The organism is Pseudomonas sp. SJZ078, from assembly GCF_007828255.1.
GTDB lineage: Bacteria > Pseudomonadota > Gammaproteobacteria > Pseudomonadales > Pseudomonadaceae > Aquipseudomonas.
In genome coordinates, this window is sequence record NZ_VIUG01000032.1 from 1 (window position 1) to 56907 (window position 56907).

Annotated in this window: 54 protein-coding genes (1 of these 54 only partly in view); 29 read left to right on the top strand and 25 right to left on the bottom strand. The window is 60.5% G+C overall.

Going from position 1 to position 56907, the window contains the following annotated elements:
* Positions 1–267: 267 nt before the first annotated feature.
* The gene (locus FBY02_RS22755) at positions 268–1875 is read left to right on the top strand and encodes a methyl-accepting chemotaxis protein (protein WP_144930363.1); all 1608 of its coding nucleotides are present in this window, start codon (positions 268–270) and stop codon (positions 1873–1875) included.
* 130 nt (positions 1876–2005) lie between these two features.
* Here FBY02_RS22755 and FBY02_RS22760 read toward each other — a convergent pair whose 3' ends face one another.
* Complete coding sequence (locus tag FBY02_RS22760) at positions 2006–2683, bottom strand: RES family NAD+ phosphorylase (protein ID WP_047699872.1); 678 nt, start codon at positions 2681–2683, stop codon at positions 2006–2008.
* A complete protein-coding gene (locus FBY02_RS22765; protein WP_144930364.1) occupies positions 2683–3090 on the bottom strand; it encodes an MbcA/ParS/Xre antitoxin family protein in 408 nt (135 codons plus the stop codon). Before FBY02_RS22765 ends, FBY02_RS22760 begins: the two co-directional genes overlap by 1 nt.
* A 351-nt stretch (positions 3091–3441) precedes the next feature.
* Here FBY02_RS22765 and FBY02_RS22770 point away from each other — a divergent pair, with 351 nt between their 5' ends.
* Entirely contained in the window at positions 3442–4368 is a 927-nt protein-coding gene (locus FBY02_RS22770; RefSeq protein ID WP_144930365.1) for a LysR family transcriptional regulator, read from the top strand.
* Here the strand turns inward: FBY02_RS22770 and FBY02_RS22775 are convergent.
* The 10 genes from FBY02_RS22775 to FBY02_RS22820 form a co-directional block, all read right to left on the bottom strand.
* Positions 4285–4602, bottom strand: coding sequence for an AzlD domain-containing protein (locus FBY02_RS22775; protein WP_047699877.1), 318 nt, complete (start codon positions 4600–4602; stop codon positions 4285–4287). The genes FBY02_RS22770 and FBY02_RS22775 overlap by 84 nt on opposite strands.
* The gene (locus FBY02_RS22780; RefSeq protein ID WP_144930366.1) at positions 4581–5294 is read right to left on the bottom strand and encodes an AzlC family ABC transporter permease; all 714 of its coding nucleotides are present in this window, start codon (positions 5292–5294) and stop codon (positions 4581–4583) included. Before FBY02_RS22780 ends, FBY02_RS22775 begins: the two co-directional genes overlap by 22 nt.
* Positions 5291–5728: a GNAT family N-acetyltransferase gene (locus FBY02_RS22785; protein ID WP_178111900.1), complete on the bottom strand. Its 438-nt coding sequence runs from the start codon at positions 5726–5728 to the stop codon at positions 5291–5293. The genes FBY02_RS22780 and FBY02_RS22785 overlap by 4 nt, the downstream gene beginning before the upstream one ends.
* 13 nt (positions 5729–5741) lie before the next feature.
* On the bottom strand, positions 5742–6488 hold the full coding sequence (locus FBY02_RS22790) for a 2OG-Fe dioxygenase family protein (protein ID WP_144930367.1): 747 nt from the start codon (positions 6486–6488) through the stop codon (positions 5742–5744).
* Between the two features lie 233 nt (positions 6489–6721).
* Positions 6722–8008 (bottom strand): OprD family porin, encoded by a 1287-nt coding sequence (locus FBY02_RS22795; protein WP_144930368.1) that lies wholly within the window; start codon positions 8006–8008, stop codon positions 6722–6724.
* 239 nt (positions 8009–8247) lie between these two features.
* Positions 8248–8922 (bottom strand): DsbA family protein, encoded by a 675-nt coding sequence (locus FBY02_RS22800; protein ID WP_144930369.1) that lies wholly within the window; start codon positions 8920–8922, stop codon positions 8248–8250.
* A gap of 200 nt (positions 8923–9122) precedes the next feature.
* On the bottom strand, positions 9123–9323 hold the full coding sequence (locus tag FBY02_RS22805; protein ID WP_047699889.1) for a hypothetical protein: 201 nt from the start codon (positions 9321–9323) through the stop codon (positions 9123–9125).
* Between the two features lie 244 nt (positions 9324–9567).
* Positions 9568–10674 carry an agmatine deiminase gene (gene aguA / locus FBY02_RS22810; protein ID WP_144930370.1) on the bottom strand — a complete coding sequence of 369 codons (1107 nt, stop codon included), beginning with the start codon at positions 10672–10674 and terminating at the stop codon, positions 9568–9570.
* Positions 10675–10677: 3 nt separating this feature from the next.
* A complete protein-coding gene (gene aguB / locus FBY02_RS22815) occupies positions 10678–11556 on the bottom strand; it encodes an N-carbamoylputrescine amidase (protein WP_144930371.1) in 879 nt (292 codons plus the stop codon).
* Positions 11557–11778: 222 nt separating this feature from the next.
* Positions 11779–14691 (bottom strand): aminotransferase, encoded by a 2913-nt coding sequence (locus FBY02_RS22820; RefSeq protein WP_144930372.1) that lies wholly within the window; start codon positions 14689–14691, stop codon positions 11779–11781.
* A gap of 253 nt (positions 14692–14944) precedes the next feature.
* Between FBY02_RS22820 and rfbB the strand changes: the two genes are divergently transcribed.
* From rfbB to FBY02_RS22855, 7 genes are all read left to right on the top strand, one after another.
* Positions 14945–16027, top strand: coding sequence for a dTDP-glucose 4,6-dehydratase (rfbB, locus tag FBY02_RS22825; protein WP_144930373.1), 1083 nt, complete (start codon positions 14945–14947; stop codon positions 16025–16027).
* A complete protein-coding gene (gene rfbA / locus FBY02_RS22830) occupies positions 16024–16899 on the top strand; it encodes a glucose-1-phosphate thymidylyltransferase RfbA (RefSeq protein ID WP_144930374.1) in 876 nt (291 codons plus the stop codon). Before rfbB ends, rfbA begins: the two co-directional genes overlap by 4 nt.
* Positions 16896–17441, top strand: a complete 546-nt coding sequence (gene rfbC, locus FBY02_RS22835) for a dTDP-4-dehydrorhamnose 3,5-epimerase (protein WP_144930375.1) — start codon at positions 16896–16898, stop codon at positions 17439–17441. The genes rfbA and rfbC overlap by 4 nt, the downstream gene beginning before the upstream one ends.
* On the top strand, positions 17438–18319 hold the full coding sequence (rfbD, locus tag FBY02_RS22840; protein ID WP_144930376.1) for a dTDP-4-dehydrorhamnose reductase: 882 nt from the start codon (positions 17438–17440) through the stop codon (positions 18317–18319). Before rfbC ends, rfbD begins: the two co-directional genes overlap by 4 nt.
* Before the next feature lie 195 nt (positions 18320–18514).
* Positions 18515–20323 carry an ATP-binding protein gene (locus FBY02_RS22845; protein WP_047699905.1) on the top strand — a complete coding sequence of 603 codons (1809 nt, stop codon included), beginning with the start codon at positions 18515–18517 and terminating at the stop codon, positions 20321–20323.
* Positions 20320–21711, top strand: a complete 1392-nt coding sequence (locus FBY02_RS22850) for a sigma-54 dependent transcriptional regulator (protein WP_144930377.1) — start codon at positions 20320–20322, stop codon at positions 21709–21711. Before FBY02_RS22845 ends, FBY02_RS22850 begins: the two co-directional genes overlap by 4 nt.
* 37 nt (positions 21712–21748) lie before the next feature.
* Positions 21749–22204 carry a YiiD C-terminal domain-containing protein gene (locus FBY02_RS22855; protein WP_144930378.1) on the top strand — a complete coding sequence of 152 codons (456 nt, stop codon included), beginning with the start codon at positions 21749–21751 and terminating at the stop codon, positions 22202–22204.
* 81 nt (positions 22205–22285) lie between these two features.
* Here FBY02_RS22855 and cysQ read toward each other — a convergent pair whose 3' ends face one another.
* Together cysQ and nudE are read right to left on the bottom strand one after the other, a co-directional pair.
* Positions 22286–23113: a 3'(2'),5'-bisphosphate nucleotidase CysQ gene (gene cysQ / locus FBY02_RS22860; protein ID WP_144930379.1), complete on the bottom strand. Its 828-nt coding sequence runs from the start codon at positions 23111–23113 to the stop codon at positions 22286–22288.
* Positions 23110–23676 carry an ADP compounds hydrolase NudE gene (nudE, locus tag FBY02_RS22865; protein WP_041024607.1) on the bottom strand — a complete coding sequence of 189 codons (567 nt, stop codon included), beginning with the start codon at positions 23674–23676 and terminating at the stop codon, positions 23110–23112. The genes cysQ and nudE overlap by 4 nt, the downstream gene beginning before the upstream one ends.
* A gap of 88 nt (positions 23677–23764) precedes the next feature.
* Between nudE and yrfG the strand changes: the two genes are divergently transcribed.
* The gene (gene yrfG / locus FBY02_RS22870; protein ID WP_144930380.1) at positions 23765–24427 is read left to right on the top strand and encodes a GMP/IMP nucleotidase; all 663 of its coding nucleotides are present in this window, start codon (positions 23765–23767) and stop codon (positions 24425–24427) included.
* A gap of 105 nt (positions 24428–24532) precedes the next feature.
* Here the strand turns inward: yrfG and lysM are convergent, their stop codons facing one another.
* Complete coding sequence (lysM, locus tag FBY02_RS22875; protein ID WP_144930381.1) at positions 24533–24982, bottom strand: peptidoglycan-binding protein LysM; 450 nt, start codon at positions 24980–24982, stop codon at positions 24533–24535.
* Between the two features lie 136 nt (positions 24983–25118).
* On the opposite strand from lysM, the gene FBY02_RS22880 reads away from it, so the two are divergent.
* The 4 genes from FBY02_RS22880 to FBY02_RS22895 all read left to right on the top strand — a co-directional run bounded on the left by FBY02_RS22880 (position 25119) and on the right by FBY02_RS22895 (position 29973).
* A complete protein-coding gene (locus FBY02_RS22880) occupies positions 25119–26006 on the top strand; it encodes a LysR family transcriptional regulator (protein WP_144930382.1) in 888 nt (295 codons plus the stop codon).
* Between the two features lie 92 nt (positions 26007–26098).
* Positions 26099–26938, top strand: a complete 840-nt coding sequence (fdhD, locus tag FBY02_RS22885; protein ID WP_144930383.1) for a formate dehydrogenase accessory sulfurtransferase FdhD — start codon at positions 26099–26101, stop codon at positions 26936–26938.
* Positions 26935–29283 carry an FdhF/YdeP family oxidoreductase gene (locus FBY02_RS22890; protein WP_144930384.1) on the top strand — a complete coding sequence of 783 codons (2349 nt, stop codon included), beginning with the start codon at positions 26935–26937 and terminating at the stop codon, positions 29281–29283. The genes fdhD and FBY02_RS22890 overlap by 4 nt, the downstream gene beginning before the upstream one ends.
* 210 nt (positions 29284–29493) lie before the next feature.
* Positions 29494–29973 (top strand): glycine zipper domain-containing protein, encoded by a 480-nt coding sequence (locus FBY02_RS22895; protein ID WP_144930385.1) that lies wholly within the window; start codon positions 29494–29496, stop codon positions 29971–29973.
* A 66-nt stretch (positions 29974–30039) separates the two neighbouring features.
* Here the strand turns inward: FBY02_RS22895 and FBY02_RS22900 are convergent, their stop codons facing one another.
* Positions 30040–30459, bottom strand: coding sequence for a thioesterase family protein (locus tag FBY02_RS22900; RefSeq protein WP_144930386.1), 420 nt, complete (start codon positions 30457–30459; stop codon positions 30040–30042).
* Positions 30460–30499: 40 nt separating this feature from the next.
* Positions 30500–31717 carry a 3-hydroxyacyl-CoA dehydrogenase gene (locus FBY02_RS22905; RefSeq protein WP_144930387.1) on the bottom strand — a complete coding sequence of 406 codons (1218 nt, stop codon included), beginning with the start codon at positions 31715–31717 and terminating at the stop codon, positions 30500–30502.
* 265 nt (positions 31718–31982) lie between these two features.
* On the opposite strand from FBY02_RS22905, the gene FBY02_RS22910 reads away from it, so the two are divergent.
* The 3 genes from FBY02_RS22910 to FBY02_RS22915 all read left to right on the top strand — a co-directional run bounded on the left by FBY02_RS22910 (position 31983) and on the right by FBY02_RS22915 (position 33772).
* On the top strand, positions 31983–33047 hold the full coding sequence (locus FBY02_RS22910) for a S8 family peptidase (RefSeq protein ID WP_144930388.1): 1065 nt from the start codon (positions 31983–31985) through the stop codon (positions 33045–33047).
* A 22-nt stretch (positions 33048–33069) separates the two neighbouring features.
* A complete protein-coding gene (locus tag FBY02_RS28240) occupies positions 33070–33207 on the top strand; it encodes a hypothetical protein (protein ID WP_178115382.1) in 138 nt (45 codons plus the stop codon).
* 298 nt (positions 33208–33505) lie between these two features.
* Entirely contained in the window at positions 33506–33772 is a 267-nt protein-coding gene (locus tag FBY02_RS22915) for a hypothetical protein (RefSeq protein ID WP_144930389.1), read from the top strand.
* A 245-nt stretch (positions 33773–34017) separates the two neighbouring features.
* Here the strand turns inward: FBY02_RS22915 and FBY02_RS22925 are convergent, their stop codons facing one another.
* From FBY02_RS22925 to FBY02_RS22935, 3 genes are all read right to left on the bottom strand, one after another.
* Entirely contained in the window at positions 34018–35562 is a 1545-nt protein-coding gene (locus tag FBY02_RS22925; RefSeq protein WP_144930390.1) for a phosphoenolpyruvate carboxykinase, read from the bottom strand.
* 178 nt (positions 35563–35740) lie between these two features.
* Entirely contained in the window at positions 35741–36643 is a 903-nt protein-coding gene (hslO, locus tag FBY02_RS22930; protein ID WP_144930391.1) for an Hsp33 family molecular chaperone HslO, read from the bottom strand.
* Positions 36644–36826: 183 nt separating this feature from the next.
* The gene (locus FBY02_RS22935) at positions 36827–37231 is read right to left on the bottom strand and encodes an RNA-binding S4 domain-containing protein (RefSeq protein WP_144930392.1); all 405 of its coding nucleotides are present in this window, start codon (positions 37229–37231) and stop codon (positions 36827–36829) included.
* Between the two features lie 241 nt (positions 37232–37472).
* On the opposite strand from FBY02_RS22935, the gene FBY02_RS22940 reads away from it, so the two are divergent.
* Both FBY02_RS22940 and rimK read left to right on the top strand, forming a co-directional pair.
* On the top strand, positions 37473–37955 hold the full coding sequence (locus FBY02_RS22940; RefSeq protein ID WP_047700161.1) for an ATP-dependent zinc protease: 483 nt from the start codon (positions 37473–37475) through the stop codon (positions 37953–37955).
* Positions 37952–38857 carry a 30S ribosomal protein S6--L-glutamate ligase gene (gene rimK / locus FBY02_RS22945; protein ID WP_144930393.1) on the top strand — a complete coding sequence of 302 codons (906 nt, stop codon included), beginning with the start codon at positions 37952–37954 and terminating at the stop codon, positions 38855–38857. The genes FBY02_RS22940 and rimK overlap by 4 nt, the downstream gene beginning before the upstream one ends.
* A gap of 75 nt (positions 38858–38932) precedes the next feature.
* Here the strand turns inward: rimK and FBY02_RS22950 are convergent, their stop codons facing one another.
* Together FBY02_RS22950 and ompR are read right to left on the bottom strand one after the other, a co-directional pair.
* Positions 38933–40246: an ATP-binding protein gene (locus FBY02_RS22950; protein ID WP_144930394.1), complete on the bottom strand. Its 1314-nt coding sequence runs from the start codon at positions 40244–40246 to the stop codon at positions 38933–38935.
* 110 nt (positions 40247–40356) lie between these two features.
* Positions 40357–41097, bottom strand: coding sequence for a two-component system response regulator OmpR (gene ompR / locus FBY02_RS22955; RefSeq protein WP_025211284.1), 741 nt, complete (start codon positions 41095–41097; stop codon positions 40357–40359).
* Between the two features lie 356 nt (positions 41098–41453).
* On the opposite strand from ompR, the gene FBY02_RS22960 reads away from it, so the two are divergent.
* The 7 genes from FBY02_RS22960 to tauD all read left to right on the top strand — a co-directional run bounded on the left by FBY02_RS22960 (position 41454) and on the right by tauD (position 49714).
* The gene (locus FBY02_RS22960; RefSeq protein ID WP_144930395.1) at positions 41454–43778 is read left to right on the top strand and encodes a Tex family protein; all 2325 of its coding nucleotides are present in this window, start codon (positions 41454–41456) and stop codon (positions 43776–43778) included.
* Positions 43778–44161 carry a PaaI family thioesterase gene (locus tag FBY02_RS22965; protein ID WP_144930396.1) on the top strand — a complete coding sequence of 128 codons (384 nt, stop codon included), beginning with the start codon at positions 43778–43780 and terminating at the stop codon, positions 44159–44161. Before FBY02_RS22960 ends, FBY02_RS22965 begins: the two co-directional genes overlap by 1 nt.
* A 255-nt stretch (positions 44162–44416) precedes the next feature.
* On the top strand, positions 44417–46000 hold the full coding sequence (gshA, locus tag FBY02_RS22975; RefSeq protein ID WP_144930397.1) for a glutamate--cysteine ligase: 1584 nt from the start codon (positions 44417–44419) through the stop codon (positions 45998–46000).
* Between the two features lie 187 nt (positions 46001–46187).
* The gene (gene tauA, locus FBY02_RS22980) at positions 46188–47165 is read left to right on the top strand and encodes a taurine ABC transporter substrate-binding protein (protein ID WP_144930398.1); all 978 of its coding nucleotides are present in this window, start codon (positions 46188–46190) and stop codon (positions 47163–47165) included.
* Between the two features lie 28 nt (positions 47166–47193).
* A complete protein-coding gene (gene tauB, locus FBY02_RS22985) occupies positions 47194–47988 on the top strand; it encodes a taurine ABC transporter ATP-binding subunit (RefSeq protein ID WP_144930399.1) in 795 nt (264 codons plus the stop codon).
* Positions 47985–48824, top strand: a complete 840-nt coding sequence (tauC, locus tag FBY02_RS22990; protein WP_144930400.1) for a taurine ABC transporter permease TauC — start codon at positions 47985–47987, stop codon at positions 48822–48824. Before tauB ends, tauC begins: the two co-directional genes overlap by 4 nt.
* A gap of 47 nt (positions 48825–48871) precedes the next feature.
* On the top strand, positions 48872–49714 hold the full coding sequence (gene tauD, locus FBY02_RS22995) for a taurine dioxygenase (protein ID WP_144930401.1): 843 nt from the start codon (positions 48872–48874) through the stop codon (positions 49712–49714).
* Positions 49715–49774: 60 nt separating this feature from the next.
* Here the strand turns inward: tauD and mgrA are convergent, their stop codons facing one another.
* Together mgrA and FBY02_RS23005 are read right to left on the bottom strand one after the other, a co-directional pair.
* Positions 49775–50812 (bottom strand): L-glyceraldehyde 3-phosphate reductase, encoded by a 1038-nt coding sequence (gene mgrA, locus FBY02_RS23000; protein ID WP_144930402.1) that lies wholly within the window; start codon positions 50810–50812, stop codon positions 49775–49777.
* Between the two features lie 255 nt (positions 50813–51067).
* A complete protein-coding gene (locus FBY02_RS23005; protein WP_144930403.1) occupies positions 51068–51958 on the bottom strand; it encodes a LysR family transcriptional regulator in 891 nt (296 codons plus the stop codon).
* Positions 51959–52075: 117 nt separating this feature from the next.
* Between FBY02_RS23005 and FBY02_RS23010 the strand changes: the two genes are divergently transcribed.
* The gene (locus FBY02_RS23010; protein WP_144930404.1) at positions 52076–52816 is read left to right on the top strand and encodes an SDR family oxidoreductase; all 741 of its coding nucleotides are present in this window, start codon (positions 52076–52078) and stop codon (positions 52814–52816) included.
* An 11-nt stretch (positions 52817–52827) separates the two neighbouring features.
* Here FBY02_RS23010 and betT read toward each other — a convergent pair whose 3' ends face one another.
* Entirely contained in the window at positions 52828–54789 is a 1962-nt protein-coding gene (betT, locus tag FBY02_RS23015) for a choline transporter BetT (protein WP_178115383.1), read from the bottom strand.
* 396 nt (positions 54790–55185) lie between these two features.
* On the opposite strand from betT, the gene FBY02_RS23020 reads away from it, so the two are divergent.
* Both FBY02_RS23020 and tcyJ read left to right on the top strand, forming a co-directional pair.
* Entirely contained in the window at positions 55186–56178 is a 993-nt protein-coding gene (locus tag FBY02_RS23020) for a D-cysteine desulfhydrase (protein ID WP_144930406.1), read from the top strand.
* Between the two features lie 225 nt (positions 56179–56403).
* On the top strand, positions 56404–56907 hold the 5' portion of the coding sequence (gene tcyJ / locus FBY02_RS23025) for a cystine ABC transporter substrate-binding protein (RefSeq protein ID WP_144930407.1). The gene runs 291 nt beyond the window's last position; only the first 504 of its 795 coding nucleotides appear in the window; the start codon lies at positions 56404–56406; the stop codon falls past the right edge of the window.

Sequence of the window (56907 nt, forward strand, 5' to 3'; positions counted from 1 at the left end):
CTCGCGGGTGTAGGTCTTTCGCTCTTGCATGGATCCTCCTGATGGGGCGAATCATATCGCCCTTAAGAGGTGTCCGGGATCATTAAGCCAGTTCAGGGCTGCTCCGCACCCCAGCGGGAGCAAGCTCCCTCGCCACAGAGGTTGTGGTGCATTCATCTAATTATTCCCCCCGCCGATACCCCTGGATAACAGCACGCCCCAATCACGAGGCTCCGCTGGCGCTCAACTACACTTGCCCAGAAATCCCCGCTCCAGGAGCAATCGACAATGAAGATCCGCACCAAGATCATAGCTTCGGGGTTGGTCAGCCTTTTCTTTGCTCTTCTACTAGGCGGTATCGGGTTGTGGGGCTATCACTCCATGACCGAGTCCCTGGTGGAGAACGAGACCAGCATTTCCGCCATGCGCAAGCACATGGAGGCGGACATGATGCACGATGCCATTCGTGCCGATGTCTTGGCTGCGCTGGTGGCAACGCCCGGTGACGCTCAGGAGGCCAAGGAGGTGCAGGAGGCGTTTGACGAGCATTCGCAGCGGATGCGCAAGGTGATTGCCGAGAACGCCGAGGCAAGGTTGCCGGAAACAGTCGCCAAAGCCATCGTCGAATTGAAACCACAGGCCGACACCTATATCGATAAAGCCAAGCAGGTGATCGGCAAGGTGCTGGGGGGTGCCAAGGATATACAAGCGCTGCGAACTGAGTTCAATGCAGCGTTTTCGGCGCTGGAGGAGCGCAATGAAGCCGTAAGCGAGCTGATCGAGAACCAGGCCCAGGCTTCTCGCGAGAACCAGGATGACAGCATCCGATCTTCGGGACGCTGGTTGGTCGTGACATTACTGGCCACCTGTGTGGCATTGATACTGTCGTCCTGGAGCCTGCTCAAAGCGGTGCTCACACCGTTGAACAGAATCATCCTCAATACCCAGGCGATTTCCCAAGGCGATCTGCAACGGTCCATGGGGGCGCACGGCAAGGATGAACTGGGGCAATTGCAGGGCGTCATCGAACAGATGCAAGCCAATCTGCGGCAGATGATTGCCACGATCCGCAGTCAGAGCGACGAATTGCACGGCACTTCCCGTACCTTGGGCGACACTGCCAGGCAGATTGTCTCCAGCGCCGATCAACAGGCCCAGAGCGCGACCAGCATGGCGGCGAGCATGGAGCAGATGATGGCGAACATCAGCCAGATCCACCAGCACGCCGACAGCGCGCGGACGATTTCGGCGCAGTCGGAACAACTGGCGAGCAGTGGCGGGCAAGTGATTCTTGGAGTGGTGGAAGGCATGAGCCGCATCGCCGAGGTGGTCAACCAGTCCTCAACCAAGATCACGGCGCTGGACGCTTCGTCCGAAGACATTCATTCCATCATCCAGGTGATCAAGAGCATCGCCGAGCAAACCAACCTGCTGGCGCTCAACGCCGCCATCGAGGCCGCTCGCGCCGGGGAGGCAGGTCGGGGCTTTGCCGTGGTCGCTGATGAAGTGCGTAACCTGGCAGCGCGTACCACCCAGTCCACCCAGGAAATCACCGCGATGATCGAACGCATCCAGACCAGCGCCCGGGATGCCGTTTCCAACATGCAGGCTTGCGTCAGTCGCGTGGATGAAGGGGTGAACCTGGCCCAGCAGGCCGGGGTGTCCATTAGCGAAATCCGTACTGGCGCCCGTCATGCCGCCGAAGTGGTCGAGGAGATATCCCAGACGATTGCCGAACAATCGAAGGCCAGTGATGAGATGGCTCAGCGGGTGGAGGCGATTGCTGCCCAGTCACGGGAAAACACCCTCTCGATTCACCATCTGCAGCAAACGGCCAATCAATTGAACACTGCGGCGGGGTCGATGCAGTCTTCGGTGCAGCAGTTCAAGATCTAAGTTCTCTTTTTGTGGCGAGGGAGCTGGTTCCCGCCTGGGTGCGCAACGCTCATTTGGGGTCGCTAGGCAGCCCAGCGGGAGCAAGCTCCCTCGCCACAAAGCCACTTCTGTTCGATTTTTTGTTTCCGAATCACACCTGACTCACCTCGAACACAAACGAAATCTCCCGCTTCTGGGCACTCCAGACATACCGGATATGCTTGCCCTGCACCGGAATCGAAACCGCCGGCGGGCGAAATGCGGCGACGCATTCGTGACCAGGCAGGCGGACGCTGTTATAGAGCAGGCCCCAGGACAATGTTTCACGCAGTTGCCGGGCGAATACCTGGGACGGGCCATAGGCAGTGGGGTCCGGGTCGTGGAGGTGGGGATAATCGTGGCGGATGTCGTGCAAGGGCTTGATGACTTGGTTGACGTAGGTGCGCATGGTCAACTCCAGGTCCGGCTCGTTGGTCGCTCCGAGAAAGCGCGCCTGGTGATAGCAGGTTTCGGCGATAGCGGCTTCCTGGCTGCTGGCGGCATAGTAGACGCCAAAGGTACCGTCGCTGAAACGGCTGCTTTTGCCGATATGCGTGAACGCCGCCATCACCGGCGAAGATCCAGGTCCGGAAACCCGATCTTCGGGGCGTACCCGTGACAGCACCCCGGCCTCTTCCATCAATCGATCATTGGTCAGCGCTTCCAGGGCATAGGCCGTGGGCAGATCCTCGGGATCGAGTACATCTTCGAACAGCGTGATCGGCGGGAAGCTGCTGTTGACGATCCGATAGGCACGCTTCCATTGCGGGTCCGTCAGAGGTGGCGTCATCAGCCGCGTACTCCGTCGAGATAGCGCCTAACATCGGCGATATCCACTACCCGCCCGGCCAGCATGTAGGACAGCGCCGATTGGCCGTTGAACGGCGCAGCGGTGTTGGGGCTGCTGACCCATTGATAGGCCCGGTCCCGGCTGTTGCTGAAGATGATGCTCAGCGCCTTGTGAATGCCCATGAGGTAGGAGATGCGCTCAAGCGTGTCGCGAGGCAACCTGATGTTGGAGGGTAATTGTTTGTACTTGTAGAAGGTGGTGTTCCCCACCTTACCCAATAACGTGCGCTGTTGCTCGACGCTGCAGCCCCACAACTCCATGAGGTTGAAGAAGAACTTCAAGGCGATTCGACCCGCGTCCGGGGAATCCAGTTGCTGTGCGTTGAGGGTGATGGAGGAAGTAGCCATGGGATCTGGGCTCCTTGTGCGGGTGATGTGTAGAGGATAATACACATACGGATATAAATTAAGTTTTAATTCGAAAATGAATTATCAAAGCTGAGATCAAGTCCGGGTCCATCAGATTTTGTCACTTATCCGTCTGGCATCAGCCCTGACAAAAAGAATTACACAAGCCAACACCCGCCAAACCAGCAAAAAAACAGAATCCCACATAAGCTCCAACCAGCACCTACCAGAGCTTTTCACCACAAAACCGCGACAACCGTGGCAAGCTGCACGATGATAGCCACACGCACAGCCTGACCCGGGCCAGGTGCACAACAATAGCGAGCCCACTTAAGCAGAGGGCATTACCTCATGGATAGCAGAACCCTACGCAACCTCATGCGCATCGTGCAGACCGGCTCGTTGTCGGCGGCGGCGGAACATTCGTGTCTCACGGTGCAGGCATTGGCGGCGCAGTTGAACAAGGTCGAGGAGCAATTCGGCTTCCGGTTGTTCAGGCGTTCGAACAAGGGCCTGACGTTGACGAGCCAAGGCTCGGAACTGACCCCTTTCATGGATCAGGTGCTGGTGGCCACACGGCAGCTCGAAGAAAAAGTCATGGCGCTCAAAAAGCCCCGGCAGCGCACGCTGAAGATGGCGCTCAATACCACTCTGCCGGCGGAATTCAACCGGCGGATGATCGATCGGTTGATAGCCGTTTTCCCCCAGTATCAGCTGGAATTCAGTTACGCCGAATCAATGGAGAACCTGAGTAAACTCAAGAACGAAGGCTTTGACCTGGCCATCCTGATCGGGGCGCAGCAGAGCGGCTTTTCCAGCATCGCGATGCCTGATGTGCAGGTGCGGGTGGTGGGCGCCCATTGCGGCAATGAGGGCGATTCCCTCGGTTTGCTCGGAGACAGGTTTCAGGTACGCCCCGCAGAAGAGTGTCCGTACTCCCACAGCTTCCTCCGTTTTCTCGATGCAGGTCTGAGCGAGTACGGTTCGAGTCAGCGGATGGTGTATTCCTGCAGCGAAACGCTGACGTTGTCGTTGATCACCCAACTCGATGGCCTGGGGCTGGTGTCCCGGGATGCGGCACTGCGCAACGGCCTGACGATTTTCCCAGACTTCGAGGACTCTCTCGAGGTACGCCTGGTAGTGAACAATCCCGAATTGTCCGGCGAAGCGCTGCACGACGTGGTGGACCTGGCACTACAGGAACGAACCGAGCGCGATATACGCCGCCGTACCCACCGCCACACTGAGAAACAGGTTACGGCTGAAATACGCACATAACAGCGTCGGAATTGCGGCGTAGAACTCCGGGCGGTCGAGCTGTATCTGCTGATCCTTGATCAACAAGGGGGTAAGGCTGATGGCAGCGACGATCGCCACCGGCAGGTATTCCAGAGCGCGGGCAATGAAAGGCGGCCAGTGTTCCGTGTTGACCTGCAACGGCAAGGCACGGGGCAGGAAGGTTACGGCCATCATCAGGACCACCACCAGGATCAGGAACGTTTGGTCAGGCATACGCCCACTCCGCAGCCAACGAACGTGGCGATAAAGACGTTGAATGGCGAAGTGCCCAACAGGCTTAACACGCCCATGCAGACGACGGCCGCCAGGGCTGCGATCAGCTTGTTACGGGTATTGCACAGCGAAACCAGCACGTAGAGCATCATCGCGGTCAAGGCATAGTCGAGCTGGTACTTGATCAGGTGCGCGGCATATTGCGCGCACACGGCGCCCAACAAGCCGCCGAGCACCCACGAGGTATGGCAGAACAGGTTGAAGCCGATCAGATAGCGCACACTCACCGGCGCCCCGCTGCCCAGCTTGACGCTGTGAAAAGCGAACGACTCGTCCGTAAGCCCGGATGCATAGCACCAGCGCTCAAAGCGACTGAGCCCCAATGTACGCAAGGCCTTGGCCATGTAGACCGACATCAGCATGTGTCGCGCATTGATCAGGAATGTAGTAAGCACGATGGTGGTCAGCGACGCCCCGCTGGAAATCAGCGCCAACGCCGCGAACTGCGACGCACCCGCGTAGACGAACAGGCACATCGCTACCGGCAGCCACAAGGGCAACCCGGCGTTGACCGCCATCAGACCGAACACAAACGAAACCGTAAAATAACCCGCGACCACCGGGCTGGCTTCGGCGAAGGTGCGCGAGGCTTGTGGTTCGACCACCAGCGGCTGGCTGGAAGTCTTGCTCATAGATCCCTCTCGAAAGTGATTTCACCCCGCGGTTCACAGAACCCCTGGGCTGCCCAGAAACGCTTGCCGGCCAGGTTGGCATCGTCGACGAACAGGAACATGCGCAGCACGCCCACCCGTTTCATGTCGGCGGATGCCGCTTCCACCAGGCGCTGGCCCAGCCCCCGGGTGCGATGCCTTGGGCTGACCGCCAGGTGATTGATGGTGCCACGGGTACCCAGCATACCGCCAATCACCGCGCCTACCACACAACCACTGGTATCGATAGCCAGGTAAGCCGTGGTGGTTTCCTGCAATAACACCCCCCGCAGGAACCGCGCATCCTGCCATTCGCAGAACGAGACTTCGTCGAAACCGCGAAAAAACCGCTCCATGCGTTCGGCATCCCTGACCATCGCCCGGCGCAACAGGACCTGCTGCTCCGGGTCGTCCATGGGTACCAACTGTTCAGCGAACAATGTCAAAAGCGGTCCCGGGCCGCGAGAAAGAAATTGCCAGGATCTGCCTGAACGCCATTTCATGGCTGTGGATATTACGGGCCGGGGTCACATAGTGACGCATGTCGCGGTCGAGGAAGAATGTCGTATCGAGGATGTCCTCGTAGGTAATCGCCGCCAATTGTTCTTCCTGAGGGGTATACAACCGGCTCTCCGCGCCCGCCACGTTGTGACGGCCCCAGAAATGCACGCCGCTGAACGGGTAGCCGTCGCAGTGAATGCCTTCGGGCGTGATTTCCAGTTGTTTGCCCGGTTTGATCTCGATGCGGATCTGATGGATCTGGCACTGCCAGATTTCATCGTGCAGCTCCTGCGGCAGGACGTTCTTGTAGACCTCGAAGTCCGTGTCGATCAGGCTGCGCATCACCGGGGAGTTGATCACTTCGTTGGAGAAATCCTGGAAGTGCCGCTCCAGACCGCCGACGTAGCTGTTGTTGGCCTTGGACTGGATATAGGCCCGATGTTCGAGCTGCTTGAGCTCGCGGGTCTGGGGGTTGTATTCGAAGTCGCTGTAACGGCGAAAACGCATGCCTGACTCGGCCTGGCCGTAATAGCTGTCGGGTTCCATGTTGTCCCAGCTTTTGGTCAGCCGGACAAAGTCACCGAAATGACCGTAGAGATTGAAGTCTCCACCGCGGACGTTAACGTATTTGTCACGTCGTAGCGCTTCGCCCACTTCCCTGTTCAGAACGATCATTTTTATTAGGTCTCCACTGCATTGAGCGGCCTAATCTAGTAGGTGCAGAATTTCCGTCCATGAAAAAGAATTTGAGTCACTTCAAGTCGCACTTGAAACGAAGGATGAAGGACCATCCGTGCGCTTTTTTATCGGGAAAACAGACGGCTAGAGCAATATCTCCGACGCCAAAAGCCAAAAAACCCCGAATGTGGATTCGAGGTTTTTTCCGGCTCAGTTAATGTGATCAGGCATCAGAAGACGTTGATCGGGTAATCCACGAACACTCGCAGCTCGTTGCCGCTGACGTTGTACTCGCTGGATTTCTGCGAAACACGCAGAATAGAACTACGCAACCTCACGCTGAGATCCTTGGCCGGGCCGTTCTGGACCACGTATTTGAGCTGGTTGAAGATCTCGCGCTCGGTGCCGCCTTCGCTGGTTGAAGTGGTGATGTTATCGCCACGCACATAAGCGACGTTATAGGTCAGGCCGGGAACGCCGAATGTGCTGAAGTCCAGGCCGTAGCCCAGTTGCCAGCTGCGTTCGTCTTCCGCGTTGAAGTCGGACCAGTAGGAGTTGGCCAAGTAGATCGTATTACCACCATCCCCTACCCGATTCTGTTCACGCTGATAGCCACCATAGGCATAGCCCAGATTGCTGTCGCCGGTGCTGCGCTGATGAGCGAGTGTGAAGCTGTGCGGCCCGGTGGCGAAGGTCGCGGCCAGGCTCCAGATCTTGTTATCGTCGCCGGTGACGTTGTTCTCACGAACGTAGTCGTTGTCGAGCTTGGTGCGGTAACCGTTGAAGTCCAGCGTCAGAGACTGATCCTTGGCCAGCGGGAACACATAGTTGGCGTTGACGTATTGCTTCTTCAGCACATCTTCGACATCCGAAGCGTAGAGCGAAGCCTTGAACTGCTCGGAGAACTGATAGCTGCCGCCCAATACGTTGATCGACTTCAGCCCACCGCTGTCGCGGCCTTCGGCACTCTTGCGCGATTCGGCGGTGAAACGACCGGCGTTCAGTTCCAGGCCCTTGATTTCTTTGGATGTGATCAGCGTGCCGGTATAGCTTTCCGGCAGCAGCCGCGAGTTGTCATAACTCAACACCGGCAAGGCCGGCATCTGGTCGCCATAGGCCAATACCGTGTTGGAAACGCGGAACTTCACCGCTGCACCGAACCTGGACAGATCATCCGCCGCGTTACCACTGTCGCCTTGCTTGAAGAAGTCGATGCCGCCCGCACCGCTGCGGCCTTTGCCGCCATCCAGACGCAACGCGTACAGGCCGAAGGCGTCTACCCCTACACCGACGGTGCCTTGGGTGAAACCGGACGAGAACGTGCCAATGGCCGCCTGTCCCCATTCTGCCTTGTCCTGGTTGCCATCTTTGTAGTCACGGTTGATATAGGCGTTGCGCAACAGCACTTTCAGGCTGCTGTCTTCAACGAAACCCTTGGACTCGGACTGGTCGCTGGCCAAGGCGTGTGTCGTGCTCAAAATCCCCAGTGCGATCAAACCGATGCGCGTGTTCAACATGATTATTTTCCTTGTATGGGTTGATACGCACTGCGACCGGCAGCCGAAATGGCGCTTTTTGCGCTCTTTTTCGGACTCTTGCCCCTGAAATAATAAAAAGGCCCGCCCACGAGTGATCGTGTCGGGCCTTTTTATTATTTAAGAATCATGGCTGTTAGCCACAGGCGTAGGACGAATCCTAGCCGTGCCGCCAAGAATGTGTCAATTTCGTGAATCGTCTTTGATCAGGCGAAAAACGTCTAAGAACCCGAACATCCATCGAGACTGCAAAGCGGTGTCGCAGAAGAGGTCTGCGCCGGCAGGGACAGATTCAACCATTCGACGAATGCCTCGGGCTTGCCAAGCCAAGGACCGATGTCCACTCGCGTGAACTGCCCATCTTGTTGCAGAGCCAGGGTTGGAAAGCCCTGGCCACCGACCTTGGCCAGCAAGGCGCGACTGGCGTTGATATGGGTTTCTACATCGACAGCGGTGAACGCCGACTGGAATGCCTCGGCTTCCAGCCCGATGGCCTGGGCCAACTCCAGCAGCACTGTTTCATCGGCAATTCTCCGGCCTTCGACGTAGTGTGCGGTTTGCAAACGCTCCAACAGGTCCAGCCCCCGACCACCCACCTGTTCGGCAGCGAGAACCGCCGCGATGGGTGGCGCCGAATCGAATACCGCCCGCTCGTCCCGCAACAGTCCTTCGAAATAGGCCTCGCCAAACGGCTGCCCGGTGTACTCGGCGATCCGCCGGTCATGGGGCATCACGTAATTGCGCAACTGGAGTGAGACCGGTTGGCGATGGGTACCGGTCATCATTCCGCCGCCATGGGCGATCACCGGCAACACCGCACGGGCGGCTTGCACCAGCGGTTTGGCACCGTAGCACCAGCCGCATAGTGGGTCGTAGATGTAATGAAGGATGCTCATGGAAATTCCGCTGCCTTAAGGACTAATAACGGCAGCGTAGCCTCAGGAATCCCGCGGAAAAACGTCGAAATGACTTTCAGTCTGTTTCGCGAATCGGTCAAATGCCGGGCCTCCCTGTGGGATGTTTCAGTCTCTAGTCCGAGGATATAAAAAAAGCGCTGCCATCCCGGCCAGCGCTGTTTTATCAATCCATCGAATTCTTATCCTTGCATGACATCCCACAACGCTTCCAGCTCCGCCTCGCTGAATAGTCCAGCGGGGTAGCGCTCCATGATCAACCGACGCGGATCAGGTTCTCTGATCTGACGCGTACCGTTGGACTTCAACCACTGAGCCAGGGCTTGAAGCGACTCACCATTAACGGTCAAGGGATGGCATGTGCGCTCGCTTATCATATTCATTCCAGCGCCCTCTCCTGGTCGATGAGCGGCCAATTTATCCAAGGTTTATTACAAAACAACTCAGCTCCGCTCTTCGGAACTGCTGGAATGCAGATACAAGAGCTATGCCAATGTATCCGGCGTCGCCATCAAACGGGCACAAAAAAGCCCGCACCCCAATCGGGCTGCGGGCTCGCTTGAATGGATCCAAAAACACCGCCGCAGAGCCACCGCGATCAATGTCATTTGGCTGTTACATCGCCACTCATTTTGTGTACGGCGCCGGTTGCTGTTGAGTAAGGCAATGGATATTCCCGCCTCCCAGTAACAGTTCGCGACCTGGCACCATGACCACTTCGTGCTGTGGAAACAGGTTCTGCAGAATCTCCCTGGCCGTGGCATCCAACGGATCGTCGAAGCTTGGCGCGATGATGCCACCGTTGACGATCAGGAAGTTGACGTAGGAACCGGCCAGTCGCACGCTCGGATTGCGCTCCTGGGAACCTTCCACCGCATCCACACCGGCGCATTCCGCCTCGGTGGCATACAACGGTCCCGGAATCGGCATCTTGTGCACCACGAACGTGCGCCCCTTGGCGTCGGTGCTGTTTTGCAACACGTCCATCGCGGCGTGGCAGCGCGCATAGTTCGGATCCTGTGGATCGTCAGTCCAGGCAAGTAGAACTTCGCGAGGACGCACGTAGCAGCAGAAGTTATCCACATGGCCGTCAGTTTCGTCGTTGAACAAGCCGTCCGGCAGCCAGATGATCTTGTCCACCGCCAATTGGGCGCTGAGCACCGCCTCGATCTCCTCGCGACCCAAGTGCGGGTTACGGTTGCGATTGAGCAGGCATTCCTCGGTAGTGATCACGGTGCCTTCACCATCGACATGGATCGAACCGCCCTCGAGCACGAAACCTTCAGTGCGGTAACGCGGGCTGCGCTCGATCTCGAGGATCTTGCTGGCTATTTGCGAGTCCCGGTTCCACGGTGAGTACAGCCCGCCGTCAAAACCGCCCCAGGCGTTGAAATCCCAGTCGACACCGCGTACTTCGCCATGGTCATTGATGACGAATGTCGGGCCGGTGTCCCGGACCCAGGCGTCGTCGCTGGACATCTCCACCAAGCGGATATTCGGTATGTCGAGGCGCGCCCGGGCGTTTTCATATTGAGCCGCAGACACCGCCACGGTCACGGGTTCAAAACGAGCGATGGCCTTGGCGACCGCTACGTGGGCAGCCTGCGCGGGCTTGCCGCCCAGGCGCCAGTTGTCCGGGCGCTCGGGCCAGATCATCCAGACCTGGGTCTGGGTTGCCCACTCGGCAGGCATGTAAAAACCATCCGCGCGGGGGGTACTGTGCAACGTAGTCATGAATCAGGACTCCAGTGAGCCATCGAGGGTTTTGATCGCGCCATACAGGTTCGGACGGCGATCCCGGAAAATGCCCCAGGCACTGCGAATGCGCTCCAGCTCGTCAAGATCGAAACTGTGCACCAATACACCTTCCTCGGTTTCGTTCAACTCCTGGACCTTTTCACCGAACTGATTGGCGATGAACGACGAGCCGTAGAAGGTAATGTCGTAACCGTCCTGTTCCTCATTGCCAATACGGTTACTGGCCACCAGCGGCATCATGTTGGCGCCGGCATGGCCTTGTTGCACACGCTGCCAGTGATCCCGGGACGCAATGGCCTTGTCATGCGGCTCGCTGCCGATGGAGGTCGGATAGAACAGTATTTCCGCGCCCTGCAGCGCCATGCTGCGGGCACATTCGGGAAACCACTGATCCCAGCAGATGCCCACGCCGATCTTCGCATAACGGGTATTCCAGACCTTGAAGCCGGTATCACCCGGGTTGAAGTAATACTTCTCATGGTAGCCCGGACCGTCCGGAATGTGGCTCTTGCGGTACACCCCCAGGTTTTGACCATCGGCGTCGATGATTGCAACGCTGTTGAAACGCGCACGTCCGGCCAGTTCGAAGAAGCTGATCGGCAACACGACCTGCAGCTCTTTCGCCAGCTTCTGGAAATGCTTGATGGCTGCGTTCTCTTCAACCGAGGTCGCCAGCAGCAGGTAGTCCGGATTCGTCTTCTGGCAGAAGTACGGAGTCTCGAACAATTCCTGGATCAGGATAATCTGGGCGCCTTTGGCTGCGGCCTCGCGAACCCGATTTTCAGCGGTCTCGATGTTGGCTTCGAGGTCCCAGGAACAGGCCATCTGGGTGGCGGCGACGGTAACGATACGGCTCATGAATCATCTCCGGGCGATGTGCAGCGGATGACAAAAGAGGATACAAGCGGGCACGAAGGGATCAAGGCTTCGAGCAACGAAGACTTTATAGCCGATAAAAATCGTACTTTAAAGATAAAAAATTATTTCAGGCAAAAAAAATCGCGAATTTAATCGATAAAAATCGAAAATATTCGCGATCAATCTGCAGAAACAAGCCTGCAGGGAAGCGTCCGTCTCGGATCAGAGACCTTCGTCCAATACCTTCGATAGCATATCGACGAAGAAATCCACGCTCTGACGCGTCGTCACCATCGGTGGCTTGATCTTGAGGATGTTCAGGTAGTCACCGGTGGGTTGCATGAAGATGCCCAACTCCCGAAGGCGGTTGCACAGCGTCGCGGTTTCTTCGGTGGCGGGCTCCAGTGTTTCGCGATTACGGACCAGCTCCAGGCCCAGGTAAAACCCGGAACCATGCACCGCACCGACCAACGGGTACCGGTCCATCAGGGCTTGCAGGCGTGCCTTGAAGTGACCGCCCACTACCCGGGCATTTTCCCAGAGCCCTTCTTCCTCCATGACATCCAGCACCGCGATGCCGATCTGGCAACTGACGGGGCTGCCGCCAGACGACGAGAAGAAATAGCCCTCGGCTTCCAACGCCTCAGCGATTTCCCGGCGGGTGATGACCGCGCCCAGCGGCTGGCCATTCCCCATACCCTTGGCCATGGTAATGATATCCGGTACCACGCCCTGCTCTTCGAAACCCCAGAAAAACTCGCCCATGCGCCCGTAGCCGACCTGTACCTCGTCAGCGATGCACACCCCGCCCCGTTCGCGCACCAGCTCATAGACCTGTTTCAAATAACCAGGTGGCAGCGCGATACCGCCGGCATTGCCGTACACCGGCTCGCAGATGAAACCGGCGAGCTGGCGCTTCTGCTCGGCAATTTTCGCCAGGTTGTGCTCGACACTGCGCACGTAGTCCGGCGCGCTGTCGGGGCCACGGAACTCACCGCGATAAGTGTTGGGAGCGGTCACCGGGTGCACCCAGTCCGGGCGGCTGCTCAGGGCCTTGGGATTGTCGGCGATGGACGTCGAGACCGCATCTGCCGCCACCGACCAGCCATGGTAGGCTTCCAGCACACTGAGCATGTCTCGTCCGCCGCTGTAGGCCCAGGCCAGGCGGATCGCCAGGTCGTTGGCCTCCGTGCCGCTGTTGACCAGGAACACCCGATTCATGTTTGACGGCGCCAGCGACAATAATCGTTCGGAAAATTCGGCAATCGCCGCGTAGTGAAAACGGGAGTTGGTATTGAGCAGCGACCACTGCCGGGCAGCCACGGCCGCCATGCGTGGATGACCGTGGCCCAACACCGCAACGTTATTGAGCATGTCGACGTAGGAGCGCCCCTGCATGTCGATCAGGTGGTTGCGCCAGCCACGTTCGATGCGCGGCGGGTCGACGTAATAATGTTTCTGAGTGCGGGCGAAGCTCGCATCGCGACGGGCCAGCAATGTCTTGGCGTCGACTTCCTCTTGGGCGTCGCAAGCCAGCCCGAGCAATACCGCCGGTGAAGGGCACAATGCCTGCCAGGCCGGGGCTGTGGACGGGGTGCAGAACAGCGGTGGGTTCAGGTGCGCGCCCCGGCACAACTGCACCCGCAACGGGCCAGCCACTTCGCCCAGGACCTGTCCCTTGACCAGCGCAGCCCCGGCATGCAGCGGCGACGCCACACCCCACAGCCGAATGCTCAACTGTGAACTGTCCAGTTGCAGCATGCCGTCGGCGCTCTTGTGCAATACCCCGGCAAACGGCGACTCGAGCGGCGTGCCGTGAGGTACATGCAACTCCACATGCAGCGGGCAGGTTTCAGGCTCCACGGCACTGTCCGGCCGGGTGCGCGACAACCGATACTGGCCGTAGCGGCTGGCGGCCAATCCGTGAACGGTGGCGGCCTCGCTCAGCAGACGCTGGTCGATACCTGGCTGCTCCCAGTTGCCGGCCTCGAAATGCGGGCTCAGCACACCCAGGTCGATCAGGGCGAACTCGCGGCCTACCAGGGTCGGCAACAACGGTACGAAGCCTTCACTGCCAATCGGTGGCAGATTCTGGCCAACGGCGCTCAGGATCGCCGCCTCCATCAGCTCGAACGGCACCGAGTGGGCAACCCGGAAGATTTCCCATTCATGCTCCAGGTTGGCGCGGCTGTAGGTGTTGTCCGGGTCGATGGACACTTGTTGTTCGCCACTGAGCACCAACACGGCGGCGCGTTCCACAATCATCGGCCAGAGCGCCAGCAGCTCTTCACGCTGCAACGGGTTCGTCTCGTGATAAGCCTGGACCGCCGGCAGGATGAAGAACGGATCGCCATTGGCGTGGTGCAGCAATGCCGCACAAGTCACCGACAACTCGGTAATGCGCCAGGTGCGGATCAGGTCGCCGAAATCGATGACGCCCTGCAATTGCCACTGGCGCTGGGCATCGCGCTGCCAGACCACATTGTCATCGGTCAGGTCCATGTGGATGGCTTGCACCGGCAGGTGGGCCTTGAGCGGATGCAGGCGTCGCTCGGCCTGTTGCGCAACCTCGGCGATCAGGCCGCGTCGTTGATCGTCCTGGATGACCGGCAGCAGATGGCCGATCAGCGCGTCGGCATGGCGGGCGTCCCATTGCAGGGTGCGCTCCAGGCCCGGATGGTCGAATGCGGCCAGGGCCTGGTCGACTTCCGCACACAAGCGCCCCAGGCCGCTCACCAGTTCCTGGCCCAGATGCTTGAGTTGGGTCAGAGGCTGGCCGTCGATGTATTCCAGCAATCGAACGTGAACCACCTGTCCGTCGACGTCGAGCGTCAACAGATCCTGGCCGTTATTGGCCACAATCACCCGTGGCACTTTTACCGTACCGTGGCTGGCCAGTTGCCCAAGGGCTGCATGCTGGGCCTGGAGCTCTTGGACGGCGTAGTCACCATGGCAAATTTTTAACACAAATCGCCCGCGCTCGCTGTCGACGCGGTAGTTGAGATCCTGCTGGCTGCCAAGGGGTCGCAGGTCACCGCTGAGGCCGTAGTTCAGGCGCAGCAGCACCAGCGCCTGCTTGGCGCTGATCTGTGGACTGGGCAAACTGGCACGATGAACCAACGTAGCGAGTGGCATACAACGACCCCTGATGTGGTTTTTATTGAACACCTATCACGCCATTGAGTTGGAGAATAAGCAACCCCTCTTTGCGGGAAGAAGGATATCCACACCTATTTTTTTGGAGCGACGGGTACTTTTGGCGAGTTTCCCCACCTTGGATTGACCTCCCGATTCGGGACATTCCTGGAACATCCCGCTTGCACCGTCATCCGCATGTCGACAAGCTATGCTCCATATTTTGTCGTCTCATGGAAAAAGGCTTAACCGGATGCGCATTCTCATCACTGGTGGTGCCGGCTTCATCGGCTCGGCCCTCGTACGGCATTTGATCCTTGATACCGAACACCAGATCCTGAACCTCGATAAATTGACGTACGCTGGCAATCTCGAATCGCTGAGCAGCGTCGATCACGACAGTCGTTATGAATTCGTACAAGCCGATATCGTCGATCAAGCCACAGTCAGTGCCGTGCTGGCGCGGTTCAAGCCTGATGCGATCATGCATCTTGCAGCAGAGTCCCATGTAGACCGTTCCATTGATGGCCCGGCGGACTTCATCCAGACCAATATCGTAGGCACTTATAGCCTCCTGGAAGCTACCCGCGCCTATTGGCAAACCTTGCCAGAGGCCCAGAAACAAGCGTTTCGTTTCCACCATATTTCTACCGACGAAGTGTACGGTGACCTGCACGGCGTCGATGACCTGTTCACCGAAACCACCCCGTATGCACCCAGCTCCCCTTATTCCGCCAGCAAGGCAGCGTCCGACCATCTGGTTCGTGCCTGGCAGCGCACCTACGGCTTGCCCGTGCTACTGACCAACTGCTCCAACAACTATGGGCCGTTCCACTTCCCCGAAAAGCTGATTCCGTTGGTGATCCTCAACGCCTTGGCCGGCAAACCATTGCCGGTGTACGGCGACGGACAACAGGTGCGGGATTGGCTGTATGTCGAAGACCATGCCCGGGCCCTGCTGAAAGTCGTCACCGAAGGCGTGGTCGGAGAGACCTACAATATTGGCGGCCACAATGAGCAGAAGAACATCGATGTCGTACGCAGCATCTGCGCGTTGCTCGAAGAACTGGCGCCCGACAAACCCGAAGGGATCGGGCGCTATGTCGACCTGATCACTTTCGTCAGGGACCGCCCCGGCCACGACCTGCGTTATGCCATCGATGCCGGCAAGATCGAACGGGAACTGGGCTGGACGCCCAGGGAAACCTTCGACACGGGCCTGCGCAAAACCGTGCAGTGGTACCTTGAGAATCTCCAGTGGTGCCGACGTGTCCAGGACGGCAGCTATCAGGGCGAGCGCCTCGGCTCGCTCGATGAAAAGGAATCGATTGCATGATGAAAGGCATTGTTCTGGCCGGTGGTTCCGGCACACGACTGCACCCGATTACCCTCGGGGTTTCCAAGCAACTGCTTCCGGTGTACGACAAACCGATGATCTACTACCCGATCTCGGTACTGATGCTTGCGGGTATCAAGAACATCCTGGTGATCTCCACCCCACAGGATCTGCCGCAATACCGCAACCTGCTGGGCGATGGCAGCCAATTCGGCGTGCAGATCAGTTACGCCGAACAACCATCACCCGATGGCCTGGCCCAGGCATTCCTGATCGGCGAACAGTTCATTGGCAGCGATCCGGTGTGCCTGATCCTGGGCGACAACATTTTCCACGGACAGTACTTCGGTGAACAATTGCAGACCGCTGTCAATCGGCCGCAAGGTGCGACCGTCTTCGGCTACTGGGTCAAGGATCCGGAGCGTTTTGGCGTGATCGACTTCGACGCCGAAGGCCATGCCCTTTCCATTGAAGAAAAACCCGCCGAGCCCAAATCCAGCTATGCGGTCACCGGTCTGTATTTCTACGATAACGACGTGATCCAGATCGCCAAGGCGATAAAGCCTTCCAAACGCGGCGAACTGGAGATCACCGACGTCAACAACGCTTATCTGCAACGCGGCGACCTGCATGTGGAGCGATTCGGTCGCGGTTTCGCCTGGCTGGACACCGGCACCCACGACAGTCTGCTGGAAGCCTCGCAATACGTGCAGACCATTGAACATCGCCAAGGCTTGAAAGTGGCGTGCCTGGAAGAAATTGCCTACCAACAGGGCTGGATCAGCCGCGAACACATTCTTGAGCGCGCCGAGTACTTCGGCAAGACCGGTTACGGCCAGTACCTGTTCAAGATCGCCGGAGAATCACGTTGAACGTCATCGCCACCCGACTGCCGGACGTCCTGATCATCGAGCCAAAGGTCTTCGGCGACGACCGCGGCTTTTTCTATGAAAGCTTCAACGCCCGCGCGTTCGCCGAGGCCACTGGTTGCGACCTGCAGTTCGTCCAGGACAACCACTCACGCTCGACCAAAGGTGTGCTGCGGGGCCTGCATTATCAGATCGAACAGGCCCAGGGAAAGCTCGTGCGTGTCATCGCCGGCGAAGTGCTGGACGTGGCTGTGGACATTCGCCGCAGCTCGCCCACTTTCGGCCAGTGGGAGAGTGTGCGTCTGTCGGCGCAGAACCAGCGGCAGCTGTGGATTCCGCCAGGCTTCGCCCACGGTTTCATGGTACTGAGCGAGTCAGCGGATTTTCTCTATAAAACCACCGATTACTATGCGCCCATGGCCGAACGCTGCATCCGTTGGGACGATCCGGACCTGGCCATCGACTGGGAGCTGGAGGGCGCGCCCACCCTCTCGTCCAAGGACCAGAACGGCAAGTTTCTGCATGAGGCCGACCTGTTCCCATGAGTGCGCCCTTGCGAATCCTGATCATCGGCAAGAACGGCCAGGTGTCCCGGGCGCTCCAATCGCGCCTGACCGACGCCGGTGAGCTGATCGTGCGCGGCAGCGATCAGCTCGACCTGGCGCGACCGGATCAGCTGCGCTTGCACATAGATGCCCTGCACCCCGATCTGATCATCAACGCCGCCGCACATACAGCCGTCGACCAGGCCGAGAGCGAGCCGGAACTGGCCTTTGCCATCAACGCCAGCGCACCGGGGATCCTGGCCCTCGCAGCAAATGAGCTGGGCGTCCCGCTGATCCACTACTCCACCGATTATGTCTTCGATGGCCGCAAGCCACAGCCCTACACAGAGGACGACACACCCAACCCGCTGAGTGTCTACGGACGCAGCAAACTGGCCGGCGAGGATGCCATCTACCAAGCCGGCGGCCAGTACCTGATATTGCGCACCAGCTGGGTGTATTCGACCGAAGGCCGCAACTTTCTCCTGACCATGCAGCGTCTGCTCCAGGAAAAACCGCACCTGCGGGTGGTAGCCGACCAGGTCGGAGCCCCGACTTGGGCTGGAACCATTGCCGACAGTACCGCCAGGCTTATCGAGCGCTGGATGACGGGGCGGGGCGGCGCCTGGGGCACTTATCACCTGACGGCCCAAGGCGAGACATCCTGGTTCGGTTTTGCCCAGGCCATCGGTGAACAATTGGTTGGGCAACACAAGCCTTGTGCGGTCATTGAGCCCATCCCGTCCAGCGAATACCCGACGCCAGCACCGCGGCCGCTGAACTCGCGCCTGGATTGCACCCGCCTGTTCCGGGAATGGGGGGTGAGCCAGCCAGACTGGCGAAGCGCGTTGCAGCAGTGCCTTGCCGAGCGACACTAGTGTCCGGTCTCGGAAATAAGCTGTTCATTTTTGGCGGTGTCTTGGGTGCCCGGCCGGCGTTGCCACTCCTCGCCATAGCCCTGCTATGACTCGTCGCGGCGCCTTGGCCGAACACCCAAGCCACTCGCCAAAAAAGAACGTATTTCCGAGACAGGACACTAGGCATAATGCGCTTGTTCCTACAGGCGCACGCTCATGAACTCCACCCTTCCCCGCAGACCCCGTTGGCGCAGCCTGGCCTTGCTTGCACTGTGCCTGGCACCGTTGCTATGGCCGCTGGAGCATCTGGCCGAGCGCTATTACCGCAGCGAATTGGCCGGGCAGAATCGCCAGACACTGGACCTTTACGTCGCCAACCTGCTGGGCACGTTGCACCGCTATGAGGTCTTGCCGCAGATTCTCGGCGACCTGCCGGCACTGCGCGCGACGCTATCCGCCCCGGACGATGAATTCACCCAAAGCAACGCCAACCAGCTTCTGAAAAAAATCAGCACCCAGACCGGTGCCGAGGTGATGTACCTGATGGACGCCACCGGCAAGACGCTGGCGGCCTCGAACTGGGACAAGCATGACAGTTTCGTCGGGCGCAATTTCGCCTTCCGGCCGTACTACATCGAAGCCATGGCCGGGCGTCTGGGGCGCTTCTTCGGCCTGGGAACTACGTCGGCCAAGCGTGGTTATTTCTTCGCCGCCGCCGTGCGTGAGCGCGACCGTGTCATCGGTGTGCTGGTGGTCAAGGTCGACCTGGACCATACCGAAAGCCTGTGGGGCAAAACCCCGGAACAGTTGCTGGTGACCGATCATAACGGGGTGGTCATCCTGACTTCCCGGCAGGAATGGCGATTTCGCTCGACCCGCCCGTTAAGCGACGAGGAACATAGCGCAATCAGCGCCGTGCAACCCTACCCGACTCGCGATCCGAAACCGCTGAATCTGGATCCACAGGCCTGGCTGACCCAGACCCAGACCATCGAAGAAACGGGATGGAGCGTGAGCATCCTCGCTCCACGCACCCTGATCGACAGGCCTGTGCGTACCGTCGTCGCCACTGGCGGTGCAGCGCTGCTGGTCTTGATGCTGTTGCTCGGCTTGATGATGCAACGCAGGCGCCATTACCTGGACCGGATCGCTTTCGAAGGCAAGGCGCGCCACGAGCTGGAAGGCCGGGTGGCCGAGCGCACCAGCGATCTGGAAGGCCTGAACCGGCGCCTGAAACAGGAAGTCCTGGAGCGCGAGCAGGCGCAACAGGAGCTGGTCCGCGCCCAGGATGACCTGGTGCAGGCCGGCAAGCTGTCGGCATTGGGCACCATGTCGGCCAGCATCAGCCATGAACTCAACCAGCCGCTGGCAGCGATTCGCAGCTATGCGGAAAACGCCGAAATATTGCTCGACCATCAGCGCACCGAGGACGCCAGGGGCAACCTCAAACTGATCAATGAACTGACCGGACGCATGGCGTCGATCATCGCTCACCTGCGGGCCTTCGCCCGCCGCGACCGCCATGCGCCGGAAAGCGTCGCCCTGCAACCGGCCCTGGACGATGCCCTGGCGCTGCTCGCCAAGCGTCGGCGCAGCATGGAAGTGGAGCTGATCCGCGACCTGCCGGCAGCCACGCTGTGGGTAGAGGCCGGCGAAACCCGCTTGCGCCAGGTGCTCGGCAACCTGCTGGCCAACGCCCTCGACGCCCTGACCGAAAAAGGCCCTCCGCGCAAACTCTGGCTCAGTGCCCAGGCCACCGAAACCGGCGTCAACCTGTACATCCGCGATAACGGCCCGGGCTTTTGCATGGAAGCCCTGGGCCGTGCCGGCGAACCCTTCTACACCACCAAGACCCGTACCCAGGGCCTGGGGCTGGGGCTGGCGATCTGCGACACCCTGATGCGCGCCTTCGGTGGAGAACTGTCGTTCGCCAACCACAAGGAAGGCGGTGCCCTGATCACCCTCAAGCTGCGCGCCGGCGCGCCTGGGGTAAGCTTGCAACCGTCCGAGGACCGTAGCGTATGACCATCGATAACCGGATTGAGGTGGTGCTGATCGACGACGATCCCCACCTGCGTCAGGCCTTGAGCCAGACCCTCGACCTGGCCGGCCTGAACATCCTGTCCCTGGCCGAGGCCAAGGGCCTCGCCGGGCAACTGCCCCGTGACTGGCCGGGTGTGGTGGTCAGCGACATTCGCATGCCGGGCATCGACGGCCTCGAACTGCTGACTCAACTCCACGCCCAGGACCCGGAGCTGCCGGTGCTGCTGATCACCGGCCACGGTGATGTGCCGCTGGCGGTCCAGGCGATGCGCGCCGGTGCCTATGACTTCCTGGAAAAACCTTTCGCCAGCGATCACCTGCTCGACAGCGTACGCCGGGCCCTGGCCCTGCGCCGCCTGGTGCTGGACAACCGCAGCCTGCGCCTGGCCCTCAGCGACCGTCATGAGCTCAGCGCCCGCCTGGTCGGCCAGTCCGCACCGATGCTGCGTCTGCGCGAACAGATCGGCGCATTGGCGGCCACCCGCGCCGACGTGCTGATCCTCGGTGAAACCGGCGCCGGCAAGGAAGTGGTGGCCCGTGCGCTGCATGACCTTTCGGGCCGGCGCAACGGCCCATTCGTGGCGATCAACGCCGGGGCCCTGGCCGAATCAGTGGTGGAAAGCGAACTGTTCGGCCACGAACCCGGGGCCTTCACCGGCGCGCAGAAACGTCGCATCGGCAAGTTCGAGTTCGCCAATGGCGGCACACTGTTCCTCGATGAAATCGAAAGCATGAGCCTGGACGTCCAGGTCAAGCTGCTACGGCTGCTGCAGGAGCGCGTGGTGGAGCGACTGGGGGGCAATCAACAGATCCCGCTGGACATCCGCGTCATCGCCGCCACCAAGGAAGACTTGCGCCAGGCGGCCGACCAGGGACGCTTTCGGGCCGACCTGTATTACCGCCTGAATGTAGCCCCATTGCGTATCCCGCCATTGCGCGAACGAGGCGAGGACGCGCTGATGCTGTTCCAGCACTTCGCCGACGAAGCCAGTGCGCGCCATGGCCTGCCACCCCATGAACTGCAACCGGCACAACGGGCGCTGCTGCTGCGCCACAGCTGGCCGGGCAACGTCCGGGAGTTGCAGAACGCCGCCGAACGCTTTGCCCTGGGCCTGGAACTGGCCCTGGACAATGGCGTGCCGGAAGGCACGCCCGGCACACCGGTAAAGATCGTCAGCGGCGGCCTGAGCGAGCAGGTCGAGAATTTCGAGAGAACCCTCATCGCCGCCGAGCTGGCCCGCCCCCACAGTTCGGTACGCAGCCTCGCCGAAGCCTTGGGCATTCCGCGCAAGACCCTGCACGACAAATTACGCAAGCATGGGCTGACATTCGGCGACAGCAGTTCTGGCGCGGCCGATGACTCCGATTGAGTTATCGTTGCCCTCCTTACAAACAAGAGGCCCGGCAATGAACCGCAACAGCCGTTACCTGGAATCGATCCTGCATCACGACATACCGCTGACCCGTGACATGGGTCTCAAGGTGCTCGATTGGCAGGCCCGACAACTGCGGCTGTTCCTGCCGCTTGCGGCCAATGTCAACCACAAGAGCACCATGTTCGGCGGCAGCCTGTATTGCGGCGCAGTGCTCGGCGGCTGGGGTTGGCTGCACCTGGCCCTGCGCGAGGAAGGCATCGAAGACGGGCATATCGTGATCCAGGAAGGGCAGATCAGCTACCCACTGCCGGTCACCCGCGACGCGGCGGTTCTCTGCGATGCGCCTGAAGAAAAGGTGTGGAAGCGCTTCCTGGCCACTTACCAGCGTTACGGACGGGCGCGGCTGACCCTGCAAACGCGGGTGGTGAATGACGGTAGCGAAGAAGTAGCGGTGCGGTTCGAGGGGCAGTACGTGTTGCACCGCTGACAGGGCTGTCACAAACCTTTGTGGCGAGGGATTTATCCCCGCGCCACAATGATTCATGGACCTTAAGTGAACCCATCAGCCTCAGGAACGGGCGAGCGCCAGCAGCTGCTCACGCCACGCCGCTTTCGCCGGCAACGCGAGGAACGAAGCGTTCAGAAGCGACTCCCGCGGCGGATAGCAGAACCGCTCGCCGCTCAAGTCCAACACCTCGCCGCCTGCGCCTTCCAATACCCCCTGGGCCGCGGCGGTGTCCCACTGGGACGTCGGCGCCAATCGTGGATAGCAATCCGCCGCGCCTTCGGCCACCAGGCAAAACTTCAATGAACTGCCGATGCTGGTGAGCTGCAGTTCCCCCAGTTTCTGGCTCAAACCGCTCAAGAGACGCTCCTGCTCCGGGCTGGTATGACGGCGACTGGCGACCACGGTGAACGCTTCACCCGGCCCAGGCACATGACGCACCTCGACCGGCACAGGCTCGGCACCCTTGTCGCCACGCCAGGCGCCCAGCCCCGCGCCGCCGACGTAGAAACGGCCGTTGGTAGGCATCGATACCACGCCAAACACCACGTGTCCCCGCTCGATCAGCGCAATGTTGACGGTGAACTCCTCGCTACCGGAAATGAACTCCTTGGTCCCATCCAGCGGGTCCACCAGCCACCAGCGCTGCCAGCCAGCGCGTACATCCTGGGGGATATCGGCGTCCTCTTCGGAAAGGATCGGGATCTCCGGGGCCAGGGCCGTCAGCCCGGCCACGATGACATCGTGAGCAGCCATGTCCGCGGCGGTCACCGGCGACTCGTCGGCCTTCTGGACAACCTGCACGTTGGCTCGCCAGAAAGGCAGGATCGCCGCGCCGGCCTTGAGCGCCAGTTCGACCACTGGGGCCATCAGGGGATGGGGGTAATTCATGCCAGAAACGCTCCGCGCAGGGTCAGCAGGTCACGGGCCAGGTATAACGCCGCCAAGGCCCGACCCTCGGTGAATTGTGGGTTTTGTGCCAGGGACGACAATTCGCGCAGGTTGACCTTGTCCACGCGCATCGGCTCAGGCTCGTCACCTTCCAGTCGCTCTTCGTACAGGTCCGTCGCCAGCACCACCTGGATTTTCTGGCTCATGTAGCCGGGAGACAGCGACAGCTCGGTCAGATGCTCCAATTGACGCGCACCAAAACCGGCCTCTTCCTTGAGCTCGCGCTCAGCCGCCGCCAGCACGTCCTCGCCCGGCTCGATCAAACCCTTGGGCAGCGACAGCTCGTAGGCGTCGGTACCGCCGCAATACTCTTCCACCAACACCGCGTGGTCGGCATCGAGCATCGCCACAATCATCACTGCGCCGTACCCCGGGCCCTTGCCCGCCAAACGCTCGTAGGTGCGCTCCACGCCATTGGAAAAACGCAGCTTCAGTTCTTCCACGCAAAACAAGCGGCTGGTGGCGACGATCCGTCGATCGAGTATGGTGGGTTTCTGGCGCATAAACGGCTCCCTGGGCGATAGCAGGCTACTATACCCGGCCTATTCTGAATGTTTATGGCGGATATCCGATTACCGCTGGAGAAGTTTTATGGCCTTGCTGCCCTGGCACGAGATCGACACGGTGCTGCTGGACATGGACGGCACCCTGCTGGATCTGCATTACGACAACCATTTCTGGATGGAACACCTGCCCCAGCGCTACGCCGAACTGCATGGCGTGAGCCGGGCCATGGCCGAGATGGAACTGCAACCGTTGTTCGAACGCAACGCCGGCCAATTGCAGTGGTACTGCCTGGATTTCTGGAGCACAGAGCTGAAATTGCCGGTGCGCGAACTGAAACTGGAAACCGCGCACCTGATCGCCCTGCGCCCGGATGCCGATACCTTCCTGGCGGCAATCCAGCGAGCCGGCAAGCGCGTGGTGATGATCACCAATGCCCACCGCGACTCGTTGTCCCTGAAGCTGGAACGCATCGAGCTCGCCCCTTATTTCGAGCGCTTGATCAGCTCCCACGACTACGGCTTCCCTAAGGAAAACCCGCAATTCTGGGACGCGCTGAAAGCTGACCTGGACTTCGACCCGGCTCGCAGCCTGTTCATTGACGACACCCTGCCGGTGTTGCGCAGTGCCCGGGATTTCGGTGTGGCACACCTGCTGGCCGTCAGCGAGCCGGACAGCCGCAAGGGGCCGAAGGATACGGGGGAGTTCGCGGCGCTGAAGGATTATCGGGATCTGATTGCAGGGCTTTGAACAGCGTTGCGCCCAATCGCGAGCAGGCTCCCACAAGGGATCTTCGGTTCCAGCGATCCCTGTGGGAGCGAGCCTGCTCGCGATTGGGACTATACGGTCCCGAGCCTACTCAGGAATGCGCAACGACTGCCCTGGATAGATCAGGTCCGGGCTCTTGAGCATCGGCTTGTTGGCCTCGAAGATTTTCATGTACTGGTTCGCATCGCCATAGAAATGCTTGGCAATCTTACTCAAGGTGTCGCCGCTTTTGACCGTCACGAATCTGGCCTCCTTGGCGACCGGACCGGTTACCGTGATCTGATCGTCGACACCGCTGATACCGATCACATTACCCAACGCCAACAGGATCTTTTCCTTCTCTTCCTGACTTGCGGCTTCACCCGTGGCTACGACTTTTTCGCCCTCGACTTTCACCTGGATCTTCGAAGTATCAATGCCTGTCAGTGCGTCTTTCACGTGCCGGGTCAGCGCTTCACCATTGGCCTGTGCCTTGTCGGGTGTCAACGCATCAAGAATTTTCTCACCGGCATCTTTCAAAAAACTGAAAAGGCTCATCGTATTCTCTCCCTGGGTTTGAATGTCCAGACGTAACAGACTAGACCCAAACGAAACGAACCTCGTTCCCGGCCGACCAATGACCGCGCCACGTGCAGGCGCTAGAATCCAAATCTCCCCGCGCCCTGGAGCGAAGATGGACATCAAGCAGCTGAAATTTCTCATCGCGCTGGACGAAACCCGCCACTTCGGCCAAGCCGCCGCACGCTGTCACATCACCCAACCCACCTTGTCGATGCGCCTGCGCAGCCTTGAAGAGGAGCTTGACTTGCCACTGGTCAATCGTGGCCAACGCTTCGAAGGCTTCACCGCACCGGGGGAACGGGTGCTGGCCTGGGCGCGAACGGTGCTGGCGGCCTATGACGGCCTGCAGGCCGAAGCGGCAGCCTGCCGTGGCAATCTGGCCGGTACCCTGCGCCTGGGCGTGGTGCCCCTGTCCGATTTCGACCCGCTGTCGATGATGCAACGGCTGCATGCCGAGCACCCCGAGCTGCATTTCGAACTGTCGTCCCTGAGCTCCGAACAGATCCTCGAACAACTGGCAAGCAACCGCATCGACCTGGGCGTTTCCTACCTGGAGCGCCTGGACAACGAACGCTTCGAATCCCTGCCGTTCAGTCCTACTCGCATGGGCCTGCTGTACGACCAGCGCTTTTTCTTCTTCGGTGAACAACCACTGACCTGGGAAGCACTGATCGAACTCCCCCTCGGTATGCTCACCAGCGGCATGCACTTTCGGCAGTCCATCGATCACAACTTCCACAGCCGCAACCTCGCGCCCCGTCCACTGTTGCAGACCGACGCCGTGCATCAGCTCCTGCAAGCCGTACATGGTGGACTGTGCTGCGCGGTGATGCCATTGAACAGCGGCCTGGATGTCCTGACCGAAGACCTGCGCATGCAGCCCATCGTCGACGCGCAGACACTGGTCCCGCTGGGGCTCATCATGCGCCGCGGTGCCCCGCGCTCGGCGTTGGCGGAGGCCTGTTTCGCCCTCTATCAGAAATCAACAGTAACATCTTGATCGACGTCATCTATCGAAAGATCGGTAATAGCGATTAGACGTGGCAGATTGCCGCATTTAGTCTTGTCACTATTCGAACCGTTGGTGATGCCATGAAAGCCAAGCCTCCGGCCTGTCCGGTGCCCGCCGCGCAAACACCCGCGCCCAGCGCCAGCCAGAGCTACCACTACAGCAATCTGGACCACGTCCAAACGCAGAGCACGGAGCTCGCCGAGGAAGTGGCGTTGGCGATCGCCTATAACGGCATCAGCCAGGCAGTCATGCTGGTCACACCCACCGATCTTGAGGATTTCATCATCGGTTTCAGCTTGGGCAGCGGCATCATCGAAGATTCGTCGGACATCTATGACCTGCAACTGAGCGGCACCGGCTCCGCACAATATGCCCAGGTGACCATCGCCAACCGCGCCTTCTGGAACCTCAAGCAACAGCGCCGGCAACTGGCCGGTACCAGCGGCTGCGGGCTCTGCGGCGTGGAAGCCGTGGAACAGGCGTTGCCAGACCTGAAAGTGCTGCCCGGCGCAGCGCTGCCACCTGCGCAATGGCTCGATGGCCTACGCCAGCGCATCGGCCAGTTCCAACCCTTGGGCCAACACTGCGGCGCGGTACACGCGGCGCTGTTCATGAATGGCCAGGGCGAACTGCTGCTGGGCCGCGAAGACATAGGCCGCCACAACGCCCTCGACAAGCTGATCGGCGCCTTGGTCCGCCAACAGATTCCGGTGGCCGATGGCGTGGCGATCGTCACCAGTCGCTGCAGTCTCGAACTGATCCAGAAAGTGTTGCGCGCCGGCATCCAGACCCTGGTCAGCCTGTCGTCTCCCACCGGCCTTGCGGTGCAGTGGGCCCGCAAACACAACCTCAATCTTATCCACCTGCCGCAAAAAAGTGCGCCGCGGGTCTATAGCCCTGCGATGGAGAAACACGCGTGAGCAAGCATCAACAAGTCGACCAGAAACCCGTACCGCGCTATAAGCCTTACAAAGGCCCGGCCGGTGGTTGGGGGGCGCTGATCAGCGTTACCCAGGCCTGGCTGACCAGCGATAACGCGCTGAAAAACCTGCGCATGATGCTCAAGACCAACCAGAACGGTGGCTTCGACTGCCCGGGCTGCGCCTGGGGCGACTCGCCGGAAAGCGGCATGGTCAAGTTCTGCGAAAACGGCGCCAAGGCGGTGAACTGGGAAGCGACCAAACGCCGTGTCGACGCTGCATTTTTCGCCCGGCACAGCGTCACTTCATTGCTGGAGCAGAGCGACTACTGGCTCGAATACCAGGGCCGCCTGACCGAGCCGATGAGCTACGACGCCGAAACCGATCGCTACAAACCCATCAGCTGGGAAGCGGCGTTTACCCTCATCGGCAAGCACTTGAAAGGACTGTCCAGCCCGAACCAGGCCGAGTTCTACACCTCCGGCCGGGCCAGCAACGAAGCGGCCTACCTGTATCAATTGTTCGTGCGCGCTTTCGGCACCAACAACTTCCCCGACTGCTCGAACATGTGCCACGAGGCCAGCGGTGTGGCGCTGTCCCAGAGTGTCGGCGTGGGCAAGGGCACGGTGACCTTCGACGATTTCGAGCACTCCGACGCGATTTTCGTCTGGGGCCAGAACCCAGGGACCAACCACCCAAGAATGCTCGAACCGCTGCGCGAAGCAGTGAAGCGCGGGGCCCAGGTGGTCTGCATCAATCCACTCAAAGAGCGTGGCCTGGAGCGCTTCCAGCATCCGCAGAACCCGTTCGAGATGCTCACCAACGGTAACAAACCCACCAACACCGCGTTTTTCCGCCCGGCCCTGGGCGGCGACATGGCCATCTTGCGCGGCATGGCGAAATTCCTGCTGCAATGGGAACGTGAAGCGCAAAAAGCCGGCGCTCCTGCCGTGTTCGACCACGTCTTTCTCAACGAGCACAGTGCCAACGTGCTGGAATACCTGGCCGTGGTCGACGACACCCCATGGGAGCAGATCGTCGAGCAGTCGGGCCTGACCCTGGTGGAAATCGAGCAGGCGGCGCGTATGTACGCCAACAGCAAGAACGTGATCATGTGCTGGGCGATGGGCATCACCCAGCATCGCCATTCGGTGGCGACCATCCAGGAGATCGCCAACCTGATGATGCTGCGCGGCAATATCGGCCGGCCCGGCGCGGGCTTGTGCCCGGTTCGCGGCCATAGCAACGTGCAGGGCGACCGGACCATGGGAATCAACGAGCGCCCACCCGCCGCATTTCTCGACACACTGGAGCGGCGCTTCCAATTCAAGGTACCGCGGGAGAACGGCCACAACGTGGTCGAGGCGATCCATGCCATGGCCGCGGGCCAGGCGAAAGTCTTCATCGGTCTGGGCGGCAACTTCGCCCAGGCCACCCCGGACAGTCACCGGACTTTCCAGGCCCTGAGCAACTGCGACCTGACCGTACAGATCAGCACCAAGCTCAACCGCAGCCATCTGGCCCATGGGAAGGAAGCGTTGATCCTGCCGTGCCTGGGTCGCACCGACATCGACCGGCAAGCCGCTGGCTCGCAAGCGGTTACCGTGGAAGACTCTTTCAGCATGGTCCACGCCTCCAATGGGCAATTGGAACCCCTGTCGAACCAGATGCGTTCCGAGCCCTGGATCATTGCCGGCATGGCCGCCGCCACCCTGGGTGAGCGTCCGGTGGATTGGAACTGGCTGGTGGCCGACTACAACCGCATCCGCGACCTGATCGCCGATACCGTTCCCGGCTTCAAGAACTTCAACGAGAAATTGCACAACCCTGGCGGCTTCTACCTGGGCAACAGCGCCAGTGTACGTCGCTGGAACACCCCTTCGGGCCGCGCCAACTTCAAGCCCAACCGGTTACCGGCTGACCTGGTGCATGAGCGCACCCGCGCCACCGGTCAGTTGCCGGACCTGATCCTGCAATCCATGCGCTCCCACGACCAGTACAACACCACCATCTACGGCCTCAACGACCGTTATCGTGGTGTGAAAGGCCAACGTGACGTGCTGTTCGTCAATGAAGCCGACATCATTCGCCTGGGCTTCAAACCAGGCCAGAAGGCCGATATCGTCTCGCTCTGGGATGACGGTCGCGAGCGACGGGTCAAGGGGTTTACCCTGCTGGCATTCGACATTCCTGCCGGCCAGGCCGCGGCCTACTACCCGGAAGTGAATCCATTGGTGCCGCTGGAAAGCACTGGCGACGAAAGCGATACCCCAACCTCGAAGTTCGTGGCAATCCGTTTGGAGGCGGCGAGCGAAGAGGGGTTGATCCTGGCCAGATCGGCCTGACCATCGCTTTTCATTCGCCCACAAAAAAGGCCGTTTTTTATAGAAAACGGCCTGTCCGAAGTAGCTAAAGACCGGCGCAAATACATTAAGTTCCGAAGAGAAAACAATAACTTAGAGAATTGTGCACAAGTCGTGCTACTCGTCGGATTTCGATTGTCACCAAGCGAAGCCAGCCTCAGGATCGCGCCGTCATCCCTTTGAGGCTCCTCTATGAAGTTCTCCTCCATTCTCTTGTTGTCCCTCGGCCTGGTCAGTGGCGTCGCGTCTGCCGGCGGTACCGCCGAAGCAGGTGTCGGCGGCGCATTGGGCGGGGTTTTGGGTTCGGTCGTCGGCCAGTCCCTGGGCGGCAATACCGGTTCGACCATCGGTGCGGCCCTGGGCGGCGCTGGCGGTAGTGCCGTCGGCGCAGACAAGCACAGCCGTGGCGAAGCGGCGATCGGCGGCGCACTGGGTGCAGCCGGCGGTAACGTGGTCGGCCGCAGCGTGGGTGGCAGCACTGGCAGCCTGATCGGTGCAGCGGCAGGCGGTGGCGCCGGCGGCGCACTGGGTAACTACATGGGCAAGGACGATGACGATGATCGTCGCTATGAAGGTCGCCGTGGTGACCGCCGCTACTACCGTGACGGCCATCCGGGTCGCGGCCATGCGTACGGGCATCGCAAGCATCACCACCGCCACTACCGCGACTGATAGCTGACTGATGCCAGCCGCTGAAAATCGCAGCCTACCGCTCGCCGGAGGCTGCGATTTTTCGTTTCAAACCACCAACTGCTCCAGGACCGCACGCAGGCGATCCGGAATCGCCACCGGCCGATTCGACGCCCGATCCACGAACACATGGACAAAGCGCCCCGCTGCGCAGGCCTCTTCCTCGCCCGCCTTGAACACAGCCAGTTCATATTGCACCGAACTGCTGCCCAATTTTCCGACCCGCAGGCCCACTTCAATTCGCTCGGGAAATGCGATGGACGCAAAGTAGTCGCAGGCCGAACTCACCACAAACGCCACGACCTCCCCACCCTGGATATCCAAGCCGCCAACCTCGATCAGATAGGTGTTCACCGCCGTATCGAAGAAGCTGTAGTAGGTGACGTTATTGACGTGACCGTACACGTCGTTGTCATGCCAGCGCGTGGTGATGGCTTGTAGATAAGGGTATTCGGTACGTTGGGGCATCAGTTTCCCTTTTCGGTTGTCAGTGATCGTTGCGAGATGGCTACCGTTGCGCGAATCCCTTGCTCTGCGCCGCAAGCTCCCCGATCAGGCGTGCAGGTCTCCACTGGTCCCCCTGCTTCGTCTCGAGCTCCAGCAATCGCGCGTGGATATCCTCAAGCCCTTGCTGGTCAGCCCAGGCCATCGGACCACCTTTGTCCGCCGGAAACCCGTAGCCGTTGAGATACACCAGATCGATGTCGTGTGCCGACCCGGCAATGCCCTCCTGGAGGATCTTCGCCCCCTCGTTGACCAGTGCCAGCAGGCAACGCTCGAGAATTTCCCCGCTGCCGATTTCCCGACGCTGGAAACCCAGTTCTTCACTAACCCGCTGCACCAGCGCATCGACTTCTACGTCATGCTCGGCCTGCCGGCTGCCGGGCTCGTAGTGATAGTACCCGTTGCCGCTTTTCTGGCCGAACCGCCCGAGCTCGCACAGGCGATTGTCCACCTGCACCTCGGGCGCATCCTGGCCTTTGCCGGCCAGTTCCCGCGCCCGCCACTCCAGGTCGATCCCGACCACGTCGTACATCCGGAACGGCCCCATGGCGAAGCCGAAACCCTGTAGCGCCGCATCGACCTGATGGGGAAAGGCGCCCTCCAGTAACATTTTGCGGGCTTCCAGCACATAAGGGTGAAGCATCCGGTTGCCGATGAACCCGTGGCAATTGCCCGACACCACACTGACCTTGCCCATGCGGTTGCCCAATGCGAGGGCGGTGTCCAGCACCGCTCTGGAGGTCTGTGCGCCGCGCACGATTTCCAACAGCTTCATGATGTGCGCCGGACTGAAGAAATGCAGCCCCAGGACCTGGCTTGGGCGGCGCGTGACGGTGGCAATGGCGTCGATATCCAGGGCCGACGTGTTGCTCGCCAGAATCGCCTCAGGCTTGAGCAGGCCATCCAACTGGCGGAAGATCTGCTGCTTGAGTTCAAGATTCTCATAAACCGCTTCGATCACCAGGTCCACCTCTCGGATCGCCGCGTAGTCGCTTGCCCTGGTCACTCTGGCGATCCGGGCATCGGCTTCCCCCTGGTCAATACGGCCCTGGCGCACACCATGGGCGTAGGTCTCAGCTACGGCTGCCAGCGCCTGCTCGAGCATCTGCGGATTGTTATCGACCCAGCGCACCGTCACGCCGGCATTGGCCAGGCACATCACAATGCCCCGCCCCATGGTGCCTGCACCGATCACAGCGGCGTGCTCAATCATCTGGCTCATGTCTGTTCTCTCGTCGGCGATCCAAAGACAGCCTTCACCTTAGTCAGCCGCAGACTGTTTTTGAAATTTATTCGTGTGATGAACGGCATTCAGCGGATGGATGCAGCTCACAGGTGCGCTTACCTGCCTGCCATGAGGTGATACAAATCCGGGCACTTTGATGCCTCGTTCCGGCACCGCTCCCGGGTTAAGGTGCACCGTCAATTCACGCGACACATCGGGCCAGGAGGCCCGGTGATCAAGAGCTCTGTTCAAGGACCGAACCATGCCACACCTGTTTTCCGCGCTACGCGCCCTGGCCATCACGTCAGCGTCACTGCTGGCCGGCTGCTTGAGCATTCCTGAACAAACCGGCGTGGAACCGGCCGTGTTCGAAACCCCCGAGTATCTCGCGCAACGAGGCCTGTCCGTCGTAAAGGCTTCGGCTTTGTATGCACGTGGCGGCACCGGCCAGGACGTGACCGTGGCGCTGGTCGACTCGGGACTCAACGCCCATCTGCAAGAGTTCGAAGGCAGGTTGAATGATCCGGGATACGACTATGTCGAGGATCGTCCCCACACGGTTGACCGCGTCGGCCACGGCACCCAGATGGCGGGCATCCTCGCCGCCAACAAGGACAATCAGGGCATGCATGGGATCGCCTTCAACGCCCGGCTGATCCCCTTTCGCTTTGGCGACGACAACGAGCCGTTTTTCTTCGACAGCGAAATTGCCAGATCCTGGCAAAGTGGCTTTGACAAGGGCGCCCGGCTGTTCAACAACTCGTGGGCCAACGCCATCCCTGCAACCGAAATCACCGAAGCACGTTACAACCAGGTGATGCCTGACTCACTGGGCGTCGCCCGAAAGCTGGTATCGGAAGGTGCAGTATTTGTCTTTCCGACCGGCAATGAACTCAAGCGCCAGCCCCTGGCAGAACCGGGCTTGCCACTGGCGTTGCCTGAGCTGGAAAAGGGCTGGATCGCCGTCGTGGCACTGAAGAGCGACGGCAGCGCCATCAATGGCAAATCCAATTATTGCGGGGTCGCGGCAGCCTGGTGCATCGCCGTTCCCGGTGGGGACGCAGGCGCTCAGGCAGGCCTGCTCACCGTTGCCAAGGATGGACGTTACGTACCCACCGCCGGCACCTCCCCGGCTGCCGCGCTGGTCACCGGCGCATTGGCTGCACTGCAGAGCCGTTATCCACAACTCAGTCCGCAGCAAGTACGCGAGCACCTGCTGGCAACCAGCAATCGCACGGGTATCTACGCCAATAGCGAGGCCTATGGGCGAGGGTTGATGGACCTTGAAGCGGCGTCTCTGCGCACTCCTGCATCAATGGTTGATTGATAAACTTTCAAAGGGAAAAACCATGTCGCACAAACTCACCATCCTCTTCATCACCTCCCTGCTGTTGGGCGGATGCATGAGAGTCCCCGAAATACCGCCCCTGCTTGCCCACGACAAAGCCCAGACCGTGATGCCTGCGATCTCGTCATTGCCTGGCTGACCTGCGCAACGGCCGGTTTCGCTCAGCAAGTATTTGATGATAGGGCCGTGATCCATTACGGCCTTATCAGAAGCAGCCTACCGCTTCTTGGGCCATGCCTACAGAGCACGTGTAGGACCTAACGGAGATTTACGCGGAAAACAGGACAGCGAGCAGGCATCAGGAATAAGGCGCTTATCGAGCGTCAGACGCCGGTAAACGTCCTACGCAACCTGTCCCTCCAGGCCATATTGCGATCCCTGAATAGAGCTCTCTATAGTCCATGGCGCGATTCAAACGTCGTACCGAAGAGGCTCAAATGCAACCATCCAACCCGCCTGTCGAGCAATACCAGCGGCTCAACAGCACTCCTGTGCTGGTCATCGACACCGAGGCCGATCTCCAGCACCTCTGCGACGCCGCCGCCCAACGAATCCAAGCCTCCAGCGATCTGCTCGAAACCCTGCATTGTCTTTGCTTCGAGCATGCCGATGTAAAGGACATCCCCAGCATCGTCCATGCGCTTTATCTGTTGGTGCAGGATGGCAGCGAACTGCTGGAGGTGGTGCGGCAGCGATTGCGCTAGGCATCAGGGTGGACCTTGAGCTTGTCCTGGAAGTAGCTGAGTACTTTCGGGTCAACCAAAAGGATGCGCAGGGCATCATTTCGCAGTTTAAAGAGGTCGTCAGCCAATGGTCCGTATTGGCTGGAGCCTTGGGGTTGTCCAAGCGTGATCAGGACAGCATGGCACCCGCCTTCCACCTCTCCTCACACAAATAGCCGCCCATAAAAAACCGCCCCAAAGGGCGGTTTTTTATGGCTGACCAAACCTTACAACTGCGGACCGGCAGCCTTGATCGCGTCGCTCACTTCGAACTTCTTGAAGTTCTCGATGAACAGGCCAGCCAAGGCCTTGGCGGCTTCGTCGTAGGCAGCCTTGTCGCCCCAGGTGTTGCGTGGGTTCAACAGGCCGGTCTCGACGCCCGGAACGGCCAACGGCACGTCCAGATTGATGATGTCCAGGTGTTCGGTTTCGGCACCAATCAGCGCACCGCTCTGGATCGCCGCGATCACCGCACGGGTGGTCGGGATGTTGAAGCGTTTTCCGACACCATAGCCACCGCCGGTCCAGCCGGTGTTGACCAGATAGACCTTGGAGCCGAAACCACGGATACGCTTGATCAGCAGTTCCGCGTATTCACCGGCCGGGCGCGGGAAGAACGGCGCGCCAAAGCAGGTGGAGAAGGTCGACTTGATACCGCTGCCCGAACCCATTTCGGTCGAGCCTACCAACGCGGTGTAACCCGACAGGAAGTGGTAGGCGGCTTGCTCTTCGCTGAGAATCGACACCGGTGGCAGCACGCCGGTCAGGTCGCAGGTCAGGAAGATCACGGCGTTAGGCTCGCCACCGAGGTTTTTCGGTGCGCGTTTTTCGATCAGCTCGCGCGGATAGGCAGCGCGGCTGTTCTGGGTCAGGCTGTCGTCGGCATAGTCGGCTTTCTTGGTGACCGGATCCAGGACGACGTTTTCCAGTACGGCACCGTGCTGGATGGCTTTCCAGATCACCGGCTCGTTCTTCTCCGACAGGTCGATGCACTTGGCATAGCAACCGCCTTCGATGTTGAAGACCACACCCACGCCCCAGCCGTGCTCGTCGTCACCGATCAGGTAGCGGCTTTCGTCGGCGGACAGGGTGGTCTTGCCGGTGCCCGACAGACCGAAGAACAGGGTCACATCACCCTCTTCGCCCATGTTCGCGGCGCAGTGCATCGGCAGTACATCAACCGCCGGCAGCAGGAAGTTCTGGACGGAGAACAGGGCTTTCTTCATTTCACCGGCGTAGCGCATGCCGGCGATGAGGACTTTCCTGGCCGCGAAGTTGATGATCACGGTACCGTCGGAGTTGGTGCCGTCACGCGCTGGCTCGCAAACGAAGTTCGGCGCGTTGAGGATCTGCCATTCATCCTTGCCACCGGCGTTGTATTGCTCAGGGTTGATGAACAGGCAACGACCGAACAGATTGTGCCAGGCCGTCTCGGTGGTCATCTTGACCGGCAGGTAGTGCGCAGGATCGGAACCTACATGGACGTGGGACACGAAACGCTCGCGCTCGCCCAGGTAGGCTTCAACGCGCTTCCACAGGGCATCGAACTTGTCGGCCGGGAACTTGCGGTTGATCGGGCCCCAGGCAATGGCGTTCTGGGTGGTCGGTTCTTCTACGATGAAACGGTCGGCTGGCGAGCGACCGGTACGGTGACCAGTACGAACAACCAGCGCGCCAGTATCGGCAAGCTCGCCTTCACCGCGATTCAGGGCTTCTTTGACCAGATCATCGACACTCAGATCGGTGTACACGGCGTTATTGGCTTGCGTCATGTGGTTCCCCATCGGCCCTTGGCCGAGTGCTCCAAACGTTTTGTAGTAGGAAGTCGCGCACTACTACCCGAAAAAAGTGGGCCGGATTATGCCAGAAAAGCCCAAAAAGAGTAGGGCCCTCCCGTCAGTACGGCGTAAATCCGGCGTTTGTCAGGAGATTTACCTGCACTGAACCGATTCAGTGACGAGTATCTGACGGTGCCTCGACACCCGCTCCGGCGAACAATTGCGCAACGTCCGCCCCATCGAACAGGTAACGCTCATTGCAAAACTGACAATCGATCTCGATGGCACCGCCATGCTCGATGACCAGATGCTGCGCATCTTCCAGACCCAGACTGACCAGCGCATTGCCGGATCGTTCACGAGAGCAACTGCATTGGAAGCGCACCGGCAACTCGTCGAACAGACGCACGGCTTCTTCGTGGTAGAGACGACGCAGTACCGTTTCGTTGTCCAGGCTCAGCAGCTCGTCGGCGTTCAAGGTGCTGGCCAGAGCCGTGACGTGCTGCCAGCTGGCCTCACGTTCTTCCGGGTCACGGATGCGGTCGACGGGCAATTGTTGCAGCAGCAGGCCGCGGGCGCGCCGTCCGTCGGCATAGAGCCAGAACCTGGTATTGGTCTGCTGGGACATGACGAAGTAATTGGTGAAGCATTCGGCCAGGGACGCACCGTCGAGATCGACAATGCCCTGGTAGCGCTTGCCATGGGTCGGATCGACCGTCAGGGCCAGCACACCATTGGGCATCAGGTCGGCCAGCGCCGCGCCTGGGGCGATCTGATCGGCGTGATAGCGGGCCAGGCCCCGGATCTCACGTTCGCTGGAGCATTCGATCATCAGCATCGGAACCGGCCCTTCGGAGCGGGCCTGGAGGATCAGCAAGCCATCGAATTTCAACGTACCGATCAACAGCGACGCCGCCGCCATCAACTCACCGAGCAGTTGCGCGACCGGCTCCGGATAGGGGTGCTTGGCAAGGACTTCGGCATAGCTACGCTCCAACGCCACCAGTTCGCCACGGGCGTCGATGTCATCAAAGATGAAACGTTGGGTGCAGTCATTATCCGGTAAATCAGTCATAAGGATGGGTATCTGAGGTGATGGCAAAGGATGTCGAACATTTTATGGGCATTCGAAGGTGGTTCCAAGCAAGGGAGGGACAGCCGCACCGTTCGTTGCATCCAATACCTTTCTGTGGCGTTTCGCTAAATCCCCTCGCCACAGTAGATCCTCCAGACAATGCGCATTGTTCTGGAAGCGTTTTTATTCGCTGTTGCTGCCGCGGAACTTGAACAGATCCCGACGCTGTTTCTTGCTCGGCTTGCCGTCGGTACTGACCCCCAGGGCTCCGGCCTTGCATTGAGCAGCGGCGGCTTCGCGCCTGGCAATGCTGGCTTCGGTTTCACGATACAGGGTCTGCGCCTCAGGTGCCCCACGCCGCACGATCGACAGGGCCTCGACCACTACGGTCTTTTCATCGAACCCGGCGCGAATGACGTACTCATCACCGATGCGCGGCTCTTTGCCCGGCTTGCAACGTTCGCCCCGATGGTGAACCTTGCCGCTTTCGATGGCGGCCTTGGCAAGCGCACGTGTTTTATAAAATCGTGCCGCCCACAACCACTTATCGAGACGGACCTTGTCGTCCTCTTCCTGTTTTTGTGTCACTGCAATTCCTCTTTCTGCCAATAGCCAGAACTGTACTACCGTTTTTGTCGGGCGCACGAATTCGCGCCGACAGATAGAATGCCGACCGAACCGGCCCTTCCGGCAAATCTTGCGCTGAAATCAAGTGCATGAATCAGCCAGACAGGCCACTGGATAACTGTCGCCATTTTGTGATTATTCTGTACGAATGCCGCGACTCGCAGGTTCGCTGATCCGAAGTACCGATCACAGGTTGTTTCTATTGAAGACTTTTGACCATTTGACCGTTGTCGGTCTACGCGAGTGGGTGGCGCTCCCGGACCTGGGAGTCGCGGGCCTACGGGCAAAAATAGACACCGGTGCCAGTACCTCCAGTCTGCACGCCACCGATATCGAGCCATTCGAGCGTGACGGTGAAAAATGGGTACGCTTCACTGCGCACCTGGGCACGGTGGTACAACTGCGTCATCGCCGCTGCGAAGCCCCGCTGGTGGCGCGCAAAACGATCAAAAGCTCCAACGGACATGCCCAGGTCCGCTACGTGATCAGCACCACGCTGGCACTCGGGGATCGGATCTGGCGGGTCGAATTCACTCTGGCTTGCCGCAAGTCCATGCGCTATCGCCTGCTGTTGGGTTCCAAGGCCTTGATCGACGGCCAACTGGTGGTCAATCCAGGCATCAAATATGTTCAAGACAAGCCGGCATTCCCGGTATCCACTACCCCTGCCACAGGTGTTGCATGAAGATCGCTGTGCTGTCGCGTAATCCGCGTCTGTATTCCACTCGTCGCCTGGTTGAGGCCGGGACAGAGCGTGGCCATGAAATGGTGGTGATCGACACCCTGCGCGCCTATATGAATATCGCCAGCCACAAGCCCCAGATCCATTACCGGGGCCAACCACTGGAGGGGTTCGATGCGGTGATCCCGCGCATCGGTGCATCCGTGACCTTCTATGGCTGCGCCGTACTGCGCCAGTTCGAAATGATGGGGGTATTCCCTCTCAACGAATCCGTGGCAATCGCCCGCTCCCGGGACAAGCTGCGCTCGCTGCAATTGCTGTCGCGGCGTGGTATCGGCCTGCCGGTCACCGGTTTTGCTCATTCACCTGACGACATTCCGGATCTGATCGCGATGGTCAATGGCGCACCGCTGGTCATCAAGGTACTGGAAGGTACCCAGGGTATCGGCGTGGTCCTGTGCGAAACCGCGACGGCGGCAGAGTCGGTGATTGAAGCATTCATGGGCCTCAAACAGAACATCATGGTCCAGGAATACATCAAGGAAGCTGGCGGCGCGGACATCCGCTGCTTCGTGGTCGGCGACAAGGTCATCGCTTCGATGAAGCGTCAGGCCCGGCCTGGGGAATTTCGCTCCAACCTGCATCGCGGTGGCAGCGCCAGCCTGATCAAGATCACCCCGGAAGAACGCATGACCGCCCTGCGCGCCGCAAAAGTCATGGGCCTGGCCGTGGCGGGTGTCGACATTCTGCGATCCAATCACGGCCCGTTGGTGATGGAGGTCAATTCCTCGCCTGGCCTGGAAGGCATCGAAACCACCACGAACAAGAACGTGGCGGGAATCATCATCGAGCATCTGGAAAAGAATGGCGGGCCGAACATGACCCGGACCAAGGGCAAGGGGTAGGAGCAGTTGCGAGCTTCAAGCTTCAAGCAGAAGCCAATCAGCTTGTAGCTTGCCGCTCGTAGCTCGCCGCTGCTTCTATACCGCATCCCTAGGCAGCATCAACCCCAACGGCAACCGCACCCGCGCTTCGAGCCCGCCGCCGACGCGGTTGCGCAGCTCGACGTTGCCACCGTGCATCGAGGCAATGCGCTTGACGATCGCCAGGCCCAACCCCGTGCCCTTTCCGCCCCGGGCACGGTCGCCACGGGTGAAGGGATTGAAAATGGCCTCCAGCTCCGACGGATCGATGCCGGCGCCACGGTCCATGACGCTCAGCACCACATAGGGCGCGTTGGTGTCGCCAGAGACATAAGCCGCTACCTCGACGCCAGCCCCGGCGTGGTTCAGGGCGTTGCCGATCAGGTTGTTCAGCAGCCGCTTCATCGACACCCGGCGCAACGGGAACGGCTGGATCGGCTCCAACTGCAGGTGCACCTTTTCATCGCCCTGGTTATAGGGCGCGACCACTTCCCGTACCAACTCGCTGAGATCCACTTCCTCCACCGACTCGTCGCGTCCGTCGCGAATGAACGCCAGGAACTGGTCGAGAATCGCATCCATGTCTTCGATATCACGGACCATTTCATGGGTCAGGTCGGTGCGCTCGCCCATCAGCTCCAGCGACAGCCGCAACCGGGTCAGCGGCGTGCGCAGATCATGGGAGACCCCGGCGAGCATCAGCTCCCGCTCGCGTCCGGCCTGCTCGACATCCTCGGCCATCTGGTTGAAGGCCCGATACACTTCGGTCATTTCGCTGGGCGTGTCACTGATGGGCAACCGCACGCTACGCCCCTGGCCCAACTGTCGGGCCGCGTAGACCAGGCGTTTCAACGGTTGGTTGAGCTGGCTGACGAAGATCCATGCCGACGCGGTCGACAACAGACCGATGGCCAGGAACCAGCCCAGCACGTTCCAGATTTTCTGGCCACGCAGGGGATGCGGGTACAACGGCACCTTCAGCCAGCCATCCCCCAGGCTTGGGGCACGCACCCACAATGCCGGGGGCGAATGCATTCTCAGGCGCACCTCGGTATCGGTGCCCAGTTCGGCCTGCATCTGCCGTTGATAGATTTCACTGTAGGGCCAGTGCTGTTCGCCTTCGGGCACTCCTGCACCGACCACCCGGATCAGCGTCGCCGCCTCGGCGATCTTCGCCCGATTGGTTTCATCGGCAGCCCAGTAGGCGCGCAGGGTCAGGGCAACGCCGTGACTGTACTGGCGGTCCACCAGGACATCTTCGTTCATCAGCAGGTAGACCAACGTCAGCGCCTTGGAAAAGAGCACGACGATCAGCACCAGCCAGAGGGTGCGGGAAAAGAAACTCTGGGGGAACCAAACCGGGGTTTTCATGGATAACCGCTACACACTTGCAGGAGCGAGCGATGCTCGCATACTGATGGACCGCGAGTCGCCTGGAAGAAACTCAACCTGCCAGGCCACCCGCTCCTACAAATCGCCGATCACTTGCTGGCGGCACCATCCGGCACGAATACATAGCCTACGCCCCAGACGGTCTGGATATAGCGCGGCTTTGAAGGGTCAGGCTCGATCATCCGACGCAGGCGGGAAATCTGTACATCGATGGAGCGCTCCAGCGCATCCCACTCGCGCCCACGGGCCAGATTCATGAGCTTGTCCCGGGTCAGCGGTTGACGGGCGTTCATCACCAGGGCCTTGAGCACGGCGAACTCACCGGTGGTCAGCATGTGGATTTCATCACCACGCTTGAGCTCACGGGTGGCCAGGGACAGCTCGTAATCACCGAAAGTCACGCTTTCATCTTCGCTGCCTGGCGCTCCAGGCACCGGGGCCGACTGACGACGAAGAACCGCCTTGACCCGGGCCATGAGTTCGTCGGGGTTGAACGGCTTGGCCAGGTAATCGTCGGCGCCCAATTCCAGGCCCTTGATACGGCTCAACTCGTCGCCCTTGGCAGTGAGCATGATGATCGGGATCTGGTTGTTCGCGCCGCGCAAGCGGCGGCAGGCTGTCAAGCCGTCCTCGCCAGGCAGCATCAGGTCGAGCACCACCAGGTTGAAGACTTCACGGGCCAGCAGCCGATCCATCTGTTCGGTATTGGGTACGGTGCGGGCCCGATAGCCCTTGCTGACGAAAAAACGCTCCAGCAGGCTGCTCAGCCCCGGGTCGTCGTCAACAATCAGAATTTTTTCGCCTTCAGCAGTTTGTGCAGTGCTGCTCATAGGAAGCTCCTTTGATCTCGGCGCGCATTATGGCCTAGCTGCCGTTATACGCACCGTGTGCATTGTTAGCAGATTTTTCCTCCATCTCCACCCATACGGGTATCGGACCTACAGACCCTGACACCCCGAAAGCCGCAACGCTGGTTATAATGCGCGGCCTTTTGTGCCTGGGAATGTCGGATCGTCCCCCTCGATGGGTCTTTTTCCCTCTGGCCAGGCAGCACTTTTTGAATTTCGCGGGTCAACAGGCAGCCTCTCTTGACCCAGGCAGCGGCCCACGCCAGGCCGCTCAACCAGTCTCGCCGAGCCCTGTTCTGCGCCGGCGGGCCTGATTTCATCATTTGTCAGGTGGTTTTATGGACAGCATCAACAGCCGCATCGCCGAGGAACTCGGCGTACGCCCGCAACAGGTCGAAGCGGCCGTCGCGCTACTCGATGAAGGCTCCACGGTGCCTTTTATCGCCCGTTACCGGAAAGAAGTGACCGGCAGCCTCGATGACACTCAACTGCGTCATCTGGAAGAGCGCCTGCGCTACCTGCGTGAACTCGACGAACGGCGTATCAGCATCCTGGCCAGCATTCAGGAACAGGGCAAGCTGACCCCGGCGCTCGAACGCGACATCAAGTTGGCGGACACCAAGACCCGTCTCGAAGACTTGTACCTGCCCTACAAACAGAAGCGCCGCACCAAGGGCCAGATCGCCCTGGAAGCCGGGCTTGGCGAACTGGCCGACGGGCTGTTCAACGACCCGACCCTGGCGCCTGAGGCCGAAGCCGCACGTTTCGTCGATGCCGAAAAAGGCGTGGCAGACGTGAAAGCGGCGCTGGAAGGTGCCAAGTACATCCTCATGGAGCGCTTCGCCGAAGACGCCAACCTACTGGAAAAATTGCGCAACTTCCTGAAACAGGAAGCCATCCTCAGTGCCCGCGTGATTGCAGGCAAGGAAGAGGAAGGGGCGAAGTTCCGGGATTACTTCGAGCACGACGAACCGCTCAAGAACGTGCCGTCCCACCGCGCCCTGGCAATTTTCCGTGGCCGTAACGAAGGCATCCTCAGCTCCGCGTTGAAAGTCGGTGATGAATTGCCCGGCACCATGCACCCCTGCGAAGGCATGATCGGCCAGCAGTTCGGCATCCAGAACCAGAACCGCGCCGCCGACAAATGGCTGGCGGAGGTGGTGCGCTGGACCTGGAAGGTCAAGCTCTACACCCACCTGGAGACCGACCTGTTGGGCGAACTTCGCGACAACGCCGAAACCGAGGCCATCAACGTCTTCGCCCACAACCTGCACGACCTGCTGCTAGCGGCACCGGCCGGCCCACGCGCCACCTTGGGCCTGGACCCGGGCCTGCGTACCGGCTGCAAGGTGGCGGTGGTGGATTCCACCGGCAAGCTGCTGGACCACACGACGGTCTATCCTCACGTCCCGCACAACAAATGGGACCAGACCCTTGCGGTGCTCGCCGCCCTGTGCGCCAAGCATTCGGTGGACCTGATCGCCATCGGCAACGGCACCGCCAGCCGTGAGACGGACAAGCTGGCCGCCGAGCTGATCAAGAAATACCCGGCCATGAAAATGACCAAGGTCATGGTGTCCGAGGCTGGCGCTTCTGTTTACTCGGCGTCGGAACTGGCGTCCAAGGAGTTTCCGGACCTGGACGTGTCGATCCGTGGCGCGGTATCGATTGCCCGTCGCCTGCAGGACCCCCTGGCGGAGCTGGTGAAGATCGACCCGAAATCCATTGGTGTCGGCCAATACCAACACGACGTGTCCCAGTTGAAACTGGCCCGCGGCCTGGACGCCGTGGTGGAAGACTGCGTAAACGCCGTGGGCGTGGACGTGAACACCGCTTCGGTGGCGCTGTTGGCGCGGATCTCGGGCCTCAACGCTACGCTAGCGCAGAACATCGTGACCCACCGCGATGAGCACGGCGCCTTCAAAACCCGCGCCGCGCTGAAGAAAGTCCCGCGCCTGGGGGAAAAAACCTTCGAACAGGCCGCCGGCTTTCTGCGCGTGATGAACGGCGACAACCCGCTGGATTCGTCGGCCGTCCACCCCGAAGCCTATCCGCTGGTGCAACGCATCGCCGCCCAGACCGATCGCGACATCCGTTCGCTGATCGGTGACGCCGCGTTCCTCAAGCGCCTGGACCCGAAGAAATTCACTGACGAGACCTTCGGCCTGCCCACTGTCACCGATATCCTGCAAGAACTGGAGAAGCCCGGCCGTGACCCGCGTCCCGAGTTCAAGACCGCCGAGTTCCAGGAAGGCGTCGAAGACCTCAAGGACCTGCAACCCGGCATGATCCTGGAAGGCGTGGTGACCAACGTCACCAATTTCGGGGCATTCGTCGACATCGGCGTGCATCAGGACGGCCTGGTGCATATCTCCGCCTTGTCGGAGAAGTTCATCAAGGACCCGCGCGAAGCCGTGAAGGCCGGTGACGTGGTGAAAGTGAAGGTCATGGAAGTCGACATCCCGCGCAAACGCGTCGGCCTGTCGATGCGCATGAGCGACACCCCCGGCGAGAAGGTCGACGGTGCCCGTGGCCCGCGTCCAGGCTCGGCGCCGCGCCAGTCGCAAAACACCGCGCCGCGCAAGGAAACCGTCACCGCAGCCCCGGCCAGCAACGCCATGGCCTCGCTGTTCGCCAACGCCAAGCAGTTGAAGAAGCGCTGATGGACGCGCCGGCCGGGCTGGTGGAAAGCGCCTTCTTCAAGCTGCTCGGCTGCCGCCTGCACAGCCTCGGGGACGGGGTAGCGCAAGTCGCCCTGGCCCTGGAGCCGTCGTTGCGCAATCGTGGCGGCAAGCTGCACGGCGGCGCACTGTTCAGCCTGGTGGACATCGCCATGGGCCTGGCTTGTTCCAGTGTCCATGGCTTTGATCAGCAGAGCGCGACCATCGAATGCAAGATCAACTACATTCGTGCCGTGTCCGACGGCGAGGTGCTGTGCACGGCCCGGGTCCTCCATCCAGGCCGACGCACGCTGGTGGTCGAGGCTGACGTGACCCAGGGCGACAAGCTGGTCGCAAAAGCACAAGGCACCTTCGCTGTCCTATAGCTCCCTGTCATCGATTTGGGTTAATTTCGATGCTGCAATGCGGCGCCGGGCTTCTCTGTGGGAGCGGGCTTGCTCGCGAAAGCGGAGTGTCAGGCCACATCAATGCTGACTGATAGACCCTCTTCGCGAGCAAGCCCGCTCCTACAGGGGCTGTGGCGCGCCAAAACCAGGCGATAACGCCAGTTTCAACTTCACCCTTGTAGAGCGCCTTGCCCACCCCCATATTGGGGCGACTGACGCGTGAAGGAATTCAACTTGAGCGACCTCTTAAACCGCCGCCTGGCCCTGCTCGGCGAGCGCGCCAACCTCTCCCTGCTCGAGCAGTGCCTGCACGGTATCGAACGTGAATGCCTGCGTGTCACGGACAGCGGGCGCCTGGCGTTGACTCCGCATCCCGAAGCCCTGGGCTCGGCGCTGACCAACGAGCAGATCACCACCGACTATTCCGAGTCGCTGCTGGAGTTCATCACCCCGGCCCTGGCAGACCCGGCCGATACCCTGAGTAGCCTCGACAGGATCCACCGGTTTGTCTACAGCAAACTCGGTGATGAATTCCTGTGGAGTCCGTCGATGCCGTGCCCGCTGCCGGCGGAAGAAGAGATTCCCATCGCGTATTACGGCACCTCGAACATCGGTCGGCTCAAGTATGTCTATCGCCAGGGCCTGGCCCTGCGCTACGGCAAGACCATGCAATGCATCGCCGGGATCCACTACAACTTTTCCCTGCCGGAAAAACTCTGGCCGCTGCTCCGCCAGGCCGAGGCGGCAGACGTCAGCGACCGTGATTTCCAGTCGCTGGCCTACATCGCGCTGATCCGTAATTTCCGTCGCTACAGCTGGCTGCTGATGTACCTGTTCGGCGCCTCGCCAGCCCTGGACGCCGGTTTCCTGCGGGGTCGCCCGCATCAATTGGAACAACTGGACCCGGACACCCTGTACCTGCCTTATGCCACCAGCCTGCGCATGAGCGACCTGGGTTACCAGAGCAACGCCCAGGCCGGCCTGACGCCGTGCTACAACGACCTGGCGAGCTATACCGACAGCCTGCGCAAGGCGGTGGCGACGCCTTATGCACCGTATGTCGAAGTCGGCACACATCGGAACGGCGAGTGGGTGCAGCTCAACACCAACATCCTGCAGATCGAAAACGAGTACTACTCCAACATTCGTCCCAAGCGGGTGACCTACACCGGCGAACGTCCGATCCAGGCCTTGATGGCCCGGGGCATTCAGTATGTCGAAGTACGCTGCCTGGACATCAACCCGTTCCTGCCATTGGGCATCGACGTCACCGAGTCCCGTTTCCTCGATGCGTTCCTGCTGTATTGCGGCCTCAATGAGAGCCCGTTGTTCGAAAGCAGCGAATGCGGCAATGCCACGGACAACTTCCTGACCGTGGTCAAGGAAGGCCGCAAGCCGGGCTTGCAACTGCAGCGCCAGGGCCAATCGGTGGATATGCAAGCATGGGCCATCGAACTGCTGGAGCAGATCGCTCCGCTGGCATCGTTGCTCGACCAGAGCCACGGTGGCGCTGCTCACCGCCAGGCCCTGGATGCACAACTGGCAAAGGTCCGGGACCCATCCCTGACTCCATCCGCTCAGGTCCTGGCGGCCATGGCGGAACATCAGGAAAGCTTCGCCCAGTTCTCCCTGCGCCAGAGCAAGGCCCACGCCGAGTTCTTCCGTGCCGAACCATTGCCGGCCCAGGAACAGGCTGCGTTCGAAGCCTCCGCTCGCGAGTCCCTGGCCCAGCAAGCCGAGCTGGAACAGAACGAAGTAGGCGATTTCGACGTGTTCGTGGGTTCGTACCAGGCGAGCATCCTGGCGATCAGTAACTAGATCGCATTTGTCGAGCAGGTCCTTGTGGCGAGGGAGCTCGCTCACCTCGCCACAAGGACCTCGCCCCTCCCTGTGATCAACTTTTTCGCTGATAAGATCATGCGAAAAAGTTATTTATTTTTGAATTCTTAGATCATTTAGTCTCCTCCAACGCCGAATACCCGGCGGCCTGTTGAGGAGTTCTCCCATGACTTTGAGTTTCCCCCTTCGCCTTCTCGCAGCCGCCTCCCTGGCTGCCGCGAGTCTGTTTGCCCAAGCCGCCGACCTGACCGTCGCCTACCAGACCACCGTCGACCCGGCCAAAGTTGCCCAGGCCGACGGCGCTTATGAAAAAGCCACCCAGGCCAACATCGACTGGCGCAAGTTCGATAATGGCGCCGACGTCATCACCGCCATCGCCTCGGGTGATGTGCAGATCGGCTACCTCGGCTCCAGCCCGCTGACGGCCGCCATTACCCGCAAGGTCCCGGTGGAAACCTTCCTCATCGCCACCCAGATCGGCGCCGCCGAAGCCTTGGTAGCCCGCGACGGTGCCGGGATCAAGACCCCGCAGGACCTGATCGGCAAGAAGATCGCCGTACCGTTCGTTTCCACCGGTCACTACAGCCTGCTCGCCGCGTTGAAGCATTGGGACATCGACCCGTCGAAGGTCACGGTACTCAACCTTGCGCCACCGGCCATCATCGCCGCCTGGAAGCGTGGCGACATCGATGCCACCTATGTATGGGACCCGGCCCTGGGCGTGGCCAAGGAAAACGGCACGGTGCTGATCACTTCGGCGGAACTGGCCAAATTCGGCACGCCAACCTTCGATGCCTGGATCGTGCGCAAGGACTTCGCCCAGAAGCACCCTGAAATCGTCACCGCCTTCGCCAAGGTCACCCTGGATGCCTACGCCCAATACCGCAAGGACCCGCAAGCCTGGCTGGCGGACACGGCCAATATCGACAAGCTGGTGAAGCTCTCCGGTGCCAAGGCCAGCGACATCCCGCTGTTGCTGCAAGGCAACGTGTACCCGCTGGCGGCCGACCAGATCGCGAGCCTCGGCGCACCGACCACCCAGGCCATCACCAATACCGCTGCGTTTCTCAAGGAGCAAGGCAAGGTGGAAGCGGTCCTGCCCGACTACGCCCCCTACGTCAGCGCCAAATACATCGCTCACTGATTCGCCAAGAAAAAAGGGGGGCACCGCCATGGCCTTGTTACAGCTGGAGCGCATCGGCGCACAGTATCCCGGGGCGTCGGAAGCCGTGTTGACGGACATTTCACTGACCCTGGGGCCACAGCAACTGCTGGTTGCCCTGGGGCCGTCCGGCAGCGGCAAGACCTCGCTGCTGAACCTGATCGCCGGATTCGTCGAGCCCGGTGCCGGGCAGATCACGCTGGACGGCGTGCAGGTCTCGGGGCCCGGCGCCGAACGCGGCGTGGTGTTCCAGGACGACGCGCTGCTGCCTTGGCAGAATGTGCTGGCAAACGTCGGGTTCGGCCTGGAACTGGCCGGGGTCGCCAGGGAACCACGGGAAACCCGCGCCCGGGAGATGCTCGCCCTGGTGGGCCTGGCCGGCTTTGAGCAACGCCGTGTCTGGCAGCTTTCCGGGGGCCAGAAGCAGCGCGTCGGCCTCGCCCGGGCGCTGGCGGCCGACCCACGCGTGCTGCTGATGGACGAGCCCTTCGGCGCCCTCGATGCCTTCACCCGTGAGCAGATGCAGGAGCTGTTGTTGCAGGTCTGGCAACGCACCGCCAAACCGGTGTTCCTGATCACCCATGACATTGAAGAAGCCGTGTTCCTCGCCACCGAACTTATCCTGCTGGCGCCCAACCCGGGGCGGATAGTCGAACGACTGCACCTGGATTTCAGCCAGCGCTACCGGGCCGGCGAGTCAGCGCGGTCGATCAAGTCCGACCCGCGCTTCATCGACATCCGTGAACACGTGCTTGCCAAAGTGTTCGCCCAACGCAGTGGCACCCGACACCAGGAGCCAGTATGAGCAGCTATGAAATCCCGGCGGTGGCCAGCGAAACCCTTGCCAGAGATCCAGCCCGCCGCTTCCGGCGTCCCGTGAGTACGCGATGGATCAGCGGCCTGACCCTGATCACGCTGCTGGTCCTGTGGTGGGTGGTGACGGTGAGCGGGCTGGTCGAACCGTTGTTCCTACCCTCGCCTTCCGCCGTGCTGCAAAAAGGCTGGCTGCTGGCGACCAGCGGCTATATGGATGCCACGCTCTGGCAGCACCTGGGCGCGAGCCTCGGACGGATCGGCCTGGGCCTGTTGCTGGCCGTGCTGACGGCGGTGCCGGTGGGCATTGCCATCGGCTCCAGCCGTATCGCCCGGGGCGTCTTAGATCCATTGATCGAGTTCTATCGGCCAATTCCGCCGCTGGCCTACCTGCCGCTGATCGTGATCTGGTGTGGCATCGGTGAGTTGTCGAAGGTGCTGCTGATCTACCTGGCGATTTTCGCTCCGATCGCCATCGCCACCGCCACTGGCGTACGCACGGTCGACCCGGCCAAGGTACGGGCCGCGCAGTCCCTGGGCGCAACACCGGCACAGTTGATTCGCCATGTGATCCTGCCCAGCGCCCTGCCCGACATTCTCACCGGCATTCGCATCGGCCTGGGTGTGGGCTGGTCGACATTGGTAGCCGCCGAGTTGATCGCCGCCACCAGCGGCCTGGGGTTCATGGTGCAGTCAGCGGCGCAATTCCTGGTCACCGACGTGGTGGTGCTGGGGATCCTGGTCATCGCACTCATCGCCTTCGCCATGGAAATGAGCCTGCGCGCCCTGCAACACAAGCTGGTGCCGTGGCATGGCCAGGCCCATTGAGATCGAATGACCACGCCAACCATTCGGCGCTCCACAGGAAAACAACGATGAACCGCCCAACCGTCACTCCTTTGAGCATCGCCCTCGGCGCGCAGATCAGCGGCATCGACATCAGCCAGCCGCTGAGCGTTGAACAGCGCAATCTTATTGATCAAGCGTTGCTCGAACACCAGGTGCTGTTCTTTCGGGACCAGCCCATCGACCCAGCCCAGCAGGCACGTTTCGCCGCCTGCTTTGGCGACCTGCATGTCCATCCCATCTATCCGAATGTGCCCGGGCAGCCCGAAGTGCTGGTGCTCGACACGGCCGTTACCGATGTACGCGACAACGCCGTCTGGCATACCGACGTGACCTTCCTGCCGACCCCGGCCATGGGCGCGGTGCTCAGCGCCAAGCTACTGCCGGCGTTCGGTGGCGATACCTTGTGGGCCAGTGGCATCGCGGCTTATGAAGCCCTTTCGACGCCCTTGAAACAGATGCTGCAAGGCCTGACTGCGACCCACGATTTCACTCGATCCTTTCCCTTGGAGCGCTTTGGTCATACCGCCGCGGACCAGGCTCGTTGGGACGAAGCACGACGGAAAAACCCACCGCTGTCACATCCGGTGGTTCGCACCCATCCGGTAAGCGGGCGCCGGTCGCTGTTCGTCAATGAAGGTTTTACCACCCGCATCAATGAACTGTTCGAAACCGAAAGCGAAGCCATCCTGAAGCTGCTGTTCGCCCACGCCAGCCGCCCGGAGTTCACCGTCCGCTGGCGCTGGCAGGTCAATGACGTAGCGTTCTGGGACAACCGCGTAACCCAGCATTTCGCCGTGGACGACTACCGTCCTGCCCGACGCGTGATGCACCGGGCGACAGTGCTGGGGGATGTGCCGTTCTTCCGCTGAACAGCTATGCAACCACCGTGGCGAGGGAATTTATCCCCTCGCCACAGGGGTTGAGTTGCGTCACTCCGCCGACGAAGGCTTCTCCCAGAGATTGATACCGCCCTCCTGGGCAAACCGATCGATCTGCGCCAGTTCCTCGGCACTGAAGTTCAGGTTCTCCAGCGCCCCGACGTTCTCGACAATCTGCTCCGGGCGGCTGGCGCCGATCAGGGCAGACGTGATCCGTGGATCGCGCAGGGTCCAGGCCAGGGCCATTTGCGCCAGGCTTTGGCCGCGTCGCCGGGCGATCTCGTTGAGGGCGCGTACGTGGGCGATGTTCTCCTCCGACAAGTGCGAAGCTTGCAGCGAACCGCCGCCCGGACGATTGACCCGAGCATCGGACGGGATGCCCTTGAGGTACTTGTCCGTGAGCAGGCCCTGGGCCAGCGGGGTAAAGGCGATCACACCGGTACCCAATTCGTCGGTGGCGTCCAGCAGGTCTTTTTCAACCCAGCGGTTGAGCAGGTTGTAGGCCGGCTGGTGGATCAGCAGAGGAATTTTCCACTCCTTGAGCAGCGCCGCCATTTCCCGGGTCTTCACCCCGGAATAGGACGAAATACCGACGTACAACGCCTTGCCTTGTTGCACCGCTGTCGCCAGGGCACTGGCGGTTTCTTCCAACGGGGTATCGGGATCGAAGCGGTGGGAATAAAAGATATCCACATAATCGAGCCCCAGCCGTTTCAGGCTCTGGTCGAGGCTGGCCAACACATACTTGCGCGACCCGCCGCCCTGGCCATACGGTCCGGGCCACATGTCCCAACCGGCCTTGCTGGAGATGATCAACTCGTCGCGGTAGTGCTTGAAATCTTCACGCAACAACCGACCGAAATTGATCTCGGCGCTGCCGTAGGGCGGGCCGTAGTTGTTCGCCAGGTCGAAGTGGTTGATGCCCAGATCAAACGCCGTGCGCAGCAAGGCACGCTGGGTGTCGATCGGCGTGCTGTCGCCGAAGTTGTGCCACAACCCCAGCGACAACGCCGGCAACACCAGCCCGCTGCGACCAACGCGGCGATAGGGAATGGACTCGTAGCGGTTTTCAGCAGCGATGTAGGTCATCGAAGGCTCTCTGTTCGGGGATGATGCGGATGGCAGAAGCTAACATTTCACAGACGCATCGTTCAGGTCGAAAGTTCGCATCGTAACCATGAAAGCAAACTCATCTTCACCAGAGGATCGCAGCGAGATCCAATGTGGGAGCGAGCCTGCTCGCGATGGCGGCGGAACAGGCGATGATACGTCGGCAGACAAGACCTCATCGCGAGCAGGCTCGCTCCCACGGACGGCGCAGCGATGTTCAGCCTGAAATAAGCGCTAACGTGCCCCGGCAAACACTTCCGCCACCCAATCCACAAACACCCGCACCCGCGGCGACAGGTGACGGTTGTGTGGATAGAGCACCGAGATCGGCATGGGCGGCGGAGGGGTGTCGATGAGGATTTCCTGGACCAGGCCCTGCCGGATCTGCGTTTCCATCCGATAGTGCGGGCATTGGATCAGGCCCAGGCCGGCGATGGCCGAGGCGGCGTAGATTTCGGCGCCGAACACAGAGAGCGCACCCTCGATAGCCACTTCCTTGAGTTCGCCTTCAACCATGAACTCGAACGGATATTGTCTGGCGGTGGTTCGCGACACGTAGTTCACCGCCCGGTGCCGGCTCAGGTCGTCGAGGTTCTTCGGTTCGCCGTACTGGCGTAAATAGGCGGGGCTGGCGCACGTGATCTGGCGCAGGGTGGCGACACGCCGGCCAATCAATGATGAATCACCCAGCGTGCCGGCCCGCAGCACGCAATCGATCCCTTCGCCGATCAGGTCGACGAAACGATCGGCCTCGCTGATGGACAACTCGATATCGGGGTAACGGGCCATGAATTGCGGCAGGGCCGGAATCACGAAATGCCGGGCCAGGGTCCCGTGCAAGTCCACCCGCAGCCGCCCCTTGGGCGCCACGCTGCGAAACGCCAACTCGGCCTCTTCAAGCTCTGCCAGCAATTGCACACAACGCGGGTAATAGGCCTCGCCGTCCAGCGTCGGCCGCACCTTGCGGGTGCTGCGCTCCAACAGACGTACACCCAGCCAGGCTTCGAACTGATTGAGGGTATGAGTCAGCGTGGCGCGGGGCAGGTTCAGGTCATCGGCGGCCAGGGTAAAACTGCTGCGCTCGTAGATACGTACGAACACCTTCATCGCCTTGATTTGATCCATGGAACGGCGCGCTCTGATTGTTGGTGATTATTGAACAGTCAAGGCAACTCTCGTGCATTTATCGCTCTACGTAAACATGTGAATCTGGCCTCATCCCACTCAACGAAGGAAACAGCCATGTCGACTCAAACCGCCAAAGTAGCCATCGTCACCGGAGCCTCCCGCGGCATCGGTGCTGAAATTGCCAAGCAATTGGCCCACGACGGCTTCGCTGTCGCCATCAACTATGCCAACAGTGCTACCGAAGCGTCGAAACTGGTGGTGCAGTTGCGCCAGGCCGGTCACCGGGCCATTGCGATCAAGGCCGACGTTTCCTCCGCCACCGACGTTCGCCGGATGTTCGATGAGACGGAAGCACAGCTGGGCAAGGCCGATGTACTGGTCAACAACGCCGGCATCTTGCAGGTGATGCCCCTGGCGCAACACAGCGACGAATTGTTCGACCAGACCTTCGCGATCAACACCCGGGGTACGTTCAACACCTTGCGCGAAGCCGCGACCCGCCTGAACGATGGCGGCCGCATCGTGAACTTTTCCAGCAGTACCGTTGGCCTGAACCTGCCCGGCTATTCGGTGTACATCGCCAGCAAGGCGGCGGTGGAATCGCTGACCCAGGTGTTCGCCAAGGAGCTGCGCGGCCGTCAGATCACGGTCAATGCCATCGCGCCCGGCCCGGTGGCGACCGAACTGTTCATGCATGGCAAAAGCGAAGAGCAGATCCAGCAGTACGCCAAGATGCCGCCCCTGGAGCGCCTCGGCCAGCCGGAAGACATCGCCAGCGTCCTCTCCTTCCTGGTGAGCCCGGCCGCCGGCTGGGTGAATGGCCAGATCCTGCGGGCCAACGGCGGGCTTGTCTGAGACGCCCCCGGTCAGCGCACCAGGTGCAGGAACTGCATGTGCCGCTCGTACTGATCGAGGATGTCGTTGATGACCTGCTCCCTGGTATAGCCCACCAGGTCGTAGTCCTGGCTGCCTTCGCTCAAATGCACCTCGGCGCGGTAGTAACGACGGTTGTTGATCTGCTTGGAGCCCATGCCGCCTCGGGCGAAGGATGGCGTGAAGTAGCCGCGCATCTGCACCTGGTAAATGAACGGGTGCTGCTCGCCATGGCCGATTTCCAGGCTGACGCTGTCGTTGGCCGGGTCGGGCTGGGTCATCACCGTCAGCCCCTTCTCGGCGAACACTGCCTTCACGTCCTCAACCGCCGGACGCACCGTGGTGTCGAGGAAGCGATAGACCTCGTCCCGGGACGGGAAATGCACCGCCTGGCTCAAGCGCTGGCGCCAGCCGCCTTTGCCTCGCCGCGAACCCGACACCGGCGCCAGGGAATGCAGTTGCGCGATCTGTTTCTGGGACTCGAGGTGAAACGCCTTGTGCAGGCCCCACATCATCAACAACAGGATCAGCGAGAATGGCAACGAAGTCAGTACAACCGCCGACTTCAACGCATCGATGCTGCCGGAGAACAACAGCGCGCTGGTCACCAGGGCGGTCATCGCCCCCCAGAACACCCGCAGCCATTTCGGCCCGTCCTCATCGGGGTTGCCGCCCTTGGCCGAGAGCGTTGAAAGCACCACGGTGCCGGAGTCGGCCGAGGTGACAAAGAACACGAAGCTGATGAACACCGTGACCGCGATGACCGTCTTGCTCCATGGATAGGTTTCCAGCAGCAGGTAAAGACTCATCGACGGATTGTCCAGGGCTGACATGCCCAGGGCGCTCATGCCGTGGTTGAGCACCTGGTCGATGGCGCTGTTACCGAAGATCGACATCCAGGCGAGGGTGAAACCCAGGGGAATCAGCAACACGCCGAACACGAACTCACGGATGGTCCGACCACGGGAAATCCGCGCGATGAACAGCCCCACGAACGGCGACCAGGCGATCCACCAGGCCCAATAGAACACCGTCCAGCCCCCCAGCCAGTCGCTGGGTTTGTCGTAGGCATACAGGTCGAAGCTTTTCATCGGCAGGGCGCCGAGGTAATCGCCCACGTTCTGGATCAGGGTGTTGAGCAAATGCTGGGTGGGCCCGGCGAACAGCACGAACAGCAACAGCGCGCAGGCCAGCAGCATGTTGATGTCGGACATGACCCGCACGCCTTTATCGACGCCCGCCACCGCCACGATGATCGCCGCTCCCATCATCAGCGCGATCAGGCCCACCTGAATCCATTGGGTATGAGGGATGCCCAGCAGGTAATCGAGACCGGAATTGAGGTGCAGGACCCCAAACCCCATATCGGCGCCGAGGCCGAACACGGTCGCGATGATGCCGAAGCCGTCGACGGCATAGCCGATGGGGCCATTGATACGTTTGCCGATCAGCGGATACAACGCAGAACGCAGGGCCAGCGGCAGATTATGCCGATAGGCAAAGTAAGCCAGGGCCATGCCGACAAACGCGAACACGCCCCAGCCGTGCAGGCCCCAATGCAGGAACAGTATCTGCATGGCCTGGCGCGCCGCATCGGCGGTTCCGGGCTCACCCTGGGGTGGCTGCGCCAGATGCGTCAGCGGCTCGGAGACGCAGAAGAAGAACAAGGTGATGCTGATCCCGGCGGCGAACAACATGCCGGCCCAGGACAGGTAACTGAATTCAGGCTCGTCGTGGTCGGCACCGAGCTTGATCTTGCCGTAGCCGGATAAGGCGGTGACCACCACGAAGACCAGATACAGGGCCATCGCCAGCAGGTAATACCAGCCGACCGTATTGGCCGCCCAGTTCTGGGCCGCCAGCAACCAGGCGCCGGCTTGCTCGGGCATGGCAATCACCACCAGGCCGAACAACAGGATAAAGGTCGCCGCGAAGTAAAACACCGGCGGATTCATGCGGACCAGGCCGCTGGGTGGAAGGGACGAAGCACTCATGAACGAAGCACTCCGACGTGCAAAAACGTGAAAGTCGATAACGGACTCGGCAAAGGCAAGCCTCCAGTTGTGAGCGGGCAGCAAACCAATGGTTTAACTTGAATGACCGTTCAATTTAAACATGAATAGGCAGCTAAGGACTAATCACCGGGCCCGACGGCACGTTTCCTACACCTATGGAAGGGTATGACGTTTCCTGGGGAATATTCGTTCAGTAGCTGCAGACCACACCCGCTCCCATAGGTCCAGCGTTGCTCGGCAATCCAATCGTCTTACTCCCCGCTAAACGATTGCCAGTTGCCCACCCATACCCACCCTGCCTATAGTCCAGGCATTGCCTACAACCAGTACGGACTCATGATCAAACAACAGCTGTCCCGCTTTAACCGCCTCGACCTGCTCGGCCATCCGACACCGCTGGAAAAACTCGAACGCCTCTCCACCTGGCTCGGCCGCGACCTTTACATCAAGCGCGACGACCTGACGCCCCTGGCCCTGGGCGGCAACAAATTGCGCAAGCTCGAATATCTCGCCGCCGACGCCTTGGCCCAGGGAGCCGACACCCTGATTACCGCCGGTGCGATCCAGTCCAACCATGTGCGCCAGACCGCTGCACTGGCAGCCAGGCTGGGCCTGGGTTGCGTGGCGCTGCTGGAAAATCCCATCGGCACCGAGGACGCCAATTACCTGGGCAATGGCAACCGATTATTGCTGGAGCTGTTCGACGCCAAGGTCGAACGGGTGAAAAACCTGGATAACGCCGACGAGCAACTGCAGGCCCTGGCTGCCCGATTGCGCAACAACGGCAAGAAGCCGTACCTGGTGCCGATTGGTGGCTCAAACGCCTTGGGTGCATTGGGGTACGTGCGCGCCGGCCTGGAGCTGGCCGAGCAGATCAAAGACACCGGCCTGGATTTCGCCGCCGTGGTGCTGGCCTCGGGCAGTGCCGGCACTCACAGCGGCCTGGCTCTGGCCTTGAGTGAAACCCTGCCGCAACTTCCAGTGGTTGGCGTAACGGTTTCGCGCAGCGAGGAAGATCAGTTCCCTAAGGTCCAGGGGCTTGCCGAACGCGTCGCCCATCTGCTTGAAGTGGCGCTTCCGCAGGCCTTCAAGGTGAACCTGTGGGATGAGTATTTCGCCCCACGCTACGGCGAGCCGAACGCCGGTACGCTGGCAGCGGTCAAGCTACTGGCCAGTCTCGAAGGCCTGTTGCTGGATCCGGTCTACACCGGCAAGGCCATGGCGGGCTTGCTCGATGGCATCGGCCGCGACCGCTTCGACGAGGGGCCGATCATCTTCCTGCACACCGGCGGGGCCCCGGCGTTGTTTGCCTACAACGCCGCGTTCTAGCGTTCATGCAAGCCCGCTCCACATCGGAAACTCATTCCATATTGGAATATTTGTAAGATTTAATATTATTTTCCAATCTATAAAACCCACCTTATAGTTTCGCCGAAGGCGCATTTGCCGCGAGACGCCCAAGCTGCTTTGAGGCAGGATGTGGCAATCTTTTCGAATCGCGGCTACGCCTTCTTCATCCAAATAATGTTGCATAAGAAAACACAGGGGCTTGTCATGAATTTTTCCGCATTACGTCGCAACCTGTTGATCGGTTCGCTGGGCCTGGCATTGAGCGCGGGCCTGCTGGGGCAAGCAGTTGCCGGTGAGCAACTGCAAAAAATCAAGGATGCGGGCGTGATCAACGTCGGCCTGGAAGGCACTTATCCACCGTTCAGCTTCGTCGATGCCGACGGCAAGCTGGCCGGTTTCGAAGTGGAGTTTTCCGAAGCCCTGGCCGAGGAGCTGGGGGTGAAGGTCCAGCTGCAGCCAACCAAATGGGACGGCATTCTCGCGGCGCTGGAGTCCAAGCGTCTGGACGCGGTGATCAACCAGGTGACCATTTCCGAAGAGCGCAAGAAGAAGTACAACTTCTCCAAGCCGTATACCGTTTCCGGGATCCAGGCACTGACCCTGACCAAGAACAAAGACAGCATCAAGACCGCCGCTGACCTTGCGGGCAAGAAAGTCGGCGTGGGTCTGGGCACCAACTACGAGCAGTGGGTCAAGGCCAACGTACCG

Coding starts and splice junctions, on each gene's coding strand:
- FBY02_RS22820 (WP_144930372.1), bottom strand. CDS start 14,691: ATGCCACTCGCTACGTTGGTTCATCGTGCCAGTTTGCCCAGTCCACAG.
- FBY02_RS22850 (WP_144930377.1), top strand. CDS start 20,320: ATGACCATCGATAACCGGATTGAGGTGGTGCTGATCGACGACGATCCC.
- tauC (WP_144930400.1), top strand. CDS start 47,985: ATGAGCAGCTATGAAATCCCGGCGGTGGCCAGCGAAACCCTTGCCAGA.
- FBY02_RS22785 (WP_178111900.1), bottom strand. CDS start 5,728: ATGGACGACCCGGAGCAGCAGGTCCTGTTGCGCCGGGCGATGGTCAGG.
- FBY02_RS22900 (WP_144930386.1), bottom strand. CDS start 30,459: ATGCCCCAACGTACCGAATACCCTTATCTACAAGCCATCACCACGCGC.
- FBY02_RS22795 (WP_144930368.1), bottom strand. CDS start 8,008: ATGTTGAACACGCGCATCGGTTTGATCGCACTGGGGATTTTGAGCACG.
- hslO (WP_144930391.1), bottom strand. CDS start 36,643: ATGACTGATTTACCGGATAATGACTGCACCCAACGTTTCATCTTTGAT.
- nudE (WP_041024607.1), bottom strand. CDS start 23,676: ATGCGCCAGAAACCCACCATACTCGATCGACGGATCGTCGCCACCAGC.
- ompR (WP_025211284.1), bottom strand. CDS start 41,097: ATGAGCAGCACTGCACAAACTGCTGAAGGCGAAAAAATTCTGATTGTT.
- FBY02_RS28240 (WP_178115382.1), top strand. CDS start 33,070: ATGTCGCACAAACTCACCATCCTCTTCATCACCTCCCTGCTGTTGGGC.
- FBY02_RS22880 (WP_144930382.1), top strand. CDS start 25,119: ATGGACATCAAGCAGCTGAAATTTCTCATCGCGCTGGACGAAACCCGC.
- FBY02_RS22760 (WP_047699872.1), bottom strand. CDS start 2,683: ATGACGCCACCTCTGACGGACCCGCAATGGAAGCGTGCCTATCGGATC.
- FBY02_RS22910 (WP_144930388.1), top strand. CDS start 31,983: ATGCCACACCTGTTTTCCGCGCTACGCGCCCTGGCCATCACGTCAGCG.
- FBY02_RS23020 (WP_144930406.1), top strand. CDS start 55,186: ATGATCAAACAACAGCTGTCCCGCTTTAACCGCCTCGACCTGCTCGGC.
- FBY02_RS22765 (WP_144930364.1), bottom strand. CDS start 3,090: ATGGCTACTTCCTCCATCACCCTCAACGCACAGCAACTGGATTCCCCG.
- tauD (WP_144930401.1), top strand. CDS start 48,872: ATGAACCGCCCAACCGTCACTCCTTTGAGCATCGCCCTCGGCGCGCAG.
- rfbD (WP_144930376.1), top strand. CDS start 17,438: ATGAGTGCGCCCTTGCGAATCCTGATCATCGGCAAGAACGGCCAGGTG.
- FBY02_RS22925 (WP_144930390.1), bottom strand. CDS start 35,562: ATGACGCAAGCCAATAACGCCGTGTACACCGATCTGAGTGTCGATGAT.
- fdhD (WP_144930383.1), top strand. CDS start 26,099: ATGAAAGCCAAGCCTCCGGCCTGTCCGGTGCCCGCCGCGCAAACACCC.
- FBY02_RS22805 (WP_047699889.1), bottom strand. CDS start 9,323: ATGAATATGATAAGCGAGCGCACATGCCATCCCTTGACCGTTAATGGT.
- FBY02_RS22905 (WP_144930387.1), bottom strand. CDS start 31,717: ATGAGCCAGATGATTGAGCACGCCGCTGTGATCGGTGCAGGCACCATG.
- mgrA (WP_144930402.1), bottom strand. CDS start 50,812: ATGACCTACATCGCTGCTGAAAACCGCTACGAGTCCATTCCCTATCGC.
- yrfG (WP_144930380.1), top strand. CDS start 23,765: ATGGCCTTGCTGCCCTGGCACGAGATCGACACGGTGCTGCTGGACATG.
- aguA (WP_144930370.1), bottom strand. CDS start 10,674: ATGACTACGTTGCACAGTACCCCCCGCGCGGATGGTTTTTACATGCCT.
- lysM (WP_144930381.1), bottom strand. CDS start 24,982: ATGAGCCTTTTCAGTTTTTTGAAAGATGCCGGTGAGAAAATTCTTGAT.
- aguB (WP_144930371.1), bottom strand. CDS start 11,556: ATGAGCCGTATCGTTACCGTCGCCGCCACCCAGATGGCCTGTTCCTGG.
- FBY02_RS22915 (WP_144930389.1), top strand. CDS start 33,506: ATGCAACCATCCAACCCGCCTGTCGAGCAATACCAGCGGCTCAACAGC.
- FBY02_RS22800 (WP_144930369.1), bottom strand. CDS start 8,922: ATGAGCATCCTTCATTACATCTACGACCCACTATGCGGCTGGTGCTAC.
- rfbB (WP_144930373.1), top strand. CDS start 14,945: ATGCGCATTCTCATCACTGGTGGTGCCGGCTTCATCGGCTCGGCCCTC.
- betT (WP_178115383.1), bottom strand. CDS start 54,789: ATGAATCCGCCGGTGTTTTACTTCGCGGCGACCTTTATCCTGTTGTTC.
- tauA (WP_144930398.1), top strand. CDS start 46,188: ATGACTTTGAGTTTCCCCCTTCGCCTTCTCGCAGCCGCCTCCCTGGCT.
- FBY02_RS22965 (WP_144930396.1), top strand. CDS start 43,778: ATGGACGCGCCGGCCGGGCTGGTGGAAAGCGCCTTCTTCAAGCTGCTC.
- tauB (WP_144930399.1), top strand. CDS start 47,194: ATGGCCTTGTTACAGCTGGAGCGCATCGGCGCACAGTATCCCGGGGCG.
- FBY02_RS22950 (WP_144930394.1), bottom strand. CDS start 40,246: ATGAAAACCCCGGTTTGGTTCCCCCAGAGTTTCTTTTCCCGCACCCTC.
- FBY02_RS22845 (WP_047699905.1), top strand. CDS start 18,515: ATGAACTCCACCCTTCCCCGCAGACCCCGTTGGCGCAGCCTGGCCTTG.
- FBY02_RS22770 (WP_144930365.1), top strand. CDS start 3,442: ATGGATAGCAGAACCCTACGCAACCTCATGCGCATCGTGCAGACCGGC.
- FBY02_RS22855 (WP_144930378.1), top strand. CDS start 21,749: ATGAACCGCAACAGCCGTTACCTGGAATCGATCCTGCATCACGACATA.
- FBY02_RS22960 (WP_144930395.1), top strand. CDS start 41,454: ATGGACAGCATCAACAGCCGCATCGCCGAGGAACTCGGCGTACGCCCG.
- rimK (WP_144930393.1), top strand. CDS start 37,952: ATGAAGATCGCTGTGCTGTCGCGTAATCCGCGTCTGTATTCCACTCGT.
- FBY02_RS22780 (WP_144930366.1), bottom strand. CDS start 5,294: ATGAGCAAGACTTCCAGCCAGCCGCTGGTGGTCGAACCACAAGCCTCG.
- rfbA (WP_144930374.1), top strand. CDS start 16,024: ATGATGAAAGGCATTGTTCTGGCCGGTGGTTCCGGCACACGACTGCAC.
- FBY02_RS22775 (WP_047699877.1), bottom strand. CDS start 4,602: ATGCCTGACCAAACGTTCCTGATCCTGGTGGTGGTCCTGATGATGGCC.
- FBY02_RS22790 (WP_144930367.1), bottom strand. CDS start 6,488: ATGATCGTTCTGAACAGGGAAGTGGGCGAAGCGCTACGACGTGACAAA.
- FBY02_RS23010 (WP_144930404.1), top strand. CDS start 52,076: ATGTCGACTCAAACCGCCAAAGTAGCCATCGTCACCGGAGCCTCCCGC.
- cysQ (WP_144930379.1), bottom strand. CDS start 23,113: ATGAATTACCCCCATCCCCTGATGGCCCCAGTGGTCGAACTGGCGCTC.
- FBY02_RS22895 (WP_144930385.1), top strand. CDS start 29,494: ATGAAGTTCTCCTCCATTCTCTTGTTGTCCCTCGGCCTGGTCAGTGGC.
- FBY02_RS22755 (WP_144930363.1), top strand. CDS start 268: ATGAAGATCCGCACCAAGATCATAGCTTCGGGGTTGGTCAGCCTTTTC.
- FBY02_RS23005 (WP_144930403.1), bottom strand. CDS start 51,958: ATGGATCAAATCAAGGCGATGAAGGTGTTCGTACGTATCTACGAGCGC.